At 70.3% G+C, this 57,671-nt stretch carries 50 protein-coding genes and 1 pseudogene (1 of these 51 only partly in view); 37 read left to right on the top strand and 14 right to left on the bottom strand.

All coding sequences use genetic code 11. The features are described from left to right. On the bottom strand, positions 1-314 hold the start of the coding sequence (gene acs, locus BKA15_RS14635) for an acetate--CoA ligase (RefSeq protein ID WP_179751923.1). Its footprint begins 1,657 nt before the window's first position; the window shows 314 of its 1,971 coding nt (coding positions 1-314); it begins with the start codon at positions 312-314; its stop codon lies off the left edge, out of view. A gap of 151 nt (positions 315-465) precedes the next feature. On the opposite strand from acs, the gene BKA15_RS14630 reads away from it, so the two are divergent. From BKA15_RS14630 to mmsB, 6 genes are all read left to right on the top strand, one after another. Continuing rightward, positions 466-732: a ribbon-helix-helix domain-containing protein gene (locus BKA15_RS14630; RefSeq protein ID WP_179751921.1), complete on the top strand. Its 267-nt coding sequence runs from the start codon at positions 466-468 to the stop codon at positions 730-732. Next, positions 729-1,121, top strand: a complete 393-nt coding sequence (locus tag BKA15_RS14625; RefSeq protein ID WP_179751919.1) for a type II toxin-antitoxin system VapC family toxin — start codon at positions 729-731, stop codon at positions 1,119-1,121. The genes BKA15_RS14630 and BKA15_RS14625 overlap by 4 nt, the downstream gene beginning before the upstream one ends. Before the next feature lie 53 nt (positions 1,122-1,174). After that, the gene (locus tag BKA15_RS14620; protein WP_218871328.1) at positions 1,175-2,206 is read left to right on the top strand and encodes a LacI family DNA-binding transcriptional regulator; all 1,032 of its coding nucleotides are present in this window, start codon (positions 1,175-1,177) and stop codon (positions 2,204-2,206) included. A 312-nt stretch (positions 2,207-2,518) separates the two neighbouring features. Continuing rightward, complete coding sequence (chvE, locus tag BKA15_RS14615) at positions 2,519-3,625, top strand: multiple monosaccharide ABC transporter substrate-binding protein (protein WP_312879040.1); 1,107 nt, start codon at positions 2,519-2,521, stop codon at positions 3,623-3,625. A 26-nt stretch (positions 3,626-3,651) separates the two neighbouring features. Then, on the top strand, positions 3,652-5,187 hold the full coding sequence (mmsA, locus tag BKA15_RS14610; RefSeq protein WP_179751913.1) for a multiple monosaccharide ABC transporter ATP-binding protein: 1,536 nt from the start codon (positions 3,652-3,654) through the stop codon (positions 5,185-5,187). Between the two features lie 34 nt (positions 5,188-5,221). Next, the gene (gene mmsB / locus BKA15_RS14605; RefSeq protein ID WP_179751911.1) at positions 5,222-6,469 is read left to right on the top strand and encodes a multiple monosaccharide ABC transporter permease; all 1,248 of its coding nucleotides are present in this window, start codon (positions 5,222-5,224) and stop codon (positions 6,467-6,469) included. Positions 6,470-6,521: 52 nt separating this feature from the next. Here mmsB and BKA15_RS14600 read toward each other — a convergent pair whose 3' ends face one another. Beyond that, positions 6,522-7,562 (bottom strand): SIS domain-containing protein, encoded by a 1,041-nt coding sequence (locus tag BKA15_RS14600; RefSeq protein WP_218871325.1) that lies wholly within the window; start codon positions 7,560-7,562, stop codon positions 6,522-6,524. Positions 7,563-7,674: 112 nt separating this feature from the next. Here BKA15_RS14600 and BKA15_RS14595 point away from each other — a divergent pair, with 112 nt between their 5' ends. Continuing rightward, positions 7,675-9,393: a hypothetical protein gene (locus tag BKA15_RS14595; RefSeq protein WP_179751909.1), complete on the top strand. Its 1,719-nt coding sequence runs from the start codon at positions 7,675-7,677 to the stop codon at positions 9,391-9,393. On the opposite strand, the gene BKA15_RS14590 is transcribed toward BKA15_RS14595, so the two are convergent. The 4 genes from BKA15_RS14590 to BKA15_RS14575 all read right to left on the bottom strand — a co-directional run bounded on the left by BKA15_RS14590 (position 9,394) and on the right by BKA15_RS14575 (position 12,933). After that, positions 9,394-9,936, bottom strand: a complete 543-nt coding sequence (locus BKA15_RS14590; RefSeq protein WP_179751907.1) for a hypothetical protein — start codon at positions 9,934-9,936, stop codon at positions 9,394-9,396. Positions 9,937-10,097: 161 nt separating this feature from the next. Further along, entirely contained in the window at positions 10,098-11,708 is a 1,611-nt protein-coding gene (locus BKA15_RS14585) for a monocarboxylic acid transporter (RefSeq protein WP_246322347.1), read from the bottom strand. Between the two features lie 14 nt (positions 11,709-11,722). Continuing rightward, the gene (locus BKA15_RS14580) at positions 11,723-12,097 is read right to left on the bottom strand and encodes a DUF485 domain-containing protein (protein WP_179751905.1); all 375 of its coding nucleotides are present in this window, start codon (positions 12,095-12,097) and stop codon (positions 11,723-11,725) included. An 86-nt stretch (positions 12,098-12,183) separates the two neighbouring features. Then, a complete protein-coding gene (locus BKA15_RS14575) occupies positions 12,184-12,933 on the bottom strand; it encodes a class I SAM-dependent methyltransferase (protein WP_179751903.1) in 750 nt (249 codons plus the stop codon). A 193-nt stretch (positions 12,934-13,126) separates the two neighbouring features. Between BKA15_RS14575 and BKA15_RS14570 the strand changes: the two genes are divergently transcribed. From BKA15_RS14570 to BKA15_RS14510, 13 genes are all read left to right on the top strand, one after another. Then, entirely contained in the window at positions 13,127-13,822 is a 696-nt protein-coding gene (locus BKA15_RS14570; RefSeq protein WP_179751901.1) for a Fic family protein, read from the top strand. 572 nt (positions 13,823-14,394) lie between these two features. Then, on the top strand, positions 14,395-15,507 hold the full coding sequence (gene ssd, locus BKA15_RS14565) for a septum site-determining protein Ssd (RefSeq protein ID WP_179751898.1): 1,113 nt from the start codon (positions 14,395-14,397) through the stop codon (positions 15,505-15,507). Positions 15,508-15,515: 8 nt separating this feature from the next. Next, positions 15,516-16,667 carry a TadA family conjugal transfer-associated ATPase gene (locus BKA15_RS14560; RefSeq protein ID WP_179751896.1) on the top strand — a complete coding sequence of 384 codons (1,152 nt, stop codon included), beginning with the start codon at positions 15,516-15,518 and terminating at the stop codon, positions 16,665-16,667. Beyond that, a complete protein-coding gene (locus BKA15_RS14555) occupies positions 16,664-17,473 on the top strand; it encodes a type II secretion system F family protein (RefSeq protein ID WP_179751894.1) in 810 nt (269 codons plus the stop codon). The genes BKA15_RS14560 and BKA15_RS14555 overlap by 4 nt, the downstream gene beginning before the upstream one ends. A gap of 14 nt (positions 17,474-17,487) precedes the next feature. After that, a complete protein-coding gene (locus tag BKA15_RS14550; protein ID WP_179751892.1) occupies positions 17,488-18,279 on the top strand; it encodes a type II secretion system F family protein in 792 nt (263 codons plus the stop codon). Positions 18,280-19,319: 1,040 nt separating this feature from the next. Further along, positions 19,320-19,565, top strand: a complete 246-nt coding sequence (locus BKA15_RS14545; RefSeq protein WP_179751890.1) for a DUF4244 domain-containing protein — start codon at positions 19,320-19,322, stop codon at positions 19,563-19,565. A gap of 11 nt (positions 19,566-19,576) precedes the next feature. Next, positions 19,577-19,969, top strand: coding sequence for a TadE family type IV pilus minor pilin (locus tag BKA15_RS14540; protein ID WP_179751888.1), 393 nt, complete (start codon positions 19,577-19,579; stop codon positions 19,967-19,969). Between the two features lie 32 nt (positions 19,970-20,001). After that, positions 20,002-20,523: an Rv3654c family TadE-like protein gene (locus tag BKA15_RS36380; protein WP_179751887.1), complete on the top strand. Its 522-nt coding sequence runs from the start codon at positions 20,002-20,004 to the stop codon at positions 20,521-20,523. 118 nt (positions 20,524-20,641) lie between these two features. Beyond that, complete coding sequence (locus BKA15_RS14530) at positions 20,642-21,946, top strand: ABC transporter substrate-binding protein (protein ID WP_179751885.1); 1,305 nt, start codon at positions 20,642-20,644, stop codon at positions 21,944-21,946. 7 nt (positions 21,947-21,953) lie between these two features. Further along, entirely contained in the window at positions 21,954-22,844 is an 891-nt protein-coding gene (locus BKA15_RS14525; RefSeq protein ID WP_179751883.1) for a carbohydrate ABC transporter permease, read from the top strand. Positions 22,845-22,893: 49 nt separating this feature from the next. Continuing rightward, positions 22,894-23,679 carry a carbohydrate ABC transporter permease gene (locus BKA15_RS14520; RefSeq protein WP_312879039.1) on the top strand — a complete coding sequence of 262 codons (786 nt, stop codon included), beginning with the start codon at positions 22,894-22,896 and terminating at the stop codon, positions 23,677-23,679. After that, positions 23,676-26,810, top strand: coding sequence for an FAD-dependent oxidoreductase (locus tag BKA15_RS14515; RefSeq protein ID WP_179751879.1), 3,135 nt, complete (start codon positions 23,676-23,678; stop codon positions 26,808-26,810). The genes BKA15_RS14520 and BKA15_RS14515 overlap by 4 nt, the downstream gene beginning before the upstream one ends. A 2-nt stretch (positions 26,811-26,812) precedes the next feature. Further along, complete coding sequence (locus BKA15_RS14510; RefSeq protein WP_179751877.1) at positions 26,813-27,865, top strand: LacI family DNA-binding transcriptional regulator; 1,053 nt, start codon at positions 26,813-26,815, stop codon at positions 27,863-27,865. Between the two features lie 162 nt (positions 27,866-28,027). On the opposite strand, the gene BKA15_RS14505 is transcribed toward BKA15_RS14510, so the two are convergent. Continuing rightward, complete coding sequence (locus BKA15_RS14505; protein WP_179751875.1) at positions 28,028-28,690, bottom strand: hypothetical protein; 663 nt, start codon at positions 28,688-28,690, stop codon at positions 28,028-28,030. A 94-nt stretch (positions 28,691-28,784) separates the two neighbouring features. Further along, positions 28,785-31,073, bottom strand: a complete 2,289-nt coding sequence (locus tag BKA15_RS14500) for a DNA 3'-5' helicase SftH (RefSeq protein WP_312879038.1) — start codon at positions 31,071-31,073, stop codon at positions 28,785-28,787. Between the two features lie 232 nt (positions 31,074-31,305). Between BKA15_RS14500 and BKA15_RS14495 the strand changes: the two genes are divergently transcribed. Beyond that, positions 31,306-33,732: a sodium-translocating pyrophosphatase gene (locus BKA15_RS14495; protein ID WP_179751873.1), complete on the top strand. Its 2,427-nt coding sequence runs from the start codon at positions 31,306-31,308 to the stop codon at positions 33,730-33,732. A 65-nt stretch (positions 33,733-33,797) separates the two neighbouring features. On the opposite strand, the gene BKA15_RS14490 is transcribed toward BKA15_RS14495, so the two are convergent. After that, on the bottom strand, positions 33,798-34,646 hold the full coding sequence (locus BKA15_RS14490; protein ID WP_312879036.1) for an oxygenase MpaB family protein: 849 nt from the start codon (positions 34,644-34,646) through the stop codon (positions 33,798-33,800). A gap of 61 nt (positions 34,647-34,707) precedes the next feature. On the opposite strand from BKA15_RS14490, the gene BKA15_RS14485 reads away from it, so the two are divergent. Beyond that, a complete protein-coding gene (locus tag BKA15_RS14485) occupies positions 34,708-35,901 on the top strand; it encodes a CPBP family intramembrane glutamic endopeptidase (RefSeq protein ID WP_179751869.1) in 1,194 nt (397 codons plus the stop codon). Here the strand turns inward: BKA15_RS14485 and BKA15_RS14480 are convergent. Genes BKA15_RS14480 through BKA15_RS36375 form a run of 3 tightly spaced genes read right to left on the bottom strand, consistent with a single transcriptional unit; the run spans position 35,818 to position 38,887 of the window. Beyond that, complete coding sequence (locus tag BKA15_RS14480; protein ID WP_179751867.1) at positions 35,818-37,377, bottom strand: ABC transporter permease; 1,560 nt, start codon at positions 37,375-37,377, stop codon at positions 35,818-35,820. The two genes, BKA15_RS14485 and BKA15_RS14480, sit on opposite strands and share 84 nt — an antisense overlap. Beyond that, positions 37,374-38,261, bottom strand: a complete 888-nt coding sequence (locus BKA15_RS14475) for an ABC transporter ATP-binding protein (RefSeq protein WP_179751865.1) — start codon at positions 38,259-38,261, stop codon at positions 37,374-37,376. Before BKA15_RS14475 ends, BKA15_RS14480 begins: the two co-directional genes overlap by 4 nt. Next, positions 38,258-38,887 carry a TetR/AcrR family transcriptional regulator gene (locus BKA15_RS36375; RefSeq protein ID WP_179751864.1) on the bottom strand — a complete coding sequence of 210 codons (630 nt, stop codon included), beginning with the start codon at positions 38,885-38,887 and terminating at the stop codon, positions 38,258-38,260. The genes BKA15_RS14475 and BKA15_RS36375 overlap by 4 nt, the downstream gene beginning before the upstream one ends. A 136-nt stretch (positions 38,888-39,023) precedes the next feature. Between BKA15_RS36375 and BKA15_RS14465 the strand changes: the two genes are divergently transcribed. From BKA15_RS14465 to BKA15_RS35530, 4 genes are all read left to right on the top strand, one after another. After that, on the top strand, positions 39,024-40,082 hold the full coding sequence (locus BKA15_RS14465; protein WP_179751862.1) for a FecCD family ABC transporter permease: 1,059 nt from the start codon (positions 39,024-39,026) through the stop codon (positions 40,080-40,082). Further along, entirely contained in the window at positions 40,079-41,152 is a 1,074-nt protein-coding gene (locus tag BKA15_RS14460; RefSeq protein ID WP_179751860.1) for a FecCD family ABC transporter permease, read from the top strand. The genes BKA15_RS14465 and BKA15_RS14460 overlap by 4 nt, the downstream gene beginning before the upstream one ends. A 3-nt stretch (positions 41,153-41,155) precedes the next feature. Continuing rightward, entirely contained in the window at positions 41,156-42,010 is an 855-nt protein-coding gene (locus BKA15_RS14455; RefSeq protein WP_179751858.1) for an ABC transporter ATP-binding protein, read from the top strand. Between the two features lie 93 nt (positions 42,011-42,103). Next, positions 42,104-42,442, top strand: a complete 339-nt coding sequence (locus BKA15_RS35530) for a hypothetical protein (RefSeq protein WP_246322345.1) — start codon at positions 42,104-42,106, stop codon at positions 42,440-42,442. Positions 42,443-42,665: 223 nt separating this feature from the next. Here the strand turns inward: BKA15_RS35530 and BKA15_RS37285 are convergent. Further along, positions 42,666-42,959, bottom strand: a pseudogene (locus tag BKA15_RS37285) (VOC family protein); the annotation flags it as partial. 79 nt (positions 42,960-43,038) lie between these two features. Between BKA15_RS37285 and BKA15_RS36870 the strand changes: the two are divergent. Next, entirely contained in the window at positions 43,039-43,632 is a 594-nt protein-coding gene (locus BKA15_RS36870; protein WP_179751854.1) for a TetR/AcrR family transcriptional regulator, read from the top strand. A gap of 18 nt (positions 43,633-43,650) precedes the next feature. On the opposite strand, the gene BKA15_RS14440 is transcribed toward BKA15_RS36870, so the two are convergent. Continuing rightward, positions 43,651-44,520: an aminoglycoside phosphotransferase family protein gene (locus BKA15_RS14440; protein ID WP_246322899.1), complete on the bottom strand. Its 870-nt coding sequence runs from the start codon at positions 44,518-44,520 to the stop codon at positions 43,651-43,653. 134 nt (positions 44,521-44,654) lie between these two features. Between BKA15_RS14440 and BKA15_RS14435 the strand changes: the two genes are divergently transcribed. The 10 genes from BKA15_RS14435 to BKA15_RS14390 all read left to right on the top strand — a co-directional run bounded on the left by BKA15_RS14435 (position 44,655) and on the right by BKA15_RS14390 (position 57,536). Beyond that, complete coding sequence (locus BKA15_RS14435) at positions 44,655-45,188, top strand: hypothetical protein (protein WP_179751851.1); 534 nt, start codon at positions 44,655-44,657, stop codon at positions 45,186-45,188. Next, the gene (locus tag BKA15_RS14430; RefSeq protein ID WP_179751849.1) at positions 45,181-46,329 is read left to right on the top strand and encodes a PrsW family intramembrane metalloprotease; all 1,149 of its coding nucleotides are present in this window, start codon (positions 45,181-45,183) and stop codon (positions 46,327-46,329) included. Before BKA15_RS14435 ends, BKA15_RS14430 begins: the two co-directional genes overlap by 8 nt. A 133-nt stretch (positions 46,330-46,462) precedes the next feature. After that, positions 46,463-47,941, top strand: a complete 1,479-nt coding sequence (locus tag BKA15_RS14425) for a DUF7059 domain-containing protein (protein ID WP_179751847.1) — start codon at positions 46,463-46,465, stop codon at positions 47,939-47,941. A 159-nt stretch (positions 47,942-48,100) separates the two neighbouring features. Beyond that, positions 48,101-50,911: a type I DNA topoisomerase gene (gene topA, locus BKA15_RS14420; protein WP_179751845.1), complete on the top strand. Its 2,811-nt coding sequence runs from the start codon at positions 48,101-48,103 to the stop codon at positions 50,909-50,911. Between the two features lie 14 nt (positions 50,912-50,925). After that, on the top strand, positions 50,926-52,368 hold the full coding sequence (locus BKA15_RS14415; protein ID WP_179751843.1) for a CYTH domain-containing protein: 1,443 nt from the start codon (positions 50,926-50,928) through the stop codon (positions 52,366-52,368). Next, entirely contained in the window at positions 52,365-53,000 is a 636-nt protein-coding gene (tmk, locus tag BKA15_RS14410) for a dTMP kinase (protein ID WP_179751841.1), read from the top strand. Before BKA15_RS14415 ends, tmk begins: the two co-directional genes overlap by 4 nt. Beyond that, complete coding sequence (locus tag BKA15_RS14405; RefSeq protein WP_179751839.1) at positions 52,997-54,205, top strand: DNA polymerase III subunit delta'; 1,209 nt, start codon at positions 52,997-52,999, stop codon at positions 54,203-54,205. Before tmk ends, BKA15_RS14405 begins: the two co-directional genes overlap by 4 nt. Before the next feature lie 418 nt (positions 54,206-54,623). Beyond that, complete coding sequence (locus tag BKA15_RS14400) at positions 54,624-56,216, top strand: alpha/beta hydrolase (protein ID WP_179751837.1); 1,593 nt, start codon at positions 54,624-54,626, stop codon at positions 56,214-56,216. A gap of 19 nt (positions 56,217-56,235) precedes the next feature. Beyond that, positions 56,236-56,847, top strand: a complete 612-nt coding sequence (locus BKA15_RS14395) for a DUF402 domain-containing protein (RefSeq protein ID WP_179751835.1) — start codon at positions 56,236-56,238, stop codon at positions 56,845-56,847. Continuing rightward, on the top strand, positions 56,844-57,536 hold the full coding sequence (locus BKA15_RS14390) for a nucleoside/nucleotide kinase family protein (RefSeq protein ID WP_179751833.1): 693 nt from the start codon (positions 56,844-56,846) through the stop codon (positions 57,534-57,536). The genes BKA15_RS14395 and BKA15_RS14390 overlap by 4 nt, the downstream gene beginning before the upstream one ends. Positions 57,537-57,671: the final 135 nt, after the last annotated feature.

Genomic DNA, 57,671 nt, shown 5'->3' with positions numbered 1-57,671 from the left:
TCGAAGTGGAACGCGACCCGGTCGCCGAGGCCGGCCTCGACGTGCCGGTCGCAGCAGTTGTAGGCAGCGTTCAGGGTGCCGTCGGCGAACCACTTCGCGAACGGCGGGTTGCTCCAGTCCAGCACCTGGGTCGGCTCCTGCGCCCAGCTGATCCGCTTCGCCTGCTCGGCCCAGAATCCCTCGCCCTCGGCCTCGGCCGCGGCGTAGGTCTCGACCGTCACGTTGGCGGCGGCGGCAAGCTCGTCCGGCGGCGGGAATCGGCGGTCCTCGTGCAGCAGGTTCGACAGCGCCTCACTCTGTTGCGGCTCACTCACGTGTGGCTCACTCTCCTCATTGATGCTCCGGCCGGCACCAGCCTAATGTCGCATGCCCTACTCGTGAATTCGGTACGGACCCAAATTGGAATCAGTGCTGGTTGAAAGTAGTCGGGGTTCGAGGTTCGCCATACTCGCGTATGGTGTAAGTATGGCCATGAAGAAGGTGACGGTGACGCTTCCCGAGGACCTCGTCGCCGCCCTTGGCGATGCAGCCCGGGACGAAGGCATCCCGCTGTCGAGGCTAATCGCCGGCGCAGCCGAGGACGAGCTTCGACGTCGAACCGGTCGAAAGCTCCTGGCCTCCTGGCAGGAAGAGCACGGAGCCTTCACTGCCGAGGAACTCGCCGCGGCACGAGCCGAGATGGCCGCCGCGGACGCGCAACTGCTGGCGTCCTCGGACCCGTCGGCTGCGTGAGCGTTCCGTACGTCTACGACGTGGGAGTGCTGCTCGCGATCGAGGCGAACGACCGGCGGATGTGGGCGATCCATCACCTGGCGCTGGAGGACGGGCGACGTCTGATCGTGCCGGCGGTCGTTGTGGCCCAGGCCTGGCGTGACGCTCGCCGGCAGGTGCAACTCGGGCGCTTTCTGCGTAGCTGTGAGGAGGTCGCGATCGGCCCAGAAGTAGGCCGGGCGGCCGGTGCGTTGTGCGGTAAGGCCGGCACCAGGGATGTGGTGGATGCCTGCGTCATCGTCGTGGCCCTGGCGCGCGGCGCGATCGTGTTCACCAGCGATCGAGGCGACCTCACTCACCTGGCGGAGGCGTCCGGGATCAAGCCCGGGCTGGTCATCCGACAGGTGTGACGCGGGCCCTATAGTGACCATGTGATCGGTCACATCGGTTGTCCGGGGTATCGGTGACCGCCTCGGGTCAGCGTGAGCAGCCGGCCAGCATTCGCGATGTGGCCCGGCTGGCCGGGGTGTCCCACCAGACCGTCTCCCGGGTGATCAACAATCATCCCAGCCTCCGGCCGGAGACCCGGCGCAAGGTCGAGGAGGCGATCGAGCAGCTGCACTACCGGCCGAACCGGATCGCCCGGGCGCTCGGCACCCGCCGCTCGGGGACGATCGGGGTGGTCGCCTCGCAGCGCACCCAGTACGGGCCGGGCGCGGCGGTGGTCGGCATCGAGGAGGCGGCCCGCCGGATCGGCTACCTGGTCAACACGACGAACCTGATCAGCGCCGATCCCGAGGAGATCCGGGCCGCGCTGACCGCGCAGGCCGACTACCGGGTGGACGGGATCGTCATCATCGCGCCGCAGCAACGGGTCCTGCACGCGCTGGACGAACTGGCCCTCGATCTGCCGTACGTGCTGCTGCACTCGCGTTCCAACGACGATCCGCATGAGGTGTTCGTCGACCAGCTGGCCGGCGCCCGGGCGGCGACCCGGCACCTGATCGAGCTCGGCCACCGCGACATCTACCACCTGGCCGGCCCGCAGGAGTGGCTCGAGGCGGATGCCCGGATGCAGGGCTTCCTGCTCGAACTCTCCGACGCCGACCTGTCCGCGACCGCGCCGATCCTCGGCGACTGGACCGCGGACTTCGGGTACCGGGCCGGTGAGCAGCTGGCCTGGCAGGGCGACCTGACCGCGGTTTTCGCGTCCAACGACCAGATGGCCCTCGGCGTGATCCACGCCTTCCGCGACGCCGGCTGGGACGTGCCCGGCGACGTCAGCGTGGTCGGCTTCGATGACGTACCGGAGGCTCGGCACTTCTGGCCCCCGCTGACCACTGTCCGGCAGGATTTCGCCGAACTCGGCCGCCGCTGCGTCGCCCGCCTGCTCAGCCAGCCCGCGGCCGCGCCCTCGACCGTGTCCGGCGAGAGCCTGATCCCGCACCTGATCGTCCGAAACTCCACCGCCCCACCCCCCACCACCCCCCGCTGACCAGTCACCAAAGCAGCGCTTTTAGCGGCGTGTCGCTGCACTTGTGACCGGTCGATCGGAGCTCGGGGTCGAGTGCGGAGCCTGCTGTTTGGGCCCGGGTGGCCGGGTTTCGGACACGTTTGGGTTGCGTACGGTCCCGGATCGCTTGACTCCTCAACGTCCCAGGAGTAAGCATGTGACCGGTCACATTTCGACCTTGTTACGCCGGAGCGACCGGAATCGCCGATGGGGGAGCCCGATTCCGTCCTCGTACCGACGAGCCGATTCATCGTGGAGGGGTATCTCGTGGAACGTCGCAGACTGATTGCCGGAGTGGCCGCTGGCGCGGCCCTGGTGCTGGGCCTGGCCGGGTGCGCTGGCACGCGGGCCGGTGACCCGGGGGCGCAGCAGCCCGCCGGTGGGGACAACAAGGGTGCGCTGATCGGCGTCGCGATGCCGACCAAGACGTCCGAGCGGTGGATCGACGACGGCAACAACGTCAAGGCCAAGCTCGAGGAGCTCGGCTACCAGGTCGACCTGCAGTACGCCAACGACAAGGTCCCGGACCAGCAGCAGCAGATCGAGTCGATGCTCAACAAGGGTGCCAAGGTGCTGATCGTGGCGTCGATCGACGGCACGGCCTTGTCCCAGCAACTCGCCGCGGCGGCCGAGGACGGGGTCAAGGTGATCGCCTACGACCGGCTGATCAACGGCACACCGAACGTCGACTACTACGTCACCTTCGACAACAACAAGGTGGGCGTGCAGCAGGGCACGTCCCTGCTGCAGGGCCTCGGCATCCTCGACGCCGAGGGCAAGGACACCGGCCAGACCGACAAGAAGACGATCGAGCTCTTCGCCGGCAGCCCGGACGACAACAACGCGCACTTCTTCTTCGACGGTGCGATGAGTGTCATCCAGCCCTACATCGACAAGGGCATCCTGACCGTCGGCTCCGGCCAGACCGAGTTCTCCCAGGTCGCCATCCAGCAGTGGAAGCAGGAGACCGCGCAGGCCCGGATGGAGACCATTCTGAACGGCTTCTACGCCAAGGGCGGCAAGAAGCTCGACGGTGTCCTCGCGCCGTACGACGGGCTGTCCCGCGGCATCCTCAACGCCACCAAGGCGGCCGCGATCCCGAACCCGATCGTGACCGGTCAGGATGCTGAGAAGCCGTCCGACAAGTTGATCATGGAGGGGGTCCAGTACTCGACGATCTTCAAGGACACCCGGCTGCTCGGCGACACCGCCGCCACCATGGTGGACGATCTGCTGAACGGCCGCGAGCCGAAGACCAACGACACGAAGACGTACGACAACAAGGTCAAGATCGTGCCGACCTATCTGCACGACACCCACATCGTGACCAAGGAGAACCTGATCAAGGTCGTGGTCGAGTCCGGCTACTACACCAAGGAAGAAGTCGAGTCCGGCCAGTAGTCCTGGGTGGCGAAGGAGCATCGGCGATGAGCGACCTCATCCTGGAGATGGTCGACATCAGCAAGACGTTCCCCGGCGTCAAGGCCCTGCAGCACGTCAACCTCAGCGTCCAGCGCGGCGAGGTGCACGCGATCTGCGGGGAGAACGGCGCCGGGAAGTCGACCCTGATGAAGGTGCTGTCCGGGGTCTACCCGCACGGCAGCTTCGACGGTTCGATCGTGTACGACGGCAAGCCCGCGGCGTACTCGTCGATCCGGGACTCGGAGAAGGCCGGAATCGTGATCATCCACCAGGAGCTGGCGCTGAGCCCGTTCCTGTCGATCGCGGAGAACATCTTCCTCGGCAACGAGCGGTCCCGGGCCGGCCTGATCGACTGGAACGCGACCAATGTCGAGGCGGCCAAGCTGCTCCGGCGGGTCGGGCTGGCCGAGAATCCGGCGACCAAGATCACGGACATCGGCGTCGGCAAGCAGCAGTTGGTGGAGATCGCCAAGGCGTTGTCCAAGGATGTCCGGTTGTTGATCTTGGACGAGCCGACCGCCGCGCTGAACGACGAGGACTCGGCCCACCTGCTCGATCTGATCCGCGGCCTGCGTGAACACGGCATCACCTGCATCATCATCAGCCACAAGTTGAACGAGATCCGCTCGATCGCCGACAACGTGACGATCCTGCGCGACGGCCGGACGATCGAGACCCTGACGGTGCACCCGGAAGACTCCGACGAGGTGTCGGAGGAGCGGATCATCAAGGGCATGGTCGGCCGGGACCTGCAGAGCCGCTACCCGGACCGGATGCCGGAGATCGGCGACGAGGTGTTGCGGATCGAGGACTGGACCGTGCACCACCCGCTGGAACACAGCCGGGTCGTCGTCGATCACGCCAGTCTCAACGTGCGCGCCGGCGAGGTGGTCGGCATCGCCGGCCTGATGGGCGCCGGCCGGACCGAGCTGGCGATGAGCGTCTTCGGCCGTTCGTACGGGCACAACATCTCGGGCCGGATCTTCAAGCGGGGCGAGGAGATCCAGGTCCGCACCGTGCAGCAGGCGATCAAGCACGGCATCGCGTACGCCACCGAGGATCGCAAGCGGTACGGCCTCAACCTGATCGAGAACATCAAGCGCAACATCTCGGCCTCGGCGCTCGGCAAGCTCGCCCAGTGGGGCTGGGTGGACAGCAATGCCGAGCGGCTGATCGCGGACGACTACCGCAAGTCGATGCGGATCAAGGCGCCCAACGTGGCGGCGATCACCGGCAAGTTGTCCGGCGGCAACCAGCAGAAGGTCGTGCTGAGCAAGTGGATGTTCGCCGATCCCGACGTGCTGATCTTGGACGAGCCGACCCGCGGCATCGACGTCGGCGCTAAGTACGAGATCTACACGATCATCAACCGGCTGGCCGGGGAGGGCAAGGCGATCATCGTGATCTCCTCCGAACTGCCCGAACTGCTGGGCATCTGCGACCGGATCTACGCCCTGTCCGCGGGGCGGATCACCGGCGAGGTGACCAGCGAGAGCGCCGATCCGGAGCAGCTGATGCAGTACATGACCAAGGAATCGTGATCATGACCGAGTGTGACAACCGAGGAGTGGCCTGATGTCGGTCAACACGCCCTCACAGAAGCAGGCGCCGGAGATCCCGAAGATCACGCCGCGGCCGGCGCCGGCGGGCAGTGCGATGGCCTTCCTGGCCAGCCGGCTGCGCCAGGTGGGCATCTTCATCGCGCTGGTGGTGATCATCGCGCTGTTCCAGGGGCTCACCCAGGGCAACCTGCTGACGCCGCGCAACGTGACCTCGATCATCGGCCAGAACGCGTACATTCTCATTCTGGCCATCGGCATGGTGATGATCATCATCGCCGGCCACATCGACCTGTCGGTCGGCTCGGTGGTCGCGTTCGTCGGCGCGATGAGCGGCATCCTGATCGTCAACTGGCACTGGCCGGTCTGGCTCGGCATCCTGGCCAGCATCGTGATCGGGGCGCTGATCGGTGCCTGGCAAGGATTCTGGGTCGCCTACATCGGGATCCCCGCGTTCATCGTGACGCTGGCCGGCATGCTCACCTTCCGCGGGCTGACCCAGATGGTGCTGCAGAACGTGCCGATCACGCCCTTCCCGCCGGAGTACGCCGAGATCGGCGTCGGCTACCTGCCCGACCTGGCCGGTGGCCAGTCCGTCTTCGAGCCGTTGACCTTGATCCTCGGCTTCGTGGCCGCGATCGCCCTGCTGGCGCAGAGCATCCGGGAGCGGCGCAAGCGGGTCAAGCTGCAGCTGGAGGACGAGCCGCTGTGGTGGTTCGTGGTCAAGCTCGCGTTCATGTTGATCTTCCTGCTGGCGATCACGTTCGTGCTGGCCAGCTACCGCGGCACGCCGATCGTGCTGATCGTCCTGGCCGCGCTCGTGCTCGGCTACACCGTCGTGATGAACCGCTCGGTCTTCGGTCGGCACGTGTACGCCCGCGGCGGCAACCTGCTCGCCGCGCAGCTGTCCGGCGTCAACACCAAGGCCGTGGACTTCTGGCTGTTCGTCAACATGGGCGTGCTGTCGGCGATCGCCGGCATCGCGTTCACCGCCCGGAGCAACTCGGCGCTGCCCAACGCCGGCAACGGTTTCGAGCTGGACGCGATCGCCGCGGTGTTCATCGGCGGCGCGGCGGTGACCGGCGGCGTCGGCACCGTGACCGGCGCGATGATCGGCGGTTTGATCATGGGCGTGCTGAACAGCGGCATGCTTCTGCTCGGCCTCGGCACCGAGGCGCAGGCGTTCATCAAGGGTTTCGTGCTGTTGCTCGCGGTCGCGTTCGACATCTTCAACAAGCGGCGGGCCGCGAACGCGTCGAAGTGACGGCGGCGAGCAGCGCCGGGCGGGCTCCGGCACGCTGCGGGATCGGCGACGCTCAGAGGGTCTCGGTCACCTTGGCCAGCCCGCGCGGGGCGTCCGGGTCGGAACCGCGGGCGACCGAGAGGTGCAGCGCCAGCAGCTGGAACGGGATGATCTCCAGTAGCGGTGACACCTCCTCCGGGACCTGGCCCGGCAGCGCGTAACCGGCCGAGGCCGCCCGGACCGCCTCGCCGGCGCCGACGCAGCAGACGTCCGCACCAAGATCACGAAGCCGGGACAGCACCGGCAGCATGGCGGCACCGCCGTGCCCGTCGTTGACCGTCGCCAGCACCGGCACCTGCCGGTCGATCATGGCCAACGGGCCGTGCAGCAGATCGGCGCCGGAGAACGCCTGCGCCGAGAGATACGAGGTCTCCATCAGCTTCAGCGCGGCCTCCCGTGCCGTGGGGTAGGAGTACCCGCGGCCGGTGCTGACCAGCCGGGACGCGAATCGGTACCGCTCGGCAAGCCGGACGAACTGGTCGTTGTCGGCGATCACCTGGTCGGCCAGATCGGGCAGCCCGTCGGTCGCCGACCCGTCGCCGCCGCGGACCGCGTCCAGCAACAGATAGAGCGCCAGCAACTGAGTCGTGTACGACTTCGTCGCCGCCACCGCCCGTTCCTCGCCGGCGCGGATGTCGAGATCGAGCTCGGAGACTTCGGCCAGCGGCGAGGAGGGCTGGTTGGTCACCGCGAGGGTCAGCGCGCCGCGCTCCCGGGCGACCTGCAGCGACTGGATCAGGTCGGGCGACCCGCCGGACTGGCTGACCGCGATCATCAGCGTCTGCCGGAGGTCCGGCCGCGACCCGTACGTCGTCATCGTGGACGGCGAGACCAGCCCGGCCGGCAGTTGGAGCACGATCTCGGTCAGGTACTTCGCGTACAGCGCGGCATGATCACTGGTGCCGCGGGCGACGAACAGCACGAAGCGCGGCGCGTAGTCGGCGATCCGCCGGGCGGCGGCGCGCACCTGGTCGCGGCCCTCGATCGACAACCGCCGCCAGGCCGCCGGCTGTTCGGCGATCTCGGCGGCCATCAGTGCGCCCGGGTCGGGCATTGGCGTCTCCTTACTTCTGCTGCCTGGCCGGGGTGTGGGCCCGGCCGGGACAACCTTGACACATTCGTCCGTACGGTGACCGATCGACCACCTGCCTGGTTGACTACCCGCCGTGACGCAGGATGAACGGCCGGCCGGCTCCGAGACCTTTCCGCTCGGGGCGGTCGAGCGCGCTCAGCTCGGTCGTGTCTTGGCGGTGCTGGCCCCGGTGGCCGTCCTGGCCGCGGCGGCCTCGGTGCTGCTGTTTCCGCGGCAGACCGGAATCGCGGTCGTGATCGCGCTGGTCGCCGCCGCCGCGCTGGCGGTCGTGGGCGTCCTGCTGGTCCGGCTGCCCTGCTTCCTGACCCGGCAGGGCCTTCGGGCCGAGGCGACCGGGTTGACGCTCTTCGCCGAGCCGCTCTGGTGGTTCCGCGGCTGGCGGATCGTCCTGCCGCCGGCCGCGATCACGGACGTGACGCCGACCCGCTCCAACGACCGTCCGGCGTTGGCGATCAGTGTCGACGGGCCGACGCGTGGCGGCGGTCCGGTCTGGTGCACGGCCGTCCAGCCCGGCGCGGCTCCGCCCGACGGCCGACCGGCGGATGATCACCGACTCCTCCTCCAGCTTCCCGAGCCGGAACTGGACCGGGTCCGCGCGGCCATCGAACGGGTGCGAGGGAATCGGCCGCGGGCCACGGCCGGCGCCCCGGTGCCGGTCTGGATCTCGGTACGGCTCGGGCCGGCCGTCGTCTGGGGACTGGCGAGCGTGGTCGGGCTGGCGGTCACCCAGCTGCCGTTGTGGTCCCTGGTCACCGCGGGTACGGCCTCTGGCTGGACCGATCCGGCCCTGATCGTGCTGATCATCCTCGCCGTCGCCGCGATCGTGCCCGCGGTCTGGTTCGCGCCGTCGGCACTGGCCAGGCAAGGGGTTGTGGTGGATCAGGGCGGCCTCGAGGTGCGCCGGGACCGGCTCGGTTGGCAGCCCGGCTGCCGGTGGCGGATCCCCTGGGCGGACCTGCGCGGGCTTTCGGGGGTCTATGCCGATCCCGGTCCGTTGATCGACCCGGACGACCAGCCGACCAAGGATCGCGGCCCGGCCACCGTTCTGGAGTTGATCTTGAACCAGAGCCCGGCGCCGCCGGTGCTGCCCGGTTGGGCCCGCGTCGTCCCACCCGGAGTGGAAGCCCGGCGGGTGGTGGCGGACCGGCCGCGGTTGCTGATCAAGGCCGGTGACCCCGGCACGGCCGCCCAGCTCCGCTACCTGATCTCCCGCCGGCTGCCCGAGGCCGAGCCCGACGATCCGGATCAGCTGGTACGGACTGTGCGCTGGATCGCGGTGCCGCGGCGCGGGCCGGTGTCGATGATCATCGCCGCCGGCGTGTTGATCTTGGTCGGCGCCGGCTGGCTCGGCTCCGGGGTCCGCCCGTTCGCGAACGCGCCGCTCTGGCAGGACGTCCTCTGGCCGGTGGTGCCGCTGCTCGCCGGGGTCGGGTTGGCCGGGCTGATCGGCTGGTTCCTGCCGTCCCGGCTGGCCCGCGGCGGCGTCCAGGTCGAGCCGGCCGGCATCCAGCTGGTCCGGGAGCGCTTCCTCTGGCGTACCGAGCTGCGCAGCCGACTGCCCTGGTCCGGGATCGGTGAGATTCGCGTGGTCCGGGTGTTCTCACCGGGCGGACTGCTGCACGGCGCTCCGTTCGTGCAGGCCGTCGAGCTGACCTTGAACACCACGGACCTGCCCCGCCTCCCGCACTGGGCCGGGCGACGGGACGCCGGCGCCCGGCTGCTGGTGCACACCGGCGACGCGGCCGCGGCCCGGATGATCAGCACGATCGCCGACGTACCTCGAGACGGTTGATCAGCGGGCCTCCCGGGCCAGGAAGCCGATCACGACTGCGGTCCACCAGAACACCTGGGACGCGCCGGCCAGGACGGCGCCGAACAGCAACACTCGCCGCGGCGGGGTGTCCCGCCAGCTGCGCAACCGCCGGCCGGCCGCCAGCGCGCAGACGCCGACCGCCGCCGCCCCGGCGACCGCCACGATCTTGATCAAGGTCAGCGGCGAGCCGAGTTGCGGCCCGAGCAGCATGCCGCTGAGGCACAGCCCGGCCAAGCCGCCCCAGGTCAGGGCGCCGGCCCGGTGCGAGTGTCCGACCAGGTCGGCCAGGGTGGCCCGGCCGCGGAGCCAGAGCAGGCCGTACCAATCGATGCTGAGCACGGCGCCGAAACCGACGATGAGCGAACCGAGATGGACGAACAGAACGGCCAGCCGGAGTCCCTCGGGGAGGCTCACCAGAGCCGAGCCGGCGGAGATCGCGATCACCAGGACGACCGCGAGCACGGCCAGCCGGATTTCGGCGGCCGTGATCAGGACAGGACGCAGGTCGAGCTCAAGCGTCATCCACAACTCCCCCGAGTTTCGTGATCTTCCGGACGAATCGTCGCACAACCGGGCGACCGGGGGACAGGGTTCGCCATCGGCGAGACGAGCCGACACCGTCCGGAAACGACGGCGCCGGATGATCCAGGTAGGAGACCATCCGGCGCGCGTCGCTCGAGCCGCTAGTGCGGGGACGCCTTCTCGGCACCGGCCCCGGTCAGCGCGCGAACCGACAGCTCGTCGAAGCGTGCCTGGCTGGCCCGGTCCTTGCTCAGAATCGTGCCGAGGAAACCGCACAGGAAGCCGATCGGGATCGACACCAGTCCCGGGTTGTTCAACGGGAACCAGGCGAAGTTCACGCTCGGGATCAACGAAGTGCTGGTGCCCGACACCACCGGTGAGAAGAACACCAGTCCGACCGCCGCGATCAGGCCGCCGTAGATGCTCCAGACCGCACCCGAGGTGTTGAACCGGCGCCAGAACAGGTTGTAGATCAGGGCCGGCAGGTTCGCCGACGCGGCGACCGCGAAGGCCAGCGCGACCAGGAACGCGATGTTCAACCGCTGCGCCGGGATGGCCAGCGCGATCGCCACCGCGCCGATCACGAACGCCGCGATCCGGACCACGAACAGCTCGCTCTTCTCGCTCGCGCGGCCCTTCATGATCACGTTCGCATACAGGTCATGGGCCACCGATGACGCCGAGGTCAGGGTGAGCCCGGCGACCACCGCCAGAATCGTGGCGAACGCGACCGCGCCGATCAACGCCAACAGCACCGATCCGCCGATCGAGTCGCCACCGCCGACCGCCTGGGCGAGCAGCGGCGAGGCCAGGTTGCCCGACGACTTGGCGACCGCGCTCTCCGGCGAGGTGTCCAGCAGGGCGGCCGCGCCGAAACCGAGCACCAGCGTCATCAGGTAGAAGGAGCCGATCAGCCCGATCGCCCACAGCACGGACTTGCGGGCCGCCTTCGCCGTCGGCGTGGTGTAGAACCTGATCAAGATGTGCGGCAGGCCGGCGGTGCCGAGCACCAGCGCCAGGCCGAGGGACAGGAAGTCGAACTTGCCGATCAAGGTCTTGCCGTAGAGCTGCCCGGGTTGCAGGAACGCCTCGCCCTTGCCGGTGTTCTCGGCGGCCGCGCCGAGCAGCGTGGACAGGTTGAAGCCGAACTTGGCCAGCACCAGAACGCTGATCAACAAGGTGCCGACCATGAGCAGCACGGCCTTGACGATCTGCACCCAGGTGGTGCCCTTCATGCCGCCCAGCGTCACGTAAACGATCATGAGGATGCCGACCGCGACGATCACCAGGTTCTTCAGCAGCGGGCTGTCCACGGACAGCAGCAGCGCGACCAGGCTGCCGGCGCCGACCATCTGGGCCAGCAGATAGAAGATCGACACGACGATGGTCGAGCTGGCCGCCGCGGCACGGACCGGCGTCTGCCGCATCCGGAACGCCAGCTGGTCGGCCATCGTGTACTTGCCGGAGTTCCGCAGCAGCTCGGCGACCAGCAGCAGCGCCACCAGCCAGGCGACCAGGAACCCGATCGAATAGAGGAAACCGTCGTAGCCGTACAAGGCAATGGAGCCGGAGATGCCGAGGAACGATGCCGCCGACATGTAGTCGCCGCCGATCGCCAGGCCGTTCTGGAAACCGGAGAAGGAACGGCCGCCGGCGTAGTAGTCGTTCGCGTTCTTCGTGTGTCGGGAGGCCCAGAACGTGATGTAGAGCGTCAGTGCGACGATCACCAGGAAGAGTGCGATCGTGAGGAAACGATTGCTCTCCGTGGCCATCGGGATCATGGTGATCACCGGCTCGCCTCCGCCCGCTCGCTCTCGTACTTCTCGTGCAGCTCATCGGCCAACGGATCAAGGGACTTGCGTGAGTGCCTGGCGTACAGGAAAGCGATCAAGAAGGTCGACACGAACTGCAGCAGCCCGAAGATCAACGCGACGTTGATGTTGCCGACCACTCTCATGTTCATGAAGTCGCGGGCCCAGTTGTTGCAGATGACGTAGGCGATGTACCAGATCATGAAGACGACTGTGGCCGTCACGGCGAACGTGAGGTAGCGGCGCCGCAACTCGCCGAACTCCTGACTACGGGCGACACTGCTGTAGGCACGAACCTCGGAACTTTCGTCGCCGGGAAGGGCCGGACCGGGCCAAGGGGGTTGAACCACGAGAAACCTCCACACTGAGAGCCGCAGACTGACGCAGGCAAACCAAGATCGACAGTATCGTCCGGGTGCAGGCTTGGCCAGCGACACTACAGGCGGATCTGCACCCCGCTGTCGGCTTCGGCAGGGTTGAGCTGGGAATGATCAACGACCGCTCGCCAGCAGGAGATCTGGTACGGCAGCATCAACGGTTCGGGCGGTCGCGCCACCGAGGCGTACAGGTCGTCGACCTGGGCCAGCAACTCGTCCCGCTCCTCGGCGGAGAGCTGCGCCGTGGCCGGGCGGCGGCGCACCATGTCCCGCAGGTCGTCCCGCGTCGCCGGCACCCAGTTGCGGAAGTTCTTCCGAGTCAGGTCGGTGAAGTACGGGCTCTCGACGATCCAGCCCACCGAGTCGGCGCCGTAGTCGCCGGTCATCGCGGCCGGGTCGTAACGCTGCAACAGCGCGGCCAGCCGCTGCACCCAGGGCACGGTGTCATCCCGCGTCACGTACAGGACGGCGAGCCGGCCGCCCGGCCGGAGCACCCGCGCGATCTCCGACAGCGCGAGCCCGGGCGCGAACCGGTGCAGCGTCTGCGCGGCCGTGACGACGTCGAAGTGGCAGGCCAGGAACGGCAGCGATTCGACCTGGCCGACGACCGTCCGGGTGCCCAGCCGTTCGGTCAGCCGACGGATCGCCGTTTCGTTCCGGTCGAGGCAACAGACCTGGTGACCGGCCTGATGCAGCATGCCGGCAAGACCGCCGCGGCCGGACCCGACGTCGAGCACGAGCGCCGGCCCGTCGCCGACCATCCACGCCGGCGCCTGGGCCGGAAACGGGGAAGATCGCGGACCCTGCATGGCTCCGACTGTAGTGCAGTGTCGCCCCTGAACCGTGGCACCCAGCAGCGCCCGGGCACGCCACCCCGAGGTCGCTGGGCACCATATTTCTGGGGCGACACTGCACTCGTGGTGCCGGTGGTAAGCACTGTGGAGGTTGATGTTTTCGGCGGGGAGGTTGGTCGTTCGGCGGGCGGGACAGCACACTGGCCCGGTGACCGAACCCGACCCGCTCATCGCACTGTCCGGACTGGAGGGGGTGCCGTCGGCGGTGGCGGCGGCGCGGGATGCGGTCGACGCGGTGCTGCGGGATCGCGGGCTGCGCCGGATCGCCCCAGAACTGCAGGCCCGGGCCCTGCTCGACGCCGCCCGCGCCAACGCCGAACTGTCCGCCGACCCGGAGGGCCTGCTGCCCGGAGCCGTGCGGGCCGCGGGCGAACTGCACGACCTGGCCGGCTCGATCCTGCGGGCACCCGGGCAGGCCATCGCTCGCGCGCACACGCTGGTCGCGCACGGCCTGGTGCCGCCGGACCAGCTCGGCCGGATCCGGCCCGAGGCCGGCGAACGACTGGCCGGTCTGCAACGTTTGCTCACCGCGCCGAGCGAGGCTCCCGGCCTCGTGCTGGCCGCGGTCGCGCACGCGGAACTGGCAACGGTGGCACCGTTCGGCGTGGGTGATGGGATAGTGGCGCGGGTGGTCGAGCAGGCCGTCCTCGTCGCGCGCGGCGTCGATCCGCTCGGTGTGGTGCCGGTGCCGGTCGGCCATCGGGACCTGGGCGAGGAGTACCGGGCGAGATTGACCGGCTACGCGGAGGTGTCGGGGGTCGGGCCGTGGATCGCGTACGTCGCTCGGGCGGTGACCCGGGCCGCCGAGCGGTTGGCGATTCGACTCGGCGAATCCGCGCCCTAGAAGGGTGGTCGAACGGTGAACTGGTCCGGACGTGCTAACGGCGCCCGCTTTACAGCGGGCGCCGCCAAGCACGACATATCCGAGCGACCAAGCGCGCACGGCCCGTAGTGTTGGCCAAGGCGCGAGCCCTCTCAGCGTCGGGCCGCCCGATGGCGCAACAACCCATAAAAGGTGGGTGATCCTCGCGTGGGTACTCGGTTGTCGTACAAGGAATCTGGCTCGTAGCTTCCAACTGTCCGGACGGATCTCGAAAGATCGTTTCTCCGACCACCTGGTGTTCTCGAGTCGTTTTCCTTGCTGCTATTTCTACCTCGATTTCGAGCCAATGAGAAGACCTTGCCGACCAGCAATTTCGTGGCACGCTTGAGTTTCATCGGTGTGATCAGCCGGGAGGTCTGCTGCGCCCCCGGCCGGGCGGCTCCGGCCCGGGTCCGAACTTCTCCCGTTCATGATCAACTTCGCAAGTTGATCATGAAGATCGGGTTGTCCACAGGTCGGGCGGGACGATTTTCGTTGTCCACAGATTTTCTTCAGCGTGGCGGACGGCGGGTTTCCTGCGCAGAGTCCCCGGCATGAGAGACGCACCTCCCCGCTACCCCCAGATCGTCGTTCTGGCCACCGACCCGGACCTGCTGGACCGCGTGCTCGCCGTCGCGGCGGCCGCGGGCGTCGAGCCGCGCGTGCTGCCCGACGCGGGTGCGATCCGCGGCCTCTGGGCGATTGCCGACCTGGTCATCGTCGGGCTCGAGGTGGCGCCCCGGCTGGCCACGCTCGGGCTGCCGCGGCGGGACGACGTCTATCTGGTGGCGGCGGACGACGCCGGCGGCGAGGCGCCGCGCTGGTCCGGCCCGCTCAGCGCGGCCGTCGTCCTGTTGCCGAGCGGGGCGTCCTGGCTGACCGCTGCCGTCGCCGACGCCAGCGGCCGGCGGGCCACCGACACCAGACTGGCCGCGTTCGTCGGCGGGTCCGGCGGTGCCGGTGCGACGACCTGTGCCGCCGCGCTGGCGTACCTGGCGGCGCGGGCGGGCCGGTCGACGCTGCTGATCGACGTCGACCCGCGCGGCGGCGGGATCGACCTGGTGCTCGGTGCCGAGGAGGAACCGGGCTGGCGCTGGCCGCGGCTGGAGCGGGCCAGTGGGCATCTGGGCGAGCTGGCCGGGCAACTGCCACGCGTCGAGGGGGTCGATCTGCTATCGATGCCGCGGCTTGCCGGTGTGGCGCCGGCGGAGCTTCCGGCCGAGGCAATCCGGGCAGTGTTGCTGGCCGGGCTGCGCGACTACGACCTCGTCGTCGCCGACCTGCCTCGGGTGCCGACCGAGGCCGGGGCCGAGGTGCTCCGGCGGGCGGACCGGACCTACCTGGTCGTCTCCGGCGAGATCCGCGGACTGGCCGCCGCCCGGCAGACCCTGACCGAACTGAACGGGGCGTGTGGACCGGTGAGCGCGGTGCTGCGGACCCGACCGAGCGGCCAGGTGGACGAGGAGACGGTTAGCGCCGGGCTGGCGGTGGAGGTCGTGGCGGCCTTCCAGGACGAGGCGGCGGTGTCACGGGCAGCCGATCGCGGCGAGCCCCCGGGCCGGGCGCCGCGCAGCTCGCTGACTCGGGCCTGCCGACGACTGCTGGACGATCTGGACACCGCCGACGACCTGGTCGAATCCCGGCCTGGGCCCGGGCGGGCGGCCTGAGCGGCACCATGACGACCCTCGAACTGGAACCGATCCGGGCCCGGCTGGCGGGGCTGGGCCGGGAGCACACGCCGGCCGACGTCGCCGCCGCGTTGCGGGCGGAGGGCACGGCGGTGACCGACGCCGTACTGCTGGAGACGTTGGAGGTGCTGCGCCGGGACAGCGTCGGCGCCGGGCCGCTGGAGCCGCTGCTGCGGCTGCCCGGCGTGACCGACATCGTCGTCAACGGCCCCGACGAGGTGTACGTCGATGCCGGCGCCGGCCTGCTGCGAACCGAACTGGCGTTCGCCGACGAGGCCGAGCTGCGCCGGTTGGCCCAGCGGCTGGCGGCGTCGGTGGGCCGACGGCTGGACGACGCCTCACCGTTCGTCGACGCCCGGCTGCCGGACGGGACTCGGGTGCACGCCGTGCTGGCGAACCTGGCGGCACCCGGGACCTGCCTGTCGCTGCGAATCCCCGCTGCGCGGACGTTCTCGCTGGCCGAGTGCGTCGCGTCGGGCTCGGTCAGCGAACCTGCCGCAGACCTGCTGACCTCGATCGTCGAGTCCCGGTCGGCGTTCCTCATCAGCGGTGGTACGGGTTCGGGCAAGACCACCCTGTTGGCCGCGTTGCTCGGGCTCGTTCCGCCCACGGAACGGATCGTGATCGCCGAGGACTCCCGCGAGCTCGCGCCGCGCCATCCGCACGTGGTGCGGCTGGAGGGCCGTCCGGCCAACTCGGAAGGAGTCGGGGCGGTGACGCTGACCGACCTGGTCCGGCAGTGCCTGCGGATGCGGCCGGACCGGCTGGTCGTCGGCGAGGTGCGCGGCGCGGAGGTGTGCGATCTGCTGGCCGCACTGAACACCGGTCACGAGGGCGGTTGCGGCACCGTCCACGCGAACACGGCGAGCCAGGTGCCCGCCCGGCTCGAGGCACTGGCGGCGCTCGGCGGACTCGGGCGGCACGCGCTGCACGCGCAATTGGCCGCCGCCGTCGAGGTCGTGGTGCATCTGGTCCGTGACCGGTCGGGGCAGCGCCGGGTCGGCGAGATCGCGACGCTGGCCCAGGACCCGGTCAGCGGACTGGTCGTCGCGGAACCGGCGCTGAGCTTCGACCGGGAGGGCCGGCCGTGCCGGGGGCCGTCGGCCGCCCGCCTGGAACGACTGCTGGGGCGATCATGACTCTGCTGGCCGTGGCCCTGGCCGCCCTCGCCGCGGTGTTGATCACGCCGCCCAGGCCGGGGCGACCGGTGCTGGATCGGCTCGCGGCCGGCGGCCAGGTGCCGGTGCGGATCGCCGGTCGAGGGCGTTGGCTGGTGTTGTTGCCGATGGCCGCCGCGGTCGTCGTGGTTGCGGCGCTGCTGGGCGGCGGGCGTGCTGCCGCCTATGCGACGGCCGGCGTGATCATGGCCGGGCTGGCACTCCGGATGATCATGGGCGGCGGCCGGCGAGGGCGGTCGATCCGGGCCGAGGCCGAGATCGCCGATGCGTGCCGGGCCCTCGCCAATGAAGTCCGGGTCGGCAAGATCCCGGTCGACGCGCTGGCCGCGGCCGCGGTCGATCACCCGATTCTCGCCGAGGCCGAACGTGCGGATCGGCTGGGTGCCGACGTCGCCGAGCTCTGGCGCCGCCAGTCCCGGCTGCCGGGCCAGGCCGGGCTGCTCGACCTGGCCCGGGGCTGGGAGGTCTGCCGCGCCACCGGCGCTCCGCTGTCGGTCACCCTCGATCAGATCGCCGACAGCCTCGGCGCCGATCAGACGGTCCGGCTGATGGTCGCCAGCGAACTGGCGGCGCCGCGGGCCAGCGGCAAGATCATGGCCGTGCTGCCGCTGCTCGGGATCGGCCTCGGCTACCTGATCGGCGGCGATCCGCTCGGCTATCTGTGGCGCGAACCCGTGGGCTGGGCTTGCCTGGTCGGCGGAACCCTGCTCGCGGCCGCCGGCATCCTCTGGGTCGACGCGTTGGCCCGGCAGGCAGAGCACGAGTAGAAGGGGATACGACGATGGACGGCACGACCTGGCTGATCGCCTCCGCCGGCCTGGCCGGGTTGGCCGTGGCGCTGGTGCTGCACGGCCCCCGTCGCCGGGCGGAGTTGCTCGGTGACGACCAAGCCCATGATCGGGACCGGTTGGCCGCGTTGCGGCGCCTGCTCGGCGGCCGGCCCGGTGCGGCGTCCCTCCGGCTGCGGATCCTGGCCGGCTTCGTGATCATGGCCGCGGTGATCATGATCGGTTTGGTTCGGCTGCCGGAGCTCGGCTTGTTGATCATGCTGCCGGCGTGCGGGACCGGGCTCGGGGTGGTCGTCGCGACCGGCTGGGTCGAGACGGGTTCGTACCGGCGGCGGAGGCGGCAATTGATCATGGATCTGCCGCAGACCCTGGCGCTGCTCGGTGCTGCCGTCGGCGCCGGCCTTCCGCTGCGCGGTGCGGTCCGGGAGGTGGCCGCCGCGTCCGGCGGACCGATCGCCGACGACCTTCGTCGAGTGCTCGCCCAGATCGAGCTCGGCCGGCCCGAGGAGGAGGCGTGGCGCGACCTGCGCCGAGACCCGGTCTGGGCCCCGGTCGCCGTCGACCTCGCGCGCTCGGTGGAGTCCGGGACCAGGCTGGCCGAAGGACTCCGCCGGCACGCGGAGTTCGCCCGGCAGCGCCGGCGGGCGGCGATCGAGATCGTTGCCCGAGCCGTCGGGGTCCGCTCGGTCCTCCCCCTGATGGCCTGCTTCGTCCCCGCCTTCATCCTGATCGGCATCGTCCCCACCGTCGCCTCGGCGTTGCTGAAGGTGTTCGGCCCGCCCTGATCCGATCGAGGCGCCGGAGCCGGATCGGTTCCGCCCGGTCAGCGGGCGCTCATCGGCCGGCCGCTGTCGCCGTACGCGGACATCCCGGGCGGTCGTGCTCTTGATACCGAGTCTCGATCGCCAGGGCGGTACTCGGCGGGCCGTTCAGCGTCGTCCCGCCGATCGCTTCGGCACGGGCCGTTGATGCCGCAAGGACGCTCCCTCACGGGTGCCGCGGCTCGGGCCGGCACACAAGTTCGCCCTCCGGAGTGGGCCGTCACCGCGATGCGTACCTGAGTCCGGCCGGCACGCAGTTCCGGCCCGCCGATCGCTTCGGCACGGGCGATTGGTGCGGCAGGAACGCTCCCTCACGGTGCCGCTGCACGTCGCGGCACCCAAGTTCGCCCTCCGGAGTGGGCCGTCACCGCCTTGCGTACCTGAGCTCGGCGGGCACGCAGTCCGGCCTGCCGATCGCTTCGCCAGGGTCCGTCGATGGGCGTGCTGCGGGTCGGCGTCGGAGTCCGCACGTTCGCTACGGCATGACCTCGCGGCTTGCCACCAAGTCCGCCCAGCGCTCCGAGCTCCCAGCTCGGGCGTCGAGTGTGACGTTACGGACCGATGAAATCGATTCGAATGGTCTTTTCTTCACACTCGACGACGTGGCCGCGGACGGCGAGCAGCTACCGTGACGGCCCCGGACCCTCGCCCGTCGCTGGGTTCGGCAGGGACTGAGCCCGGCCCGGCCCAGCGCCTCGGCACGCGGCGTTGCGGCTCGCTCCTCCACGAACTCGACGTCGGCTTTCGAACCCCCAAGACCGTTGCAGCGATAGCGGGGTCGCGTGCACCGGTCGCGGATCGCTGTGGTCCCCCTGCCGGTCGGGAATCGAGTACGCCGCCCCGTCTTCGGGTTGTCCACAGCCGCGGTGTTGTCCGTTGGCTTATCAACAGATTTCCTTCCCTGCGGCGGATTCCGCCCGAACTGCGCAGACTCCCGGACGTATCCGCGGTGGATGCGGCACCACTCGGCGGTCCCGAGCGGTGCCTGACGGAAGGAGCAGGAAATGTCGAAGATCAGGGAAGTGACGAGTGTGGAGTCGGCACCGGGCGCGGTCGAGTCGGTGGCGCGGAAGCCGATGCTCCGTCGAGACGAGCGCGGTCTGGTCAGTGCCGAATGGGTGCTCGGGATCGTCGCGGCCGCGGCGCTGGCCGGGGTCTTGCTGGCGATCGTGACGAGCGGCCCGGTCGAGGAGTCGCTGGTGAAGGTCGTGCTGGACATCATCGGCAGGTTGACCGGCCTGCTGAAGTGACCGGACCGGCCATGCCGACGAGTGATCAGCGGCAGCGATCGAGGGAGGCCGGCATGGGCCGGTTCCGGGACCGCGGGATGGTGACGGCCGAACTGGCCGTCTCCATCCTGGCGGCCCTGGCGCTGCTCAGTCTGCTGAGCTGGGGGATCGGCCTGATCGTGCTGCAACTGCGGTGCGGCGATACGGCGGCCGAGGTCGCCCGCCAGGCGGCCCGAGGTGACGAGGCCGGGATCGCCCGCGCGAAACGGGATGCACCGGACGGCTCGGTGATCATGATCGACAAGTCCGGCGACACCACGATCGTCACCGTCCGGCTCGAGGCACGACCGATGTCGGCGCTGGTGCCGGCGGTCCCGCTCACCGCCTCGGCAGAGGTGGTGACCGAGCCGGGCGAGTCCGGCTGACCGTCCGCGCGGAACCCGAAAGGAGACAACTCATGATCACGAACAGTCGGCGACGCGGGAGCGGCGGCACCCGATGGACGCCTGGACCGCCGACGCCGGGCCGGCCGGCGGCGGGCCGACTCCGCCCGCAAGGTGGAGCCGGGATCGGCCACACGGGACACGGCCCGGCCGGGCGCAGGCTCCTGCCGCTCCGCGACGAGCGGGGAAGCGGGACGATGCTGATGGTCGGAGCCATGATCGTGATCACCGTGCTCGCATTCGTCGGGACCACCGTCGCCGGCTACGCGGTCTCCGTGCACCAAGCCCGATCGGCCGCGGACCTCGCGGCGCTGAGTGGTGCCGTCGCGCGGTCCGACGGCACGGATGGTTGCGCGGCGGCCAAGTCGATCGCCCGGGCCAACCGGGCGACGGTGACCGACTGCGACGTGGTCGGAGACCAACTCGACTTCGTGATCACGGTCCAGGTCCGGCAGGAGGTCCCACCCCTGATGCCAGGCCTGCCGCGATCGGTAGCCGCGAAGGCCCACGCCGGCCCGGTCTCCAGCCCGCCCTGATAGACCCGGACGCGGGGACTCCTTGACCTGACAGAGATCGCGGATCTAGCCTGTTCGCACCAACTATACCGGTGTAGTAGCGCTCGGGCTCGACCGGAGGAACCAGAGAAGGACGCCGATGTCTCATCGAAATCCCGCACTGCCGATGGCGCGCTCGCTCGACCGCCGGACTTTCATCCGGATGGCCGGCGCGGGTGCAGGCGCTGCCGCTCTTGCTGCCTGCTCCAACGGCGGCCCCGCCACCTCGGGCTCGGCCACGCTGTCGTACCGCATCTGGTCCGCCAGCCAACTCGATGCCATGCGCGCTCTCGTCGACGCGTTCCGAGCCCAGCACGACGGCCTGCAGGTCGACGTCGAGGTCACTCCGGATGACCAGTACTGGACCAAGATGGAGGCGGCCGCAACGAGCGGCACTCTGCCCGACGTGTTCTGGATGCACGCCCGTCAGTTCGTGCTCTACGCCCAGAACCAGGCCATCCGTCCGATTGACGACGTGATCGAGCGCGCCGGCGTCGATCTGGGGCAGTACCCCAGCGTCCTGGTCGAGGCCTACCAGTACGAGGGCCGGCAGTACGCGTTGCCGCGCAACTTCAACCTGATCGGGCTCTGGTACAACCGCGACCTGCTGGATGCGGCGGGCGTGCCCCATCCCGACGACACCTGGAGTTGGCAGGACCTCGAGAGCGCGGCGGCCGAACTCACCGACGAGAAGAGGGGTCACTACGGATTCGCCGCCCCGCTCCAAGGACAGACCGGCTACTGGAACGCCGTCTACCAGAACAACGGGCTGATCATTTCGGACGACCTGACCCGCTCCGGCTACGACGATCCGGCGACTCAGCAGGCGATCGACTGGTGGACCGGCTTCCTGCGCTCCGGCTCCTCGCCGAGCCACCAGCAGCTCACTGAGACTGCTCCGGCCGCACTGTTCCAGTCCGGAAAGCTCGCCATGATGTTCGAAGGCGACTGGAACGCCAGCTCGTTCGCTGCCGATCCCGCCTTGGCCGAGCAGGTCGATGTCGCGGTACTCCCGGAAGGCGCTCGTCGCGCCTGCATCATGCACGGCAGCGGCAACGTGGTTGCAGCAACGACGAAGAACCCGGACCAGGCGGCGGCCTTGGTCGAGTTCCTGGCTTCGAAGACCGCGCAGGACATTCAGTCGAAGATGGGGGCCAGTGGCCCGCCATCGGTGACCGGCTCGATCGATGCCTGGATCGCCACCAACCCGGCCTTCTCCCTTGACGTCTTCAAGCGCCAGGTCGACGACGCCGTCCTGTTCCCGCATTCGCGCGACACCACCGCCTGGCAGGAACTCGAGACTCGGTTCCTCGCCCCGCTCTGGGCCGGCGAGACGGACGTCGAGGCCGCGACCACCGAGCTGGCCGCTGCGATGAACGCCGTCCTCGAGCGGGAACAGGGCTGACCGGCGGATGGCGGCACCACACCGCGAACGCCGGCGGCAGATGCTCTGGGGCTACCTGCTGATCGCGCCGAACCTGGCCGGGCTGACGCTGTTCTATCTCTGGCCGGTCCTGCAGAACCTGTACTTCAGTCTCACCGAATGGCTGGGCTTCGGCCGGCATGTGTTCGCGGGGTTGGTGAACTACCTCCGCCTGGTGAACGACGAACTGGTGCTGCGATCGTTCCTGAACACGGGTCTGTACGCACTGCTCACCGCACCGGCAACGATCGTGATCTCGATCGTCCTCGCGGTGCTGGTCAGCCGGAAGACCAAGATCAACGCGGTGTATCGGGTGATCTTGTTGCTGCCGGCCGTCACCATGCCGGTAGCCGTAGGTATGGTCTGGCGCTGGCTGTTCAACGGTGACTACGGCCTGATCAACCAGGCCCTGGCCGGGGTCGGGCTGAGCAAGATCAACTGGATGAGTGGGTCGACGGCGCTGGTCAGTGTCGCGATCGTGGGCGTGTGGAGTGGTGTCGGCTACAGCATCATCGTGCTGCTCGGTGGGCTGCAGAACATCGATCGAGCCTGTTATGAGGCTGCCGCGCTCGACGGCGCCGGACCGGTGCGGACCTTTGTCAGCATCACGCTGCCGCTGCTCACGCCCTCGATCTTCTTCCTCACCGTCACCTCGGTGATCTCCTCGTTCCAGGTGTTCGATCTTGTCTTCCTGATGATCGATCCCGGCAGTTCGGCGATCGACGAGACCCGCACCGCGGTCTACAGCGTCTACGAGCAGTCGTTCGTGATGGGGGACAAGGGATACGGCGCGGCCATCGCGGTCGTGCTGTTCCTCGCCATCCTGATCATCACCATAGTGCAGATGCGGCTGCAGAAACGGTGGGTCTTCTATGCCTGACTTCCGCTACCCGGCCGGCGTCCGGGTGCTGGCCGTCACCCGGCACGTCGTGCTGCTGACGACCTGCGCGATCATGATCGTGCCGTTCGTCTGGATGGTGCTGACGTCGGTGAAGTCGCTGGCCGAGTCGACTGCGGTGCCGCTGGCCGTTCTGCCGTCGGAATGGCGCTGGTCGAACTACGCGGAAGTGCTGCGGGTGCTCCCGTTCGGCTCGTTCTATCTGAACAGCCTGATCAACGTCGCAGTCCGAACGACCGGTCTTCTCCTGCTGTCTTCGCTGTCTGCGTACGCCTTCGCGCGGCTTCGTTTCCCAGGCCGCGACGTGCTCTTCGTCCTCGTGCTCTCGGTGATGATGATCCCGCCCGAGGTACTGCTGATCCCGCAGTATCAGATCATGGCCGGCCTCGGCTGGCTGAACAGTCTGCAGGCGGTCATCGCTCCGGGTCTGTTCAGCGCGCTGGCAACGTTTCTGTTGCGCCAGTTCTTCGCCGGGATCCCGTACGAGATCGAAGAGGCGGCGCGGATCGACGGAGCCGGAACGCTCCGCGTGTATTGGAGCATCATGCTGCCGATGGCAGCGCCGGGCCTGATTGCAGCCGGAGTGCTGAAGACGCTGCACGCTTGGAACGAGTTGCTCTGGCCGCTCGTGGTCAACGACTCACCCAGCAAGCTCACGCTGCCGGCCGGGCTGGCCTTCATGAAGGATGAGAACTTCACCAACTTCCCGCTGCAGATGGCGGGCGCCGTGATGGCGGTACTGCCGGTTGTCGTGATGTTCATCGTGTTGCAGAAGTACGTGGTCCGTGGCTTCGTCGCCGCCGGAGGTGTGAAGTGAGCCTGGAACTTCCCGTTCGCGAGCTGCCGGTCCTCCGCGATACCGACCTGGTGGTCGTCGGCGGTTCCCTGTCCGGAGTCGCGGCCGCGCTCGGAGCGGCCGGTACCGGGGCCCGGGTGTGCCTGGTCGAGTCCTCGACGTATCTGGGCCGTGAGGTCACCGGATCGTTGCGGCTCTGGCTCAGCCGAGACGACGTCGCCCACGCCGATGCCGGCGGAGTGCTCCGGGCGTTGACGGGCGACGCGATTCCGGATGGCCTCGACAGGCGGGACGAGGTCGCGATCTGGCCGGACGCAGCCAAACGTCGGCTAGAAGAACAGCTCGAAGAGGCTGGAGTGTCGCTGCTCTACGCCACCCGGCCGGTCGCGCTCTGGCCGGAATTCGGGTCCGTCGGAGGCGTGGTCGTCGCCAACAAGTCGGGGCGGCAACTGCTCCGTGCCGCCCGGGTCATGCTGGCTTCTGAGGCCGCAGGGCTGCTTCGCCCCGACGTACGATCCAGCGCGGACTGTTGGTTCACCGTCGAGTTGACCGGTTCCGGCTGCACCCTCGAACGGCCGCGGCTGCGCGACATCGGACCGGAGCTGGGATTGGCCGGAAACCAAATCCGGCTGCACCCGGGCTATCGCGAGGTCGGCCACGTGCTCGTGGAATGCCGGGCGTCGTTGCTCCGGTCCGACCTGGGAGGGCCCGGGGGATCGATGGCGGACCGGGCTCGCCGACTCGGCATGTCGGTGTACAGCCACCTGACCGTCACCGACCCGGACTTCGCTGGAAGCTGGCCCGCCGCCGTGTCCTACCGGCCACTCGTCGCCGCACCGGAGGAGCGGCCCGAACCGCCCGACGGCGTCACGCTGCTCGACCCGCCGGATGGTTGGCTCGGTCTGCTCGGCCGACCGGAGCCGACGACTCGGCTGGCCCGCCTCGTCGACGCCGCGGCCGAGGCGGGCACGCAGTGGGACCGGTCGGTTGCCTCCGGCGAGGTCGAGCACCCGCGCCGAGCCGATGCGCCGGAGCGGACCGTACTCGAAGTCCGCGAGCCGGAGCCGCCGGCGCACTGGATCGTGCCGACCGAACCGGCCGGGCCTGCGCCGATCGCGCACGTCCTGACCACGGACGTCCTCGTCGTCGGGGGCGGCTCCAGCGGCGTGAGCGGTGCCGTCGCTGCCGCCGGCGAAGGGGCGTCGACGGTCCTCGTGGACGCCAATCCCGGACTCGGCGGCACGGGAACCTACGGCGGCGTCGACAGCTACTGGTTCGGCCGGCGCGACGGGCTCGCCACGCCGAACCGGCGGGCGGTATCCGCGGCCCATCGTGCGCTTGGACTTCCCGGCGGCTCGGGCAAGGGCTGGAACATCGAGGTGAAGGCCGACGCGCTCCTCGGCCTGGCGTTGGCCGCCGGAGTGCGGACGATCACCGACAGCGTGGTCTTCGGCGTGATCATGAACGGGGATCGGGTGACGGGCGTCGTCCTCGCGAGCCCGGACGGCATCGTCGCGGTGAAGTCCAAGATCATCATCGATGCCACTGGCGATGCCGACTTGGCCGTTGCCGCAGGCGCTCCGGTGCGGCACGGCTCGGATCGCAGCCACGCGAGCATGTGGTACTCCCTGGCCCAGTTCGTCGAACCGGGGCGCACTCGCAACAACTTCGGCGGGGTCCTGGACATGGACGATGTGGTGGACTACACGCGGGCCGTGGTCGCAGCTCGCCGACGCGGCGGCGACGATCTTCATGATCACGGCGTCTACCTGGCGGCGCGCGAATCGAGGAACATCGTCGGCGAGACGACGATCACGATGCGCGACCAACTGGTCCGTCAGCACTTCGACGACGTGATCAACGTGCACTTCTCCAACCACGACATCAAGGGCAAGAGCGAATCGATCTGGACCCTGATGGGCCTGATCCCACCGAACCTCGAGATCGAGGTGCCGTACCGGGCGCTGCTGCCTCGCGAAGTCGACGGCCTGCTGGTCGCAGGGAAGGCCATCTCGGTGACCCATGACGGCCTCGCAGCGGTCCGGATGCAGTCGGACCTGGAGAACCTCGGGGCGGTGGCCGGGATCATCGCCGCGGGATGCGCCCAGGCCGGCGCCACCCCGCGGACGCTCGACCTGCCTCCGCTCCAGCGTCGCCTCGCCGCGCTCGGAGCCTTCGATCCCGAACTGCTTCGCCGCCCGCCAGGTCCGCAGCCGGTGAGCGCCGACGTCGATGACCTGATCTCGCGAGCACTGCGCCAGGTGCCGCTCCACGCGTACTCGCACGGCAGCATGACCCGGGTTCATCGAGACGGGATTCCGTTCGTCGACCTGGTGCTGCATCCTGACCCGGCGACGACGGAGCGGGTCGCCGAACGGATGGCCGAGGTCACCGGGGAACACCGGATGGTGCTCGCCCGGGTCCTCGTCTGTCGCGGTGATCATCGCGGGTCGAGCGCGATCGTGCACGAGCTCGAGCGGGCATTCGGTGCGGAGTCCGGCCTGCCCGAGCGACGCTCGATGATCAAGCACGCGCAGCTCCCGCCGGATCAGGCTGCGATGCCGGACGAGGCCTACCTGCTCTACACCCTCGGCCTGGCTCGCGATCCGGCGGCGATCCCGTTGTGGCAGCACGTCGCGGACCGGGTCGACGCGTCCCCGGAGGCGATCCGAAGCATGACCGCGGGGACCTTCGCCTACGTCGACGCCGTCGCGTACGGAGCGGCACGGCTGGGCGATCCGCGGTCGCTGCCAGCCTTGCAACAGCTGCAGAACCGCCCGACTCTGCACGGGCAGCATCGGCCGTCCGGATTCGAAGCCGACGTCTTCCAGGAGCGGCAGGCCATGCTCGAACTCGCGCTGGCCGGCGCCCGAGCCAGGTCCGGAGACCGGGCCGGCGTCAGGATCCTGACGATCTTTCTCGGCGACTCCCGCGGGCCGTTTCGTCGGCAGGCGCACACCGAGCTCCGGCTGCTGTTCGGGCGGGACCTCGGCCACCGCCCTGAAGCCTGGCTCGACCTGCTGGAGGCCACGGGTCTGGCACCGAATCCGCTGCCGCCGGATGCGGACCTGTTGGCGCCGGACGGTCTGGGCGCCGGGTCGGCAGCATCGCCCGCGGTCGACTCCGAACTTGCCCCGGTCCGAGAGACTTGACCGTGCCCAAGAAGCCCGAGCCGTCCCGCCCACGCCGAGTCACGATCCGCGATGTCGCCGAACGTGCCGGAGTCTCGCCGTCGGCGGTGTCGCACACGTTCAACGGCCGCGCCGACATCGGGGCGGTGACCCGGGAGCGGATCCTGGCCGCGGCACGCGACCTCAACTGGCGACCGGCTGCAGCCGCACTGGCGCTCGCGGCGGCCCGGACCCAGACGATCGGCTATCTGGTCAACCGCGATCCGGTACGGGTGCGATCCGACCCGTTCTTCGTGGACATCCTGGCCGGGATGCAGTCGGTGCTCGCACCGGCGCACTACAACGTGCTCGCCCGGATCGTCTCGTCCCGGGACGAGGAACTCGAGGCCTATCGCAACCTCACCCAGCGCAGACAGGTCGACGGCTTCGTCCTCGTCGACCACCAGGACTCGGATCCGCGCTACGCGATCATCCGCGATGCCGGGTTGCCGGCCGTGGCGGTCGGCCGCACACCGGCCGAGTGCCCCTTCCCCGCCGTGGCCTCGGCTCCGGACGAGCCGGGGCTGCGCGAGGCCGTCACGGTGCTCGCCGGCCTGGGACACCGTCGGATCGCCTACATCGGCGGCCCCGCGGAATTCGCCTACTCCCAATTCCGGCTACAGCGCGTCGAGAACGCCGCGGACGAGGCCGGGCTCGAGCTCCTTTTGCGGTCCTGCTCGTTCGCCCAGCCCGAGGTCGCGCGGGTCACCCGCGAGCTGCTCGGGCTTGCCGCGCGCCCGACAGCGATTCTGTTCAGCAACGACTGGATGGCGATCTGGGGGATGGCCGAGGCGCAGGATGCAGGGTTGAACGTCCCTGATGATCTTTCCGTTGTCGGGCACGATGACGCACCCTTCGCGGCTTTGGCTCGGCCGGCCCTCGCCAGCGTCCAGGAGGATGTGGTGCAGCTCGCCGACCTCGCCGCACGCACGTTGCTCAGCCTGATCGCCGGGGACGAGCCGGAGCCGGCCGAGCCACCGCCAACGGTCTTCCTAGCCCGCGATTCCGTCGCCGGACCGCCGGCCCGGCTCCGGTGATGATCTTGAGCGGGACGAGCGGCCCCGAGCCCGGACGATGCCCGGATGATCTTGTGACCATGGTCCGGCGAGCGCATGATCAGAGCCGGGTCCACGCGATGGCAGCGGCCGCGACCACGCCGCCTGAACTCGGATCCTCCCGCACTGCGCAGCGGAGCGGCTTCAGGAGCGAGGGTCGTCGCGGGTGAGGTCGTCGGCCTCGTCGAGCAGGCGGCGGCGCTCCTCGGCGGTCGTCTCGCCGTCCTCCGGCCGGTCGCGGCGACCGGTTCGGTCCTTCGTCGCGGAGGCACCGTCTCCCGGTTCACGTCCGGCGCCGGCCGGCCCGCGCCCGGCCGGTTCGTCGAGATCGAGGGCGCTGCCTCGGGGGGAGGCGCCCCTTGACCCGGGGGAGTCCTCGGTCGGGTCGGCTTCGGGCTTCTTCGCGCCCCGGTCATGGTCCGACGTCTTCGACTCGGCCGTCTTGCCGGTCGCGTCGTCCTTGGCGGTCGCACCCGCGGTGTCCTTCGGGTCCTTGACGTCCTTCGTCCCGGAGCCGGTCGCGCTGCCGCCCTTGCCCGGCAGGGCCTTGCCGCGCACGCCGGCAGCCGCCTTGAGCGCCTTGATCTCCTTCTGCTGGGCCCGGAGTCGGACCAAGCCGGTCCAGAGGAGCCAGCCGGCGACGGCGAGGACGAGCATGGTGACGGCGCCGGTGACGTACACCCCGGTGATGTTGGCCGGGATCCGGGCCACGAAGATCTGAAGATCGAAGGATTGCGGGTTTCCGATGATGATCGCGACGGTGAACACGATCACGAGGACGACCAGCACCACGGCTACCGGGATCATGCCGGTCATTATGGACCCCGGGCGCCTGCAGGTGTGGGCAATCGGTAACGCCTCGCGGGTCCCGAGCGGCTCCCTGATCACCGGCAGGCGCGGCTCAGGTCAGTTCGGGCGTCCGATCGAGCAACCGGCCCAGCAACAGGGCTGCTCCCGCCTTGTCCAACGGAGTGTTGCCGCGACCGCACTGCGCTGAGACGACGCAGGCGGGGCAGCCCGCCTGACAGGGGCAGTGATCAACCCGGTCGGCCGCGGCCGCCACGAGTTCCTGGCCGGCCAGGAAGGCGAGCCGGGCGAAGCCGGAGCCGCCGGGATGAGCGTCGTGCAGGAACACGGTCGGCCCGCCCGTGTCGGCATGCGCGACCGCCGAGACGCCGGCGACGTCACCGCGGTCGCAGCGGGCGAACAACGGGAGCAGCCCGACCAGGGCGTGTTCGGCGGCGTGCACGGCGCCGCCGAGCTGGGCCGCGGACAGGTCATGATCATCGACGGGCATGGTCCACCAGCAGGCCGCGGTCCGCATCCGGCGTTCGGGGAGGTCGAGCGGCGTCGAGTCCCAGACCGCGCCGGTCGCCTCGTCCCGGCGCAGGAAGCCGATCACCCGCGAGATCACGTCGACCCGGCCGAGTCGGAGCCGCCCCGACCCGGACCGGGCGGTCTCGCGCTCGTCGACGATCTGCACCTGCTGCGACACCTGAGCCTGGGTGTAGTAACCGGGCCGGGCCGGCCGGACGATCGCCTCACCCTCTTCAAGATCAAGTTCCTGGCACAGGTACGTCTCACCCTGGTGCAGGTAGACCGCGCCGGGATGGACGGTGGCATCGGCGCTGGCCCGGTCGGCGTGGCCGAGCACCCGGCCGGTGGATTCATCGACGATCTCCAACGGCCGGCCGCCGATGGAGCGCAGGTCGATCCCGTCCACGGCCCGTTCCGCGCGGGTCCAGTAGGCCGCTCCGTCCGGCCGCCGGCGCAGCACACCATGATCACAGAGCCCCTTGATCAAGGCCGGCGCCGTCGGACCGAAATACGCCGTATCGCGTGCCGTCAAAGGGAACTCCTGCGCGGCCGCGGTCAGCTGGGGCGCCAGGATGTAAGGGTTCTGTGCGTCCAGGACCACCGGTTCCGGCGGCGCCGCGAACAGTTCGTCCGGGTGATCGGCGAGGTACTGGTCCAGCGGATTCTGCCGCATCATGATGATCACGTCGGCGTCACCGCCGCGCCGCCCGGCCCGGCCCGCCTGCTGCCACATCGCGGCCCGGCTGCCCGGCAGGCCGGCCATGATCACCGCGTCCATCCCGGCGATGTCGATCCCGAGCTCCAGCGCGTTCGTCGCGGCGACGCCCATGATCGACCGGTCCAGCAGGGCGCGTTCCACGGCCCGGCGGTCGGACGCCAGATAGCCGCCCCGGTACGGCTCGATCCGCCCCGCTGCCGCCGGATGATCTTCGAGTCGCTCCCTGGCCCGCAGCGCGACGAGCTCGGCCATCCGGCGTGACGGAGTGAACGCGATCGTCTGCCGCCCTTCGGCGACCAGCTCGGCCAGCAGCGCCGCCGTCTCCGACTCGACTGACCGCTCCGGCTGCCACAACTCCATCCGGACCAACCCGTGCGGCGACCCGTCGTCGGTCACCGGCGCCACCTCGACCGCGTCGACGCCGACCAGTTCGGCCGCCAGCCGCCCGATGTCCGAGCCGGTCGCCGACGCCAGCGCGAACACCGGCCGCGCCCCGTACCGCTCGGCCACCCGGCGCAGCCGGCGCAGCACGCAGCCGACCTGCGACCCGAAGACGCCGCGGTAACGATGCGCCTCGTCGATCACCACGTACCGCAAGGAAGAGAGGAAGGAGGACCAGCGCTCGTGCCCGGGCAGGATCGAGGCGTGCACCAGATCCGGGTTGGTCAGCACATAGGAGGCGAAGTCGCGGGCCCAGTCCCGCTGCTGCGGCTCGCTGTCCCCGTCGATCGCCGCGATCGGCCAACCGGCCGGGCCCAGTTCGGCGCCGGTCCGCAGCTGGTCGTGGGCCAGCGCCTTCGTCGGGGCCAGATAGAGGGCCGTGTGCGGCCGCCGTGGGCGCAGCAGCCGATCCCGGTCCGGTGCCGCCAGCCCGCCGGCCGCCTCCGGGCCGCCGTACGTCGCGGTCAGCACCGGCAGGAGATAGCCGAGCGACTTCCCCGAGGCCGTACCCGTGGCCAAGGCGGTGTGCCGGCCGAGGAAGAGACTGTCGGCCGCCTCGGCCTGGTGCCGCCAGAGCCCGTCGATCCCACCGCGCCGGGCGATTGCCTCGCGGACCGCCGTCGGCACCCAGTCCGGCCAGTCGCCCGGCCTCGCCGCCCGCGCCGGCACCAGATGCCGGTAGCGCACCCGGTCGGCCCGACACTGCAGTCCCACCTTCACCACTTCCCCAACTTTCCTGCCGCTTCCCACGAGAAACTTCTCTGGGGAAGCGGCAGTTTTTCACGTTACGTGAAAAACCGTCAGGGCCACTGTGACAGGCGTCTCGGACGTTTTCCGGTACGGGCTTCGGGACCGATGAGCAAACCAGTGCACATGGTGGTTAGACTGCCCGCCATTGCGCCGCACCCGGCGCTTGCGACATCCCAGGTTTCAGGAGGACCCCAGAATGCCCGGACTTCCACATGCGTTGGAAGTGCTGCCGCTTGCCGTCTTGATCGGGTTCAATCCCGTGTTGGTCGCCGTCGTCGCCGCCATCGCGCTGGTTGCCCTGGTGATGGCCTTGATCTTCCGGCGGGAAGTGCTTGCCGCCGGCGACGGTACGCCGAACATGCAACGCATCGCCCTCGGAGTTCAGGAAGGCGCCGCAGCCTACCTCGGTCGTCAGTTCAAGACGCTCGGCGTCTTCGCGGCGATCGCCTTCGTCTTGCTGCTGGTCCTCCCGGCACACAGTGACGGCGGCTTCAACGAATGGGTGCTGCGCGGCGTCCGCTCGGTCGCCTTCCTGCTCGGCGCACTGTTCTCGGCGTTGATCGGCTATCTCGGCATGTGGCTCGCGGTGCGCGCCAACGTCCGGGTCGCCGCGGCCGCTCGGGACCAGGGTCGCGATCCGGCGATGCGGGTCGCTTTCCGTACCGGAGCGCATGTCGGCATGGCCACCGTCGGCCTCGGCCTGCTCGGTGCGGCGATCGTCGTGCTGATCTTCCAGGTGGACGCCCCGACGATTCTCGAGGGCTTCGGCTTCGGCGCCGCGATGCTCGCCATGTTCATGCGGGTCGGCGGCGGCATCTTCACCAAGGCCGCCGATGTGGGCGCCGACCTGGTCGGCAAGGTGGAGCAGAACATCCCCGAGGACGACCCCCGCAACGCGGCGACCATCGCCGACAACGTGGGCGACAACGTCGGCGACTGCGCCGGCATGGCGGCCGACCTGTTCGAGTCCTACGCCGTGACCCTGGTCGCCTCGCTGATCCTGGGCAAGGCCGCGTTCGGCGGCTACGGCCTGGTCTTCCCGCTGATCGTCCCGGCGATCGGCGTGCTCACCGCGATCATCGGCGTCTATCTGACCAAGCCGCGGGCCGGCGAGAACGGTCTGCGCACGATCAACCGCTCCTTCTATCTGTCCGCTGGGATCTCGGCAGTTCTCTGCGCGATCGCCGCGTTCGCCTTCCTGCCGGGTACGGTCGCCGAACTCGGCCTGCCGGAGGACGTCACCTTCGGCGGCATCCAGGATCCGCGGATCATCGCCATCGGCTCGGTGCTGATCGGCATCGTGCTGGCCGTGATCATCCTCGCGATCACCGGCCGCTACACCGGCACCGAGCACCGTCCGGTACGGGAGGTCGGCAAGACCTCGCTGACCGGCGCCGCGACCGTCGTCCTGTCCGGCATCTCGATCGGCCTGGAGTCCGCGGTCTACACCGCCCTGGTGATCGGCGCCGCCGTGTACGGGGCGTTCCTGCTCGGCGGCGGCGGCATCGTCTCGCTGTTCGCCATCGCGCTGGCCGGCTGTGGCCTGCTGACCACGGTCGGCGTGATCGTGGCCATGGACACGTTCGGCCCGGTCTCCGACAACGCCCAGGGCATCGCCGAGATGTCCGGCGACGTCGAGGGCGAAGGCGCCCAGATCCTCACCGAGCTGGACGCCGTCGGCAACACCACCAAGGCGATCACCAAGGGCATCGCGATCGCGACCGCCGTGCTCGCCGCGACCGCCCTGTTCGGCTCCTACACCGACGCGATCCGTACGGTGCTCGCCGACCGGTACGCCGAGTTCGCCGCCCAGGCCGTCGTGTTCGCGCCGGAGACCCTGGTCGGGATCATCGTCGGTGCCGCGGTCGTGTTCCTCTTCTCCGGCCTCGCGATCAGCGCGGTCGGACGGGCCGCCGGCGCGGTCGTGTTCGAGGTGCGCCGCCAGTTCCGCGAGATCCCCGGGATCATGGAGGGCACCGGCAAGCCGGAGTACGGCAAGGTCGTCGACATCTGCACCAAGGACTCGCTGCGCGAGCTGGCCACTCCGGGCCTGCTGGCGATCCTGACCCCGGTCGCGGTCGGCTTCGGCCTCGGCGCCCCGGCGCTGGCCGGCTACCTGGCCGGCGCGATCGCCTGCGGCACCCTGATGGCGGTCTTCCTGGCCAACTCCGGTGGCGCCTGGGACAACGCGAAGAAGCTGGTCGAGGACGGCCATCACGGCGGCAAGGGCTCGCCGGCCCACGAGGCCACCGTGATCGGCGACACCGTCGGCGACCCGTTCAAGGACACCGCCGGCCCGGCGATCAACCCGCTGATCAAGGTGATGAACCTGGTCGCCGTGCTGATCGCTCCGGCCGTCGTCGCGATGTCGCCGCTGAGCACGTCGCCCAGCCCGATCCGGTACGTCATCGCGATCGTCGCGCTGGCCGTCGTCGTGGTCGCGGTCGCGATCAGTACCCGGCGCGGCCAGTCGATCGCCGAGGACGAGCCGAATCCCGGCCTCGACGGCCTGCCCGGCAATGCGCCCGACGCCCTGAACGAGCTGCCCTCGCGGCCCGTCGAGGAGGAGGCGGCCGAGCCGGAGTCCGCTCCGGAGCCGGAGACCTCCGAATCGCGCAAGTAGGCCCGTAGCCGGACCGGATCCCCCGTACGCCACCGCGTGCGGGGGATTCGTCTTTCTCCGGTACGTCAGACGGCGGTGTCGCCGGCGAGCGCCCAGCGCAGGATCCGGGTCAGCCGGCCGGCCACGGCCCGGGCGGGCAACCGATCGATGGCGGGCAGACCGAGCTGCAGCCGGGCCCAGCGGGGGAGCAGGGACACGGCGCCGGCGGCGAGCGCCCGGTAGCCGACTCCGGACGGCCCGGGAATCGGCGGCCGGCGAAGCAGCAGCTCGACGACGTCGTCGGATCCCGGCCCCCGCATCAGTTCCGGCCGATAGCCCTCGATCACCGCGGTCAGCGCGGCCCGGCTCGCCGGCGGATCCGGGACGCCGAGCCGCTCGGCCACCAGCCTGGTCTGATCGACATAGCGGTCGTACCCGGCCTCGTCGAGCGGGCACGCCCCGAACACCCGGTGCGCCTCGAGGAAGCTGTCGATCTCGGCCGCGTGCACCCAGAGCAGCAGGTCGGGGTCGTCGGCCCGGTAGGCCCGCCCGCCCGGACCGTCCCGTTCGGCCCCGCGGACCCGGCGGTGGATGCCGCGTACCTTGGCGATCGCGCGTTCCGCGTCCGGCACCGTGCCGAACGTGGTCACCGTGATGAAGTGGCTGGTCCGCTGCAATCGCCCCAGCGGGTCGGTACGGAAATCGGAGTGCTCGGTGACGCCGCGCATCGCGACCGGGTGCAGCGACTGGAGCAGCAAGGCCCGGATCCCGCCGATCAACATGGCGATGTCCGAATGCACGGTACGGATCGGGTCGCCCTCGGCGAACCAGCGCGGACCCGCCGCGTGCCAGATCCGGGCGTGCTGCTCCTCGAACCGGTCACCGGCCACAGGTTGGCGGACCGCCTGCACCAGCGTGGTCCGGATCCCCTGCACGCTTCGAGCGTAGCCGCACGTCGCGGACGGCCGGCGCTTCCGTCGCTGGCAGACTTGCCGCATGAGCGTTCCCGTCGGCCCGCCCCGTCCACAGCCCCCTCCCGCGGGCCCGCCCTACGCGCAGCAGCCGGATCCCCAACAGCCCTATGGCCAGCAGCCCTACGGGCAGCAGCCGTACGCACAGCAGCCGTACGCGCAGCAGCCGTACCCGGGCGGAACGCCGCAGCAGCCGTACTACCCACCGGTGCCGGCGCCGGTCTCGCCACTGCCGACCGAACCGAGCGAGTACCAGCAGCTGTTCCGCGGCCCGCGCCGCCGCTGGTGGAGGCCGTTGATCTCGCTGCTGCTCGCGGTCGCGTTCTGGCTGGTCCAGGTGGTGCTGCTGACCGTCGCGTTCATGATCTATTCCGCGCTGATCGGCCGCAGCGTCGAGGAAACGCTCACTTCGCTGACCAGCGGTGATCTCGGCCCGGACGCGTTCCTCTTCAACAACCTGATCTTGATCGCGTTGATCCCGTCGGTGCTGCTGGCGAACCGGATCGCGCACGGCCTCAAGGTCGGCTACACGACCTCGGTGGCCGGCCGGGTCCGCTGGGGCTGGCTGGCCCGCTGCCTGATCACCGTCACTCCGCTGTGGGTGGTCTACCTCGGGATCGGCCAGGTGTTCTTCCCGGCGGCGTCGCCCCGGCCGGAGCAGTGGGTAGCCATGTTGATCTTGGTCCTGCTGACCACGCCGCTGCAGTGCGCCGCCGAGGAGTACGGATTCCGCGCCTGGATCCTGCAGAACGTGGGCACCTGGGTCCGGCACCCGGTCGTCGCGATCGTGATCGCCACCGTGCTGTCCTCGGCGGTCTTCGCGCTGGCCCACGGCAGTCTGGACTTCTTCGTGCTGGCCGACATCGGGCTGTTCGCGGTGGCGGCGGTGATCCTCACCTGGCGTACCGGCGGGCTGGAGGCGGCGATCGCCATCCACACCGTCAACAACGTGCTGATCTTCGGCACCATCATGATCTTCGGCGGCTGGGAGGACGCCCTGGTGGGCCCGGAGACCACCGGGTCGCCGATCACGTTGATCATGTCCGCCGTGGTGGACGCGATCGCCGTCGCCTTGATCCTGTGGCAGGCGAAGGTGGCCAAGATCGACCGGCTCTACCGGCCGGTGCCGCCCAGCTCACCCGTGGCTCAGGTCGCGCCGGCGCAGCCCGGCTATCCCTATCCCGGTCAGCAGTACGGCCAGCCCGGTCAACCCGGCTAGCGCCGGTACCAGCGGCAGCCGGCCGAGCTGCCCGCCGAACGTGAGCGCGTACGGGGACAGCCACAGCACCTGCTCCGGCACCAGCCGGAACTCGCCCAGCAGGTCCAGCACCAGCAACAGGCCGAGCCCGGTCCAGCAGACCGGCGCGGCGGCCCGCGGCAGCCAGCCGGTCAGCGCCACCGCGAGCCCGATCATGATCAACACCGACGGCAGGTAGCCCAGCGTCATCGCCGCCAGCGCCGGCCCGGTGCCGGAGGTGAGCCCGGCCGCCAGCCCGATCGCGGCCAGCACCGCGGCGCCGGTCAGCGCGGCCATGGTGATCTCGCCGAACGCCCAGGCGGGCCGGGAGGTGCGGGTGACCAGGATCGGCTCGGCGAGCCCGGACCGCTCGTCGCCGTGCAGGGAAAGCACGGTGGCCAGCGCAGCGGCGGTCGCCACCTGGGCGAGCACGTACACGATGAAGCGGAAGAACACCTCGCTGACGCTGCCGCCGCCGGCCGCCGCGCTGAGCTGCTGGAACGCCGGCGTGTCCAGCTGGGCGTCCAGCGACTGGGTCACCGAGCCGAGCAGCAGTCCGAGCATCCCGAGCCCGACCGCCCAGGCCGCGAGCCCGGACCGGTGCCGACGCCAGGCCAGCCCCAGCGGCGAGGAGAGCAGGGCGCTCGCCCGGGCTCGTCCCGGCCGCGGCGGGATCAGCCCGGCACCAAGATCACGAATCAGGGCGAACCGCGCCGCGATGATCATGGTCAGGACGCCGCCGGCCGCCGGCAGCAAGGGCGCCCAGGCATGATCACCGGCGAACGCCTCGGCGTGCCGGGCCCAGCCGATCGGGCTCAGCCAGACCAGCCAGGACCGGGTCAGGTCGCCGGCGGCGGCCAGGGCGAACGAGACGCCGAGCACGCTGAGGGAGATCGCGTAAGCCGCACCGCTCTGGGCCAGCTGGGCGATCAGCGCGGTGACGCCGGTGAAGAACAGGCCGGTGCCGGCGAAGACGGCCCCGATCAGCAGCGAGCCGACCGGTGCCTGGCCCTGCGCCAGCAACCCCAGGGCTGCGACCAGCCCGACCGCGACGTTGCCGATCATGGACACCGAGATCGCGGCGGCCAGCGGTGCCAGCCGCCCGATCGCCGTCGTGGACAGGGTTTCCTGGCGGCCGGACTGTTCGTCGGCCCGGGTGTGCCGGACGGTGATCAGGATGGTCGCCACCGCCTGCACCAGGGCACCGGAGCTGGCCACGGTCCAGGCGACCAGCCCGCCCAGGGTGGCCGCGAAGACGGGCCCGCGGGTGGCCAGCTGGGCCGGGCTGGCCAATGCAACCGCGGCGAAGTTGATCATGTCCTGGCTGGTCGGATACGCCACCCGGGTGGCCGACACCATCGCGGCCGGCAGCAGGCCGAGCGTGAGCACCCAGACCGCCAGCAGCACTCGGTCGCGGCGCAGGTGCAGCCGGACCAGCTGCCCGGTGCCGATGATCATCGAGGCGCGGTCTGGTAGTGGCTGAGGAAGACCTCTTCCAGGGTGGGCGGTGTGATCGTGACTCCCCGTACCCCCGCGTTGGCGAGCGCCCGCAGTAGGTCGTCCAGCGCCGCCGGCTCCACCCGGCAGCGGAGGTTGCCGCCGTCCAGCTCGACGTCCACGAGTCCGGTGATCGACTCGAGTCGCGGCGGCCGGTCCAGCTGCGCGGTGACGAAGCTGTGCCGGGCCCCGCGCAGCTGCTCCAGCGGTGCGGAGGCGACCAGCCGGCCGGCCCGGATGATGCTGAGCCGGTCGCACAGCCGTTCCGCCTCGGACAGGATGTGGCTGGACAACAGCACGGTCGCGCCGCGCTGCCTGGCGGCCTCGAGCTCGTCGCCGAACACCTGCTCCATCAGCGGATCGAGGCCCGACGTCGGCTCGTCGAAGATCAACAACTCCGCCTCGGCGGCGAACGCCGCGACCAGGGCGACCTTCTGCCGGTTGCCCTTGGAGTAGGTGCGGCACTTCTTGGTCGGGTCGAGCTCGAACCGCTCCAGCAGCTCTTGCAGCCGGGCCGGCTGGCGGCCGTTCAGCCGGGCGATCAGGTCGATCACCTCGCCGCCGGTGAGCGACGGCCAGAGCGTCACATCGCCCGGCACGTAGGCCAGCCGGGCGTGCACCGGGGTCGCGTCGGTCCACGGGTCGAGCCCGAACACCGAGACCGATCCGGAGTCGGCCCGGAGCAGTCCGAGCAGGATCCTGATCATGGTCGTCTTGCCGGCGCCGTTGGGGCCGAGGAACCCGTGCACCTCGCCGGGCCCGACCTCGAGCCCGAAGCCGTCCAGGGCGAGCACGGATCCGTACCGCTTGATCAGGTCGGACACCATGATCACGGAGTCGTTCATCGTTCCTCCTCCGCGGTTTCGGTACGGACCGCCTGCCGGGCCTGTTCGGTGATCGAGGCGTCGAACAGTTCCGGGTCGAAGATGTCGAGCATCGCGGCACCGGCGGTACGGGCACCCTGCTCGGACAGCAACTCGGTCCCGAGCAGGGTGGACAGCTGCGGCCCCAGTACGACCAGGCCGAGCCGCATCGCCACGAACACGGCCGCCCTGATCTTGGGATCGAGGTTCGGGTCGCGCCCCTTCAGGTACGGGACGGTCAGCTCGACGATCCGTTCGAAGATCAACGCCGAGCCGGGCGAGCCGTCGACCAGCGCCCGGACCAGGTAGCGGACGACGGACGGCGCGGACCGGTGGATCTCGGTCGAGAACGCGGGCCGGCCGAGCTGTCCTTGATCGATACCCAGCGTGACGCCTTGCCGCAGATAGTCCAGGACATGATCATCACAGGCAGCCCGGAGTTGCTCCTTGGTGCCGAAGTGGTGCTGCAGCAGGGCCGGCGAGACGCCGGCCCGCTCCGCGATCGCCCGGACCGTCGCCGCCTTCCAGCCGCGCTCGGCGAACACCTCCATCGCCGCATCCCGGATCCGGGCCCGCGCTGTGAGGTCCTCCGGTGGTCGTACCGTCATGCCGATGCCTTCATGACCGGGACTGTACAACTGTCCAGTCACCTGGACAACTGTCCAGGCGTGCTGTGACGGGGGTCTCGGTCCACTCCGTAGTCGTCAAGTTTCGCGACGTTTGGATCCAGGTTAGGCTTCCCTTATGAGTACGTTGACGGTGGCGCAGGCCGCCGATCAACCGGGGGTTCGTTCGCCGCTTCGGCGGACGTCGCTCCGTTTGGTCGGGGTCCTGATCGGCATCGGCATCGTCGTTCTGCTCTGCTTCCTCAGCATCGCCGTCGGCACCCGCTCGATCAGCCTCGACACCACGCTGCAGGCTCTGATCAGCTACGACGCGCAGAACACCGACCATCTGGTGATCTTGAACTACCGGATCCCGCGGACGGTGCTCGGTCTGATGGTCGGCGGCGCCCTCGGCCTGGCCGGTGCGGTGATGCAGGGCGTCACCCGCAACCCGCTGGCCGACCCGGGCATCCTCGGCGTCAACTCCGGTGCTGCCCTGTTCGTGGTGCTGGCGATCTCGATCTTCGGGATCAGCTCGGTGCTCGGCTACGTCTGGTTCGCGTTCCTGGGCGCCGGGGTCGCCGCGGTCGTCGTCTACAGCGTCGCCTCGCTCGGCCGGGAGGGCGCGACGCCGATCAAGCTGGCGCTGGCCGGTGCCGCGGTCTCGGCCGCCTGCGGCGCGGTGACCACGTCCTTCCTGCTGCTCAACCAGTCGACCTTCGACCAGTTCCGGTTCTGGCAGGTCGGCGCGCTGGCCGGCCGCGACCTCACGGTCGCGATCCAGGTCGGGCCGTTCCTGTTGATCGGCGCCGTGCTGGCGCTGGTCCTCGGCCGGGTGCTCAACACGCTGTCGCTCGGCGAAGACGTCGCCACCTCGCTCGGCGCGAACGTGATGCTGTCCCGGGTGCTGTCCGCGGCCGCGGTGGTGCTGCTCTGCGGCGCCGCCACCGCTGCCTGCGGGCCGATCGGCTTCATCGGCCTGACCATCCCGCACGTGGCCCGGATGATCACCGGGCCGGACTACCGGTGGATCCTCCCGTACTCGATGATCCTGGCGCCGATCCTGCTGCTCTCGGCCGACATCGTGGGCCGCGTGATCGCCCCGCCCGGCGAGGTGCAGGTCGCCATCGTGACCGCGGTGATCGGAGCCCCGGTGTTCATCGCGCTGGTCCGTCGCAAGAAGCTGGCCGACCTGTGACCGCCGCGACTCAAGATCATTTCCAAGCTGCTGCTCCGTTGGGCGGCACGATCAGCGTCGTCCGTTCGGTGCGGCGTCGGCTGCGCCGCCGGGTCGTCGTGGTGTCGCTCGTCCTCGCTGCCGTCCTGCTCGGGCTGTTCGTCGCCTGCATGGTGGTCGGCGACTACCCGATCTCGCCGCAGCAGCTGTTCGCGTCGCTGACCGGGCGCGGCACCCGGGCCACCAACTTCATCGTGTACGACCTCCGGCTGCCCCGGGTCGTGACCGGGATGGCGATCGGCCTCTGCTTCGGCATGTCCGGCGCGATCTTCCAGTCCATGATCAAGAACCCGTTGGCCAGCCCGGACATCATCGGGATCACCTCGGGGGCCAGTGCCAGCGCGGTGGTGGCGATCCTGGTCTTCGGGCTGGGCGGCTTCGCGGTCTCCGGCATCTCGCTGGTCGGCGCCGTGATCACCGCGGGCGTGATCTACGTGCTGGCCTGGCGGAAGGGGCTGGCCGGCTATCGCCTGGTCCTGGTCGGCATTGGCATCGCGGCGATGCTCGCCTCGGTGATCGACTACCTGATGACCCGCGCCGAGGTCAACGACGCCCAGGTCGCCCTGCTCTGGTTGACCGGCAGCCTGAACGGTGCCTCGAACGCCAAGATGGTGCCGCTGCTGGTGCTGACCGCGGCGATCGTGCCGCTGACCCTGTGGGCCGGTGCGGCGCTGTCCGGCCTGCAGTTGGGCGACGACACCGCGAAGAGCATCGGCATCCGGGTCGAGGTGTACCGGCTGCTGTTGATCTTGTTCGGGGTTGCGCTGGCCGCGATCGCGACGGCGGCGGCCGGGCCGGTCGGCTTCGTGGCCTTCGTGTCCGGGCCGATCGCGCGCCGGCTGACCCGGGGGACCGGAGTCGCGCTGATCCCGGCTGCGCTGGTCGGTGCGGTCGTGGTGACGGCCGCCGACTTCGTCGGCCAGCACCTGCTGCCGATGCAGTTGCCGGTCGGCGTGCTGACCGCTGCCATCGGAGCGCCGTACCTGATCTATCTCTTGATCGTTTCCAACCGTGTCGGAAATGGGGGATGAGCGATGGTCGCACTGGAGGTACCGATCGAGGTACGGCCTGCGGTCGAGCACACGCTGGAGGCCGTCGATCTCGATCTCGGCTACGGCGAGCGGAAGATCGTCCAGAACCTGACGGTCGAGATCCCGACCGGTCAGGTGAGCGTGATCATCGGCGCCAACGGCTGTGGCAAGTCCACCCTGCTGCGAGGGATGGCACGGCTGCTCGCGCCGACCGGGGGCCGGGTGCTGCTGGACGGGCGCAGCATCGCCACGATGCCGAGCAAGGAAGTTGCCAAGATCATGGGGCTGCTGCCGCAGGCCCCGACGGCGCCGGAGGGGATCACCGTCGCCGACCTGGTCGGCCGTGGGCGCTACCCGCACCAGGGTTGGTTCCGTCAGTGGACGGCCAACGACGACCGTGCGGTCGCCGAGGCGCTGGCCGCGACCGACATCGTCGACCTGGCCGGGCGGCCGATCGAGGAGATGAGCGGCGGCCAGCGGCAGCGGGTCTGGATCGCGATGGCGCTGGCGCAGGAGACCGATCTGCTGCTGCTCGACGAGCCGACCACCTATCTCGACCTGACCCACCAGATCGACGTCCTGGACCTGCTGACCGACCTGAACCGGCGGCGCGGCACCACGATCGTGATCGTCATGCACGACCTCAACCTGGCCTGCCGCTACGCCGATCACCTGATCGCGATGTGCGACGGCCAGATCGTCGCCCAGGGCAAGCCGGTCGACGTGATCACCGCGGAGAACGTCGACCGGGTCTTCGGCATGCGGGCCAAGATCATCACCGACCCGGTGTCGCGGACGCCGACGATCATCCCGATCGGCCGGCACCACTGCGACGAGCCGGAGGAAGGGTTCCGCTGACCGTTCAGCGTGCCTGACGGAAGCCGACCACGGCGCCGAGCGCCCAGTCGGCCGGCACCTGCAACCGCCGCGCACGACGTCGTACGGGACGCGATGATCATCGAGTCGGCCCGCGGTGGCCGCAAGATCATCGACGGTGATCAGATAACCCGCGAAGGACGGCGTCGGCAGGTCGGCGGCGCCCGGGAGCACCGCGGCCAGCCTGCTCCGCGGGACCAGGGTCAGCCGGCCGTCGCCGAGGTCGGCGACAAGCTCGTCGCCCTGCCGCTTCAGGGCGCGATCGAGGTATCCGCGGTAACGGTCGGCCACCTGGTCGAGCTCGTGGTCCGGGACGCACAGCAGCACCTCCGCCAGCGCTCGCGCTCCGTTCGGGTGTGCCGCCGACTCGTCGGCGGCCGAGGTCTCGGCGATCGCGAGTCGGCCCTCGGGTGAGTGGTCCGGCCGCTCGAGTTCGAGGTAGCCGATCGCCTCCGCCTCGGTCGCCGCCGCGGACCCGCCGGCCTCGGCCGGTCGCGGTCGCCGCAACCGGTGAACGCCGCCGTGCCAGATCCCGGCCGCGGTCAGCCGGCTCGCCTCGGCGTCCGCGTCGGTGGCGGCGAAGGCGAGGATGTGCAGTCCCTCGAACCGGCCCAGCGCCGCCCGGAGCCGCTCGGTCGTCTCGTTTGATCGCGGTCCGCAGCGAGGGCAGGGCCTCGGCCGGCGCCTCGAGCGGGTGGAGCCGGGAGCCGGCCGGCAGCGCGGCGGGATCGGCGATCACGGCGAGCTCGACGAACGTACGGCCGAACCGGAGGTGGGTGTTGCCGGCGCCGAACGCGCGGACCATGCCGTCGTCCGCGGGCAGGGCGGGAAAGGTCGGGGGTGGCACGTCGAAGCCCAGGGCTCGGTAGCGCTCGATGGCCGCATCAGCGTCGCGAACGACGTGGCCGAGGTGGTGCAGGCCGGTGATCATGGGGTTCGCCCTCCCGAGGACAAAAATCGGAGTAGGCTCTCAATTCGGAGTCTACTCTCACTATAGGTGGTGAATCGACGTGGTCGAGACCGGGCGGCGGGAGCGCAAGAAGGAGCGCACCAGGATCGAGATCCAGGACCAGGCCCTCCGGCTGTTCCGCGAGCAGGGCTTCCACTCGACGACCGTCGAGCAGATCGCCGACGCGGCGGACGTCGCGCCGAGCACGGTCTTCCGGTATTTCCCGGCCAAGGAGGCGCTGCTGCAGTTGGTCGGTCACCACCCGCTCGGCGACCGGTTGGCCGCCGAGTTCCGGGCCCAGTCGCCCGGCGGGACGGCCCTGCGGGCGCTCCGGACTGCCCTGCGGGCCTGCTTCGACGACCTGTCACCCGAGGACCGGCAGGGCCGCCAGGAACGTGATCTCGGCATGCTGCTGATCCCGGAGGCGCTGGCGGCCAACCTCACCGTGATCACCGACGGGCTGGCCGTGATCGGCCGGTTGATCGCCGAACGCACCGGCCGCAGCGAAGATGATCAAGCTGTCCGCGCGCTGACGGGATCGGTGTTCGGCGTGGCCTTCGACGTGATCACGCGATGGGCCGAGTCCCCGTCCGGTGAGCTCGGCGACGCCCTCGACGAAGCCCTCGGCGAACTGGAACTCGCGGTCCGCCTGTGATCACCAGGGCACGAACGGTCAGTCGGCCAGCAGTTGCTCGATGGTGCGGGCGGCGAGGACGACGAAGCCGGGGTTCGTGATCCGGTAGTACGGGATGATCAGCGCGGCCTGGTGCAGGGCGTAGCCGCGGGCTCGTTCCCAGTCCTCCACGGCGGGCTGCAGCCGCTCGGCGAACGCGGCTCGGCCCTTGGGGCCGAACGTCGCCCAGCCGGCGATCAGGTCCAACGCGGGATCGCCGGCGCCGGTGCCGCCGAAGTCGATCACCGCGGCGATCCGGCCCCGGTCGACCAGCAGGTTGGGACGCAGCAGGTCGGCATGGATCCACTGCCGCGGTCCCGGGTACGGCGGCAGCTCGAGGGCCCGGTCCCAGGCCCGCATCGCTGCCCTGGTGTCGATCTCGGGGTCGGACTGGGTGATCGCGCGACGGGTGTCCTGATCGAGTTCGGCGAGCGGGCGACGGCCCGCCGGCGGCACGTCCGCCGCGACCGGGGTCTCGTGCAGGGCGATCACGAACTCGGCCAACTCGGCGCCTGCCGCCGCCTCGTCGGTGATCACGGCGTCGTCGTACGGGCTGCCGGCGATCCACTCGTAGACCGCCCACACGTGCGGGAACTCCGGCGTCGGCGTTCCGGCCGCGGCCGCTCGCGGGACCCGGAGCGGCAGCCGCGGAGCCAGGAACGGCAGCCAGCGAAGCTCCCGGGCCAGATCGTCGCCGTGATGTGGCATCAACGGCAACCGAACGCTGAGCTCGTCGCCGAGCCGGAACAAGGCGTTGACCGTCCCGAGCGACGGCACTCGCGTGATCGACAGGCCGGCCCAGTCCGGGAACTGCTCGGCCAGCAGCCGCCGCACCAGGTCGGAGCCGATCTCGAGTTGCCCCTCGTGCATGATCACTCCGGCCACCTTCCGTCGCTCCTGCCGGAGTATTGACGGCCCCGGCCGAACCCGCAACCCGAATTCCCGATCCCGCCGACCCGGTCAGCACGCTTGCCGTGGCCGACTCCGGACACCACGATGGAGGCATGGGTGCAAGCTCGGCCGAGGCGGGCCCGCGCGAGTTGATCGCTGCCGGCGGGTGCTGGGTCGCGCTGCTGCTGATGGTGCTGGTGCCGGTCGGGCTGGCCGAGGCGAACCCGATTCCGGCGACGAAGATCGCCGAGGGCGACGGCGTCCGGTTGAGTACTCCGGGTGCGATGACCGTTTCGCTGTCGTTGGATCCGCTGGCCGGCTGGACCTGGCCGCGGCAGCGAACTCGCGCCCAACTGGACGCGTACCGTGGCGTTGCGCAGGTATCGATCAAGGTGATCGGCAACGTCGACGATCCCGCCGTGACCCTGCTCCGCGTGGCACGGTTGCACCGGATCCCGGACCTGGTGGAACTGGACCGGCCGAGCGGCGACTCGTCCGTGATCATGGCGGAGGGCTCGGACGGCACCGAGTTGATCATCGTCAGCAGCCGGCGGACCGCGGTCGTGGCCATCGGACGTCGGTTGGCCGGCGACGAGTCCGTAGGGTTCCGGCGGCTGGCCCAGGACGTGCTGTTCCTCCATGGCTGACCTTGCGCTGGCCGGCCGCGGCCCGGTCCTCTGGCAGCCGCGCCGGCTGCTGTTCTGGGCGATCTTGATCCCGATCGGGTACGCGGCGTTCTACCACCTGCCGTTCGTGGTCTTCCCGGCCGCCGGCTGGACCCTCGCGGCGCCGGTGGCCTGGCTGCCCACGAATCTGATCATGGCCGCCCTGATCGGCTGGGTGATCCTGCGCCTGGACCCGTTCGAGAAGGAACCGGTGTCGCTGCTGTGGGCCTGCGCGGTCTGGGGCGGCACGGCCGCGACGCTGGCGGTGATCCCGAACCGGGCGTTCCTGGAGTTCCTGGTCGCGGTCGGAGGCACGGACCTCAGCGAGAGGTGGGGTCCGGCGATCGCCGGGCCGCTGACCGAGGAGTGGCTGAAGGGCATCGGAGTGCTGTTGATCATGCTGCTCTGCCGGTCCCACCTGCAGCGCACCCTGGACGGCTTCATCCTCGGCGCCGCCGCCGGGCTCGGCTTCCAGGTGGTGGAGAACCTTTCGTACGCCTACACCGCGGCCCTCAACGATCCCAACAGCGACTGGATCGGCGCAATTGCGGTGAGCCTCAGCCGGGCCCTGGTCGGCGCCACCAGCCACTGGGTCTACAGCGCCCTCGTCGGGTTCGGACTCGGCTACGCGATCACCCAGGTGCAACTGCCCTGGCCGCGCCGGATCGCGGGCGCCGGGCTCGGCGTGCTCGGCGGCTGGGCCGTCCACTTCCTCTGGAACAGCCCGTGGCTCGCCAATCTCGGGCTGCTCAGCCTGATCCCGAAGATGATCATCGTCGGGCTGTTCGTCTGGCTGATGTACCGGATCCCGGCCCGCCGCGAGTTCGCCTGGTTCCGTGATCAACTCGCCGGCGAGCCGCCGCAGACGATCACGGCTGCCGAACTCGAGGACCTGCGCACGCTGGGCAACCGGCGCCGAGCCCGTCGGCTGGTCCGGGGCCTGGCCGGTGGCGCCGGTGAGCGCGGCATCCAGACCCTGCACCAGGCGCAGATCGATCTCGCCGTCGCCCTGGGCAACCTGGACAACCCGAACCGGGACCGCGACGTGCGGCGGGCCCGGCTTCTGATCAGCGAGGCTCGGGCCGAGCTGGACCGGATCGTGCCGTCGGCTCGCAGGACCTAGCGCGGGACATGTCGCGATTTCTCTTGGCACGGGCCGTTGGAGCCTGTTGCAACGTTGAACCGGCTGATCAGCAGAGAAATCGCGACATCGGGTGGCTCCGCGGAGCCCGGGCCCGCAGTGGGATGATGCGGGCGTGCTGACCACGACCGCCTGCGCCGAACTCCGGGAGGCCTGCCGGGCCGCCAGCTACACGGTCGACGGCGTGCTCGCCGCGATCGGCACTGACGCGCACCGCGCTCTGGGCCGGAACAGTACGGTGCCGGCGGAGCGTGCACTGGCCGGCCGGGACGACCCGCTGGCGACCATGATCAGGACCTTCCTGCTGCAGCGCCCGGTGCCGCGCACCGCCGTCGACGCGGCCTTTCCGGGGCTGGTCCCGGCCATGATCGACACCGGGCTGCTCGCCGACAGCGACGGTACGGTCCGCGCGGTGGTCGATCTTCGCCCCTACGCCTCGGACGAGGAGGGGGACGACCCGTACTGGGTGGTGGCGGACCTGACGCCGGGCCTGGACACCATGATCACGCCGATCAGGCCGGACTACGTGCTCGGCGTCTCGTCGGCGTCGGCGACGCTGGCCCAGCTCACCGTACGGCGGCCGATCGGGCGGGCTCTCGACCTCGGCACCGGCTGCGGCGTCCAGTCGCTGCACCTGGCCGGGCATGCCGAGGCGGTGGTCGCGACCGATCTCAGTCCGCGTGCTCTCGAGCTGGCCCGGCTCACCCTCGCACTGAACGAGGTCGAGGCCGACCTGCGGCACGGCGACCTGTTCCGGCCGGTCGCCGGCGAGCGGTTCGACCTGATCGTCAGCAACCCGCCGTACGTGATGGCACCGCCGAGTCCGGCGGGGCGGCGGCTCACGTACCGGGAAGGGGACCGGGCCGGCGACTCGCTGGTCGAGCAACTGGTCCGGGCCGCGCCCGAGCACTTGACCGAGGGCGGCGTCTGCCAGGTGCTGGCCAACTGGGCCCACGTCGAAGGCCAGGACTGGGCGGACCGGCTCGGCGGTTGGGTCACCGGCTGCGACGTGCACGTGGTGCAGCGCGAGGTGCTCGACCCGGCCGAGTACGTCGAGCTCTGGCTGGCCGATGCCGGCGTGGTCGGCCGGCCGTCCTACCGACAGGAATACGGAGCCTGGCTGGACTATCTGTCCGGGCTCGGCATCACCGGGATCGGGATGGGCTGGATCACCCTGCGCCGCACCGACGCCGAACCCGACGTCACGTACGAACACTGGCCGCACCCGATCGAACAGCCGATCGCGCCGGCCATCACCGAGCGGCTGGACGCCGTCGACACCCTCCGCCGCCGCTCCGACGCGACTCTGCTGAGCTGGCATGTCACGGTCGCCGGCGACGTCTCGGAGGAGTCGCTGGCGACCCCGGGCAGCGGCGACCCGCGGCACGTCGTGCTCCGGCAGGAGCGCGGCTTCCGGCGTGCGGTGGAGGCCGGCACCGCGCTGGCCGGGGTGGTCGGCGCCTGCGACGGCGAGCTGGACCTGGGCACGATCATCGCCGCTGTCGCGACCGTCCTGGAGGCCGACGAAGCGGAACTCAGGGCCGAACTGATGCCGCGATTGCGGACGCTGATTCGGGATGGCTTCCTGCGCTGAGGTACCCTCCCCGCCGAGGGTTCCCGCCCGGCAACCGTATTGACACGCCGATTAGCATCAGGATCACTGCGCCCAAAGTCAGGGTGAGCGCATCGGGGGGTGCGCACGGGGCGGCAGGGGGTGGAACCATACTCACAGTCTCAAGGAGTTGACCTCTCAGTGGCAGCAAAGGCAGGCAGACGCCTGGTGATCGTGGAGTCGCCGACCAAGGCGACCAAGATCGCGAGCTTCCTCGGCGACGGCTATGTCGTGCAGTCGAGTCGCGGCCACGTACGCGATCTGCCGACGGGGGCGGCCGACGTACCGGCGAAGTACAAGGGCGAGAAGTGGGCCCGGACCGGCGTCGATGTCGACAACGGGTTTGCTCCTTTATATGTGGTCAGCCCGGACAAGCGGGCCACCCTGAAGTCGCTGAAGGAGGCCCTGGCCGGGGCCGAGGAACTCCTGCTCGCCACCGACGGTGACCGCGAGGGCGAGGCGATCGCCTGGCACCTGCTGCAGGAACTGAAGCCGAAGGTGCCGGCTCGCCGGATGGTCTTCCACGAGATCACCCCGCACGCCATCGCCGAGGCCGTGGCCAGCCCACGCGAGCTGGACACCGACCTGGTCGACGCCCAGGAGACCCGGCGGATCCTGGACCGGCTGTACGGCTACGAGGTCTCGCCGGTGCTCTGGAAGAAGGTCATGCCGCGGCTGTCGGCGGGCCGGGTGCAGTCGGTGGCGACCCGGCTGGTGGTGGACCGGGAGCGGGAGCGGATCGCGTTCCGCAGCGCCTCCTACTGGGATCTCGACGCGACCCTGGATGCCGGCGCCGAGGCTGAGCCGCCGCAGTTCCCGGCCCGGCTGACCCACGTCGGCCCCGCCCGGGTGGCGCAGGGCCGCGACTTCGACGCCCGCGGTTCCTTGATCACGAAGGCGTCCGAGGAACTGGTCCATCTCGATCAGTCCCGGGCCGAGGAACTGGCCGCGGCGCTGCGCACCGGTACGTTCGCGGTCGGCAGTGTCGAGTCGAAGCCGTACACCCGGCGCCCGTACGCGCCGTTCCGCACCACGACGATGCAGCAGGAGGCCGGCCGCAAGCTCGGCTTCACCGCGCAGCGGACCATGTCGGTGGCCCAGGACCTCTACGAGGGCGGCTACATCACCTATATGCGAACCGACTCGGTCACCCTCTCCAGCACCGCGATCAACGCGGCGCGGAGCCAGGTCCGGCAGCTGTTCGGTGATCAATATCTGCCGGAGCAGCCGCGGGTGTACGCCTCCAAGGTGAAGAACGCGCAGGAGGCGCACGAGGCGATCCGGCCGGCCGGCGAGTCCTTCGCGACCCCGGCCCAGACCGGGCTGACCGGTGATCAATTCCGGCTCTACGATCTGATCTGGAAGCGCACCGTTGCCTCCCAGATGGCCGACGCGCAGGGCAACACGATCACCGTCAAGATCAACGCGCACGCCGACGGCCAGCCCGACTGCACGTTCACCGCGTCCGGTCGCACGATCACGTTCTACGGCTTCCTCAAGGCCTATGTCGAGTCCATCGACGAGGGCGCCGACGGCGAGTCCGACGACAAGCAGACCCGGCTGCCGGCGCTGACCGAGGGCCAGTCGCTGCGGCCGGAGCAGGTGCTCGCGTCCGGTCACGAGACCAAGCCGCCGGCCCGCTACACGGAGCCGTCGCTGGTGGCGAAGCTGGAGGAGCTGGAGATCGGCCGGCCGTCCACGTACGCGTCGATCATCCGGACGATCACCAGCCGGGACTACGTGTTCAAGCGCGGCTCGGCCCTGGTGCCGACCTGGTTGGCGTTCGCCGTGACCCGGCTGCTGGAGGAGCACTTCCCGCGGCTGGTGGACTACAAGTTCACCGCCGAGATGGAGGAGGTCCTTGATCAGATCGCCGACGGTCATGCCGAACGGATCGGGGTGCTGACCGAGTTCTACTTCGGCGATGATGATCTTGAAGGCCTGCACAAGCTGGTCACCGAGCTGGGCGAGATCGACGCCCGCCGGCTGTCCACCTTCCAGGTCGGTGATCTTGATTCCGACATCGTGGTCCGGGTCGGCCGGTACGGGACGTACGTCGAGGACGGCGAGGGCCGCCGGGCCAACGTCGACGACGAACTGCCGCCGGACGAGCTCACTGTTGATCTTGCCAAGGAACTGCTCAGCAAGCCGATGGGCGAGGAGCGCGAGCTCGGGCTGGACCCGGAGACGCACACCATGATCGTCGCGCGGAACGGCCGGTTCGGGCCGTACGTGACCGAGGTGCTGCCCGAGGACGCGCCGAAGAGCGCCAAGCCGCGGACCGGCTCGCTGTTCAAGTCGATGACCGTCGAGGGCGTCACGCTGGAGCAGGCGCTGCAGCTGATGAGCCTGCCGCGGGTGGTCGGGAAGGACGCCGAGGGCACCGAGATCACCGCGCAGAACGGTCGCTACGGCCCGTACCTGAAGAAGGGCACGGACTCGCGGTCGCTCGAGTCGGAGGACCAGATCTTCTCGATCACGCTCGAAGAGGCGGAGCAGATCTACGCCCAGCCGAAGCAGCGCGGCCGGGCCGCGGCCAAGCCGCCGCTGAAGGAACTCGGCAACGACCCGGCGTCCGGCAAGCCTATGGTGATCAAGGACGGCCGGTTCGGTGCGTACGTGACCGACGGCGAGTTCAACGCGACGCTGCGCCGCGGCGACGACGTGGAGACGATCACTCCGGAACGGGCGGCGGAACTGCTGGCCGAGAAGCGGGCCAAGGGACCGGCGCCGAAGAAGCGGGCCGCGAAGAAGGCGCCGGCGAAGAAGGCCGCCGCGAAGAAGGCACCGGCGAAGAAGGCGGCCGCGAAGAAGGCGCCGGCCAAGAAGGCGGCCGCCAAGAAGACCGCGTCCGGGACCGTGGCGAACGACTCGAACGGTGGCGCCTCGAACGGCGGGTCCGTCGGCAACGGCCGGCCGTCCGAGGTCGCCGCCTCCGACTCCGGGCACTGATCCGGAGGGCGGCCGTGGCCAAGCGCAAGCATTCGGCGGAGGCGATCGTCGAGCCGGCTGCTGCCGATTGGCCGGTCCGGTTCGAGATGCCGTACCCGGCGACGGCGCCGCGGCTGATCAATCCGGACCTGGGGCTGGCCGCGCTGGTCGGCCGGGCCGGCTCGGACGCGACGTACACGATGGACGTCACGGTGCTGGACGCCCCGGACCACCGGCTGCTGCGGTCCGGGGTGGTGCTGGCGCACCGGGTCGTCGGCGAGCGCGGCGAGTGGTATCTCGCCGCTTCCGCCTGGGCTCCGCTGCTGCCGGCCGAGCGCTCCGAACCGATGGGGTACGGGGACCTGCCGGACGAGCTGGCCCGGCTGATCCGCCCGTTCCGGCGGCGGGCCCCGCTGGGACCGGTGGCCGCGCTGACCTGCGACCGCCGCGAGTTCGAGTTCCGCGACGCCGACGGGCGCGGCCTGGCGCTGCTGCGGGACGACCGGATGACCGTGCGGCGGGGCGGGGTGACCACTGCGCGCTACCGCGAGGTCACGCTGGCCGGATCCGGTCCCGGTCCGACGCCCGAGCAACGGACCTGGCTGGTCGAGGCGCTGAGCGGAGTCGGCGGCACCCTGATCGACGAGTTCCCGCCGCTGGTGCAGCGGCTGGGGGCGCCGGCGACCGGGTTGACCGACTTCCCGGCCGCCGAGCCGCCGGGCAGCGAACTGCCGTTCGGGGCCTTCGTGGCCCGCTGGCTCGCGGTCCGGCTGCGGGCCCTGATCGCGGCCGACCTCCGGCTGTCCGGGGCCGCCGACGACAAGACCGACGCGCTGCTGGCCGCCGACGTCGTCGCCGAGGTGTCCCGGCTCCGGGACGAGGCCGAGGCCCTGTCCGGCGTGCTGGACGCCGACTGGATCTCCGACCTGGACGAGGAACTGGACTGGATCGTCGATGCCGGTACGGGCTCCGGTTCGGGCGTGGTGTCCGCACTGCGGACCCGGTTGCGCGGGGAACGCTACCTGGCCGTGCTCGACAGGCTGGTCAGCGCGATCCGGGCCCCGAAGGTCGGCCACCTGGACCGGCTGCCCGCCGGCGACGTGACCGGGACCGTCGTCGACGATGCGCGGGCCGAGGCGTTCGCGGCCGGCGACGGCCTCTCCCCGGAGTCCGGCCGGGCGGAGTGGGACAACCTGGCCGACGCGCTCGCCGCGTACCACCGGGCGCTGCGGCTGACCGAGATCGGACCCGACTCCGGCTTCGCCGGGGAGCGGCGCCGGCTGGACCGGGCTCGGCAGGCCTTCGCCGTCGTCACCGATCGCGCGCAGCGGGTCGACCGGATCCGGGAGAGCGCCGCGGACACGACGCCCGGCGAGGCCTTCGAACTGGGCCGCCGCTACGAGCGGCAGCTGACCGAGCTGGCCGCGGACCGGGCCGAGTTCCTGCGTCGCTGGGCGAAGGTGGTGAAGAAGTCGTGACCGGCCTGTTCATCGTCTTCGAGGGCGGCGACGGGGTCGGCAAGTCGACCCAGGCCCGCCGGCTCGCGGCCTGGCTGGGGGAGCGGGGCCACGAGGTGGTCCGGACCTTCGAGCCGGGAGACACCCCGGCCGGGCGGGAGATCCGGCGGCTGGTGCTGGACCACGCCTCCGGCGAGCTGGATCCCCGAGCCGAGGCGCTGCTCTACGCGGCGGACAAGGCGCAGCATCTGTACGAGCTCGTCCGGCCGGCGCTGCAGCGCGGTGCGGTCGTGGTGTGCGACCGCTACATCGACTCCATGCTGGCGTACCAGGGCGCCGGGCGGGTGCTGGATCTGGGCGAGGTGTCCCGGATCGCCCGCTGGGCCACCGCCGACCTGCGGCCCGACCTGACCGTGCTGCTCGACCTCGATCCGCGGCAGGCGGTCAGCGGCAAGTCGGTCAAGGACAAGCTCGAGTCCGCCGGGGAGTCGTTCCACGATCGGGCCCGGCAGCACTTCCTCGACCTGGCCGCCGAACGTCCCGCCGACTACCTGGTGCTGCCGGCCCGGGACTCCGAGGCCGCGATCGCGGCCGCGGTCGCGGATCGGGTCGCGGCCCTGCTGTCGGACCGTTCCGGCACACTGACGTCATGACGACCACCCGCCCTGAGTCTGTCGAAGGGCCGCCCGGCACCGCGCCCCCTGAGCCCGTCGAAGGGCTGCCCGGCGTCTGGGCCGAGCTGATCGGCCAGGAGCGTTCGGTCGCCGTGCTCCGCCGCGCCGTCGCCGGCGAACGCAACGCGATGGCCCACGCCTGGCTGGTCACCGGCCCACCGGGGTCCGGCCGGTCCAACGTCGGCCGCGCGTTCGCGGCGGCGCTGCAGTGCACCCGCGGTGGCTGCGGTGAGTGCTCCGCATGCCGTACGTCGCTCTCCGGGGCCCATCCCGACGTGACCCTGGTCCGGACCGAACAGCTGTCGATCGGGGTCGACGAGGTCCGCGACCTGGTCCGCCGGGCCGCGATGAGCCCGACCATGGGACGGCGGCAGGTGCTCGTCGTCGAGGATGCCGACCGGGTCACCGAACGAGGCGCGGACGCGCTGCTGAAGAGCATCGAGGAACCGGCCGCGAAGACCGTCTGGATCCTCTGCGCCCCGACAGTCGACGACGTGGTGCCGACGATCCGGTCCCGGTGCCGGCTGCTGACACTGCAGACGCCGACCGTCGACGCCGTGGCCCGGCTGTTGCAGGTCCGCGACGGCATCACACCGGAGCTGGCCGAGTTCGCCGCCCGGGTCGCCCAGGGCCACGTCGGCCGGGCCCGGGTGCTGGCCCGCAACGAGGCCGCCCGGGACCGCCGGGCTGCCGTACTCGCGATTCCTGGTCGGCTCACCGACCTCGGTTCCTGCCTGCGCGCGGCCGCCGAGCTGGTCGAGGCCACCGCGGAGGAAGCGGCCGCGGCCACCGGCGAGCTCGACCAGAAGGAGAAGGCGGAACTGTCCGAGGCGCTCGGCTTCGGTACGAAAGGGGCCCGGCCGCGGCACGCCCAGGCCGCGATGAAGGAGCTGGAGGATCAGCAGAAGGCCCGGGCCAAACGGTTCCAGCGGGACGCGATCGACCGGGCGCTGACCGAGCTGACCGGGTTCTACCGGGACCTGCTCAGCCTGCAGACCGGTTCCGGCGCGCCGCTGGTCAACGCCGAGCTCGCGCCCCAGCTCGGCGTCCTGGCACGGAAGTCGACGGCGACCTCGACCCTGCACCGGATCGATGCGCTGCTCGCCTGCCGGGAGGCCCTGGAGAACAACGTCGCGCCCCTGCTGGCGGTCGAGGCGGCACTGATCGGCCTGGCCAGAGGCTAGTGCTCCGGGCGGCTGTCCCAGTCCGTGGATCGGATTTGCAACTCGGCCGAGTTCTAGTAGTGTTTCGCACAGGTTGCCGGAGGGCACGAACCCCCGAGCGTTCTCTCCGGCAACCGCTCCAGATCATGGAGATCCGAGCCGCCCGATGAGGGCGGCTTTTTTAGGTTCGGGCACAGGCTCCGGTGTTAGGGTTGTTGGCAAGTTTCCTAAGCGGCACGAAAGTGCCACCGGGTGGAGCCCCCCGTCCCCACCCGCCCCCGGAAGGCCCGGCTGCCCCCGCAACGCCGGGCCTTCCCCCTGTCCGGACCCGGTCCGATTCCGCGGCGGAAACCGTCTCGTTCTCGCGGGGTCGGCCGCCGGTGATCAGGGGTTCGGACGGTAGGCTCGGTTCATGGTGGTGGGGTGCGGACGATCCGTCTTGCCACGCCCGCGCGCGGCCGTACTGCCGGCCTTGATCGGCGCCGTCGCTCTGCTCGCCTCCTGCTCGCTGCCGCCGATCGGTCCGGGTCGTCCGACGCCGACCCCGAGCAGCACTCCTTCGGTCTCCGTCAGCACGCCGACGCCGAACTCCGAGGCCGGTCGGCCGGTGCAGAGCCCGCCGGCCGTCCAGCCGAACGGGTTCGCCGAGCCGCCGCCGGGACGCGGGCTGGACCGGTACCGGGCGCAACGGATCTCCTGGTCCGAGTGCGGCGGTGACGCGGAGAACCGGATCGAGTGCGCCTCCGTGCTGGTGCCGCTGGACTTCAAGCAGCCCGACGACACCGCGATCACGCTCGCGCTGGCCCGCCGGCCGGCCACCGTACAGCCGCGGCTGGGCAGCCTGTTCATCAATCCCGGCGGGCCGGGCGGCTCCGGGATCGACTACCTCAGCTACTTCGACCGGACCGGCCTCGAGGCGTACGACCTCGTCGGCTGGGACCCGCGGGGCGTGGCCCGGTCCACTCCGGTGACCTGCTTCGGCGGCGAGCAGATGGACGCGTTCACCGAGCTGGACATCTCGCCGGACGACGATCAGGAGGACCTGGCGTTGCAGGAGGCGAACCGGAAGTTCGGCGAATCCTGCCTGGAACGATCCGGTGAGCTGCTCCAGCACGTGTCCACCGAGGAGACCGTCCGTGATCTTGATCTGCTCCGGCATCTGGTCGGTGATCGGAAGCTGAACTACTTCGGCGCTTCGTACGGCACCGAGATCGGCGCCTACTACGCGCACTTCTTCCCTGGTCGGACCGGCCGGCTGGTGCTGGACGGCGCGGTGTCGCTGTCGCCGGACGAGGAGGTCAGCCAGGCCCAGGGCTTCGAACGGGCCCTGACCGACTTCGCCGAGTGGTGCGCCAAGGAGAGCTGCCGACTCGGCGACACGGCGGAGGAGGTGACGACGGCGATCACCGACCTGTGGAAGTCGCTGGACAGCCGGCCGCTCGAGGTCGGCAGCCGGGTACTCACCCAGACGCTCGCGGTGACCGCCGTGCTGCAGGTGCTGTACGACGACGAGGAGGGTTGGCGGCTGCTGGCCCAGGCGCTGCAGCTGGCGATCACCGAGGACAACGGCCAGGGCCTGCTCTACTTCGCCGACCAGTACAACCAGCGTGATGATCAAGGAAACTTCGGCCAGCTGAACTACGGCTTTTCCGCGGTCCGCTGCCTGGACAACGACGACGAGGGTATCGACGAGGCCCGCAAGGAGGCGGCCGACGACGCCCGGATGGCACCGGTGATCGGCCCCTACATCGGCCTCGACTACACCTGCCCGCTGTGGCCCGTGAATGCCCGGAAGCGGCCGGCCGAGATCACCGGCAAGGGACTACCGCCGATCATCGTGATCGGCAACACCGGCGATTCCGCGACGCCGTACGAATATGCGGTGAAGATGGCCGACCAGCTCGAATCGGGCGTCCTGATCACGTACCGAGGACAGGGCCACCTGTCCTACCGGCGCAGCGCGTGCGTCCGGAGCCTGGTGATCACCTACCTGACCGAGGACCGGCCGCCGCAGGACGGAGCCAAGTGTTGATCTTGGTCCGGGGACACGGTTGATCCGGTCGGTGGCGCTCCGGGCCGTGCAACCGGACGGGCGCCTGAAGTTCGCCCTGGCCGCCTTCGAGCTGGAGCGCACCGATGATCATGTCGTGCTGTACGTCCCCGTCGGAGCCCCCGGGTTCAATCGGCGCGGCGAGCGGGCCGGCCCGCGCGGTGCCTTCCTGCTGCCGGACCGGTGGGAGCCGGGCCTGCACCCGCGGCCCTGGCGGCACCAGGACGTCGTGATGGTGCACCGGTTCGCCGACGAATGGTCCACCTGGCGCTGGCTTGATGATCAGCGGGACTGGACGCCTGGCGCCTACGTCAACCTCGAGCGACTCTGGGTGTCGCGGCCGCAGACGTACGACACGGACGATCTGACCCTGGATGTCGTGGTGTCACCCGGCGGGGACGTACGGCTCAAGGACGAGGACGAACTGGCCTGGGCCGAGGCCGAGGGCATCTACGCCCCGGAAACCGCCGCCGCGATCCGGACCATCGGCGACCGTGCCCTGACTCACTTCGGCAACGGCGGCTGGCCCCTTGACGCCGCCTGGGACCGCTGGCGTGCACCCTCCGATCTCGGCCTGCCCTCTCTGCCGGACGGCTGGGACCGGGTGCCGTGACCAGCTACCACCTGGCCTTCGCCGGTGTCGACGGTTCGGGCAAGACGACGCAGGCGAAGCTCCTCGCGGAGTCGCTGCTGGCCGAAGGACGGCCGGCCGTCTTCGTCCCGAGCGTGAGCATGCGGCCGGTCCGGGCGCTGCTCGACCGGATCGCCGCTGACCGCGGGCTCGATGATCATGTCGCACTGCTCGGCCCGGACACGGCCCGGCTGATCGCCGCGATCCACAAGTGGACGAGCCTCGACCCGCTGCGGGAGGCGCTCGCCGTCCCGGGCCGGGTGGTGATCACGGACCGCGGCGTGCTCTGTCAGTATGCGGTGGCGCGCGCGGTCGGGGCCGGCAACGAGGACCTGATCAGAGAGGTCTTCCGTGACGCACCGGTGCCGGACCTGACGATCTACCTGGACGTTCCCGGCGAGTTGGCGGCGCGCCGGCTGGCCGGGCGAGGGGAGTCCGAACACACGCCGGAGGATCTGGACGGTCTGGCCCAGGCCTATCGCTCGCTCCCCGAGGCCGAGCGCTTCGCCGTGATCGACGGCTCAGCCGACCTGGCATCGGTGCGCCGTGCGATCGCCGTGGCCGCTGCGAGCGCCATCGGCAGAGGAGCCTGCTGGCGGAATCGTTCCAGGGGTGTTCCGGGGTGCGGGCCAACCAGCGGGCTGGACCGCAAGATTTCTCGTGGCCGGTGATCCGGTCGCAACGAGCGGACGAAAAGGGCTCTCGAGCGGTCGGAGGCGGTCAAACAGTCCGCTCGATGTCGCGTGAGCCGGACTGTCGACCACGGACCGCAGGATTTTCGGCGAAGGCCCTGGAGTGCGGAGCAC

Origin of the sequence: Microlunatus parietis, from assembly GCF_013407955.1 — a bacterium.
Lineage (GTDB): Bacteria > Actinomycetota > Actinomycetes > Propionibacteriales > Propionibacteriaceae > Microlunatus > Microlunatus parietis.
The sequence above is the reverse complement of the archived record's forward strand: the minus strand, read 5'-3'. Positions and strand labels throughout refer to the sequence as shown.

Coding starts and splice junctions, on each gene's coding strand:
- BKA15_RS14585 (WP_246322347.1), bottom strand. CDS start 11,708: ATGGCCACGGAGAGCAATCGTTTCCTCACGATCGCACTCTTCCTGGTG.
- BKA15_RS14475 (WP_179751865.1), bottom strand. CDS start 38,261: ATGAACGACTCCGTGATCATGGTGTCCGACCTGATCAAGCGGTACGGA.
- BKA15_RS14495 (WP_179751873.1), top strand. CDS start 31,306: ATGCCCGGACTTCCACATGCGTTGGAAGTGCTGCCGCTTGCCGTCTTG.
- BKA15_RS14630 (WP_179751921.1), top strand. CDS start 466: ATGGCCATGAAGAAGGTGACGGTGACGCTTCCCGAGGACCTCGTCGCC.
- BKA15_RS14545 (WP_179751890.1), top strand. CDS start 19,320: ATGTCGAAGATCAGGGAAGTGACGAGTGTGGAGTCGGCACCGGGCGCG.
- mmsB (WP_179751911.1), top strand. CDS start 5,222: ATGTCGGTCAACACGCCCTCACAGAAGCAGGCGCCGGAGATCCCGAAG.
- BKA15_RS14455 (WP_179751858.1), top strand. CDS start 41,156: ATGGTCGCACTGGAGGTACCGATCGAGGTACGGCCTGCGGTCGAGCAC.
- BKA15_RS36375 (WP_179751864.1), bottom strand. CDS start 38,887: ATGACGGTACGACCACCGGAGGACCTCACAGCGCGGGCCCGGATCCGG.
- BKA15_RS36380 (WP_179751887.1), top strand. CDS start 20,002: ATGATCACGAACAGTCGGCGACGCGGGAGCGGCGGCACCCGATGGACG.
- BKA15_RS14560 (WP_179751896.1), top strand. CDS start 15,516: ATGACGACCCTCGAACTGGAACCGATCCGGGCCCGGCTGGCGGGGCTG.
- BKA15_RS14600 (WP_218871325.1), bottom strand. CDS start 7,562: ATGCCCGACCCGGGCGCACTGATGGCCGCCGAGATCGCCGAACAGCCG.
- ssd (WP_179751898.1), top strand. CDS start 14,395: ATGAGAGACGCACCTCCCCGCTACCCCCAGATCGTCGTTCTGGCCACC.
- BKA15_RS14465 (WP_179751862.1), top strand. CDS start 39,024: ATGAGTACGTTGACGGTGGCGCAGGCCGCCGATCAACCGGGGGTTCGT.
- BKA15_RS14530 (WP_179751885.1), top strand. CDS start 20,642: ATGTCTCATCGAAATCCCGCACTGCCGATGGCGCGCTCGCTCGACCGC.
- BKA15_RS14405 (WP_179751839.1), top strand. CDS start 52,997: ATGACGACCACCCGCCCTGAGTCTGTCGAAGGGCCGCCCGGCACCGCG.
- BKA15_RS14550 (WP_179751892.1), top strand. CDS start 17,488: ATGGACGGCACGACCTGGCTGATCGCCTCCGCCGGCCTGGCCGGGTTG.
- BKA15_RS14540 (WP_179751888.1), top strand. CDS start 19,577: ATGCCGACGAGTGATCAGCGGCAGCGATCGAGGGAGGCCGGCATGGGC.
- BKA15_RS14480 (WP_179751867.1), bottom strand. CDS start 37,377: ATGATCATCGGCACCGGGCAGCTGGTCCGGCTGCACCTGCGCCGCGAC.
- BKA15_RS14505 (WP_179751875.1), bottom strand. CDS start 28,690: ATGATCCCGGTAGCCGTGGTGCTGGTCGTCCTCGTGATCGTGTTCACC.
- mmsA (WP_179751913.1), top strand. CDS start 3,652: ATGAGCGACCTCATCCTGGAGATGGTCGACATCAGCAAGACGTTCCCC.
- BKA15_RS14555 (WP_179751894.1), top strand. CDS start 16,664: ATGACTCTGCTGGCCGTGGCCCTGGCCGCCCTCGCCGCGGTGTTGATC.
- BKA15_RS14485 (WP_179751869.1), top strand. CDS start 34,708: ATGAGCGTTCCCGTCGGCCCGCCCCGTCCACAGCCCCCTCCCGCGGGC.
- BKA15_RS35530 (WP_246322345.1), top strand. CDS start 42,104: ATGATCATCGAGTCGGCCCGCGGTGGCCGCAAGATCATCGACGGTGAT.
- BKA15_RS14430 (WP_179751849.1), top strand. CDS start 45,181: ATGGCTGACCTTGCGCTGGCCGGCCGCGGCCCGGTCCTCTGGCAGCCG.
- BKA15_RS14440 (WP_246322899.1), bottom strand. CDS start 44,520: ATGCACGAGGGGCAACTCGAGATCGGCTCCGACCTGGTGCGGCGGCTG.
- BKA15_RS14575 (WP_179751903.1), bottom strand. CDS start 12,933: ATGCAGGGTCCGCGATCTTCCCCGTTTCCGGCCCAGGCGCCGGCGTGG.
- BKA15_RS14525 (WP_179751883.1), top strand. CDS start 21,954: ATGGCGGCACCACACCGCGAACGCCGGCGGCAGATGCTCTGGGGCTAC.
- BKA15_RS14435 (WP_179751851.1), top strand. CDS start 44,655: ATGGGTGCAAGCTCGGCCGAGGCGGGCCCGCGCGAGTTGATCGCTGCC.
- BKA15_RS14590 (WP_179751907.1), bottom strand. CDS start 9,936: ATGACGCTTGAGCTCGACCTGCGTCCTGTCCTGATCACGGCCGCCGAA.